The organism is Amycolatopsis anabasis, from assembly GCF_009765355.1.
GTDB classification, from domain to species: Bacteria; Actinomycetota; Actinomycetes; order Mycobacteriales; family Pseudonocardiaceae; genus Amycolatopsis; species Amycolatopsis anabasis.
Genome location: NZ_VTHK01000002.1, coordinates 173,015 through 227,643 on the forward strand (window position 1 = coordinate 173,015; position 54,629 = coordinate 227,643).

The window sequence follows — 54,629 nt, forward strand, 5'->3', positions numbered from 1 at the left end:
GCCTCGGTGGCCGGGTTGTCCTCCGGCGCGAGCGACGGGTTGTGGTAGCGGTTGATGTCGTAGCCCTTGCCGCGTTCCCCGAACTCGGGATCGGCGTCCGGGGCGTAGTTGTACCGCCAGTTGTGTTCGAATCCGTCCGGGTTGGCGCGCACCACGATGTCCACGGTGATCCGGGAACGCAGCCAGCGCGCCCAGTCGCTCCGGCCGGTGCCGGTTTCGCGCAGGAATTCCAGTGCCGCCGGGGTGCCGAGCGGTTCGTCGCCGTGCTGCTGGGTCACGTAGAGGATGCGCAGCGTTCCGTGGCCGACCCGTGCGCTCCACACCGGACGGCCCTGGTTGGAGCGGCCGATTTCGGCCACCCGGATCTCCCCGTGGCTGCGCGCCCGCAGTTTCTGCAGTTCCCGAGCCAGTTTCGCGGTGCTCGGGCGCGGGTCGACAGCCCGTTCCGGGGCGGCCTGGGCGGGGGAGACGAGCCCGAGGGCCACCGTGGTGAGCACGAATGCCGAGAGGATGCCGGTCAATCGCGCCTTTCGTTTCATAGGGCGGAGTCTTGTCATGGCGCGCAGTCTGCTCGTCGCGGGCCGCGTCCTACAAGAGCTTGAGTCGATCTTGAAGACCCGGATACCCTGCCGGAGCTGTTCAGTCCTGAAAACAGTGTTCATGTATGTGAATGCGAGGTACTGAGGTGCTCAGCTTTCGCCGCTTCGGCCGGTTGTGCGCGGCCGCGCTCCTGGCCGTCTCCGGATTCGCCGCGGTGCCCGCCGCGGCGAGCTACGCGGCGCCCGCGGTGCGCGAGCAGGCGGATCTCGGCGGCGGCTGGCGGTTCGTCCGCGCCGACGTGCCGAACGCGCAGGCGAAGGACTTCGACGACACGGCGTGGTCGGTGGTCACCGTGCCGCACACCTGGAACGCCGCGGACGGGCAGGACGGCGGCGGCGACTACTACCGCGGCACGGGCTGGTACCGGCGCCACTACACGCCGCCGCCGGAGTTCGTGGACAAAAGGCTGTGGCTGCAGTTCGACGGCGTGAACACGACCGCCGACGTCTGGGTCAACGGCGTCCATTTAGGACAGCATCGGGGCGGCTACGCGACCTTCCGGTTCGACGCCACCGGAACGCTCGTTCCCGGCCGGGACAACGTCATCGCGGTCAAGGTGAGCAACGCCCCCGATCCGGCCATCGCGCCGCTGAGCGCGGACTACACGTTCTTCGGCGGGATCTACCGGAACGTCTCGCTGCAGGCCACCGATCCGCTTTCGGTCCGCATGCTCGACTACGGCGGCCCGGGCGTGTACCTGCGGCAGCGTTCCGTGGACGCCGCTTCGGCGACGGTCGACGTCACCACCAGGACCTGGAACAACAGCGGCCGGACCCGGCGGGTCCAGGTGCGCGCGGTGATCGCCGACGCGACCGGGCACGTCGTCGCCCGGAACGCCACGGCGGTGGCCGAAGTCGCCGCGGCCACCGGGTTCGACGCGCGGCAGAGCGTGGTGATCCCGGAACCGCACCGCTGGCAGGGCACCGCCGACCCGTACCGGTACCGGGCCACGGTGGAGGTGCTCGACGCGGACGGCGGCCGCGTCACCGACGCGGTGACCCAGCAACTGGGCCTGCGTTCGTACCGCGTGGACCCGGTCTCCGGGTTCTTCCTCAACGGGCAGCACGTCGCGTTGCACGGGGTCAACGCGCACCAGGACCGGCTGGACAAGGGCTGGGCGGTCGGCGCGGGCGACCACGTCCGGGACTTCGATCTGATGGACGAGATGGGCGTCAACGCGCTGCGGACCGCGCACTACCAGCAGGCGCAACAGGTCTACGACCTCGCCGACCAGCGCGGCTACCTGGTCTGGGCCGAGGTGCCGATGGTCGACAAGATCACCGACAGCGACGCGTTCCGGGCCAACATCCGGCAGCAGCTGTACGAGCTGATCCGGCAGAACTACAACCACCCGTCGATCGTGTTCTGGGGCATCGGCAACGAGCAGCGGACCAACGACACCGCGACGAACGCGATCCTGGACTCCCTCGCGGGCCTCGTGCGGAGCGAGGACCCCGGCCGCCTGTCCACCTACGCCACCAACCAGGGCGACACCGACGCGCTGGCGAACCACACCGACGTCATCGGCTACAACCGGTACTACGGCTGGTACAGCGGTTCGGCGACGGGCCTCGGGCCGTGGGCGGATCGCCTGCACGCCGCCGATCCCGGGCGGGAGATCGGGATCAGCGAGTACGGCGCCGGGGCGAGCGTCCACCAGCACGAGGAGAATCCCCAGCGGCCGGCCCCCGCCGGTCCCTGGCATCCGGAGGAGTACCAGAGCCTGCTCCACGAGGCGTCGTGGCAGCAGATCGCGGCGCGCCGGTACCTGTGGGGCACGTTCGTGTGGAACATGTTCGACTTCGCGGTGGACAGCCGGGCCGAGGGCGACACCCCGGGCCGCAACGACAAGGGCCTGGTCACCTACGACCGGGCGACCAGGAAGGACGCCTTCTACTGGTACCGGGCGAACTGGACCGCGGAGCCCTTCGTGCACCTCACCAGCGCGCGGTGGACGCAGCGGACCGCGGCCACCACCACGGTCAAGGTTTACGGGACCGTCGATTCGGCGTCCCTGACCGTCAACGGCGTGCCGGTGGGCCCCGCGAAAACGCCCGCCGCGCACATCTACACCTGGCCGGTGACCCTGTCGCCGGGCGCCAACCACGTGGTGGTGACCGGTGTCCGCGCCGGGAAGTCCTATTCGGACTCCGCGACCTGGGTGCTCAAGACGCCTTAGCCGGGCGCAGCTGGGCGAGCACGAGACCGACCGCGGCGAGGAGGAAGTTCTGCAGGGCCGGTTGCAGGCCGTTCCATTCCTGCGACTGCCACATCGCGAACCATTCGCCACCGATCACCAGGAAGCCGAGGCCGAACAGCAGGGCCATCATCAGCCAGCCCAGGGTGGACAGCTGCCGCGCCCGGGGCCGCCCGCCCAGCCAGGCACCGACCGCGGCGAAAAGGACGAGCGCGGTGAGCACCTCCCAGGCGATGATCGCGATGTACGCGGCATCGGCCAGGCCGGGGCTGGTGATCGCCCGCCACATCAGGTTCGGCGACCGGAACGTGGTGTCCATGGCCAGCACGTGGTGGACGAACGCCTGGTTGGTACCGAAATCGGTGAGGTTGTTGAACGCGATGAGTCCGAGGTGGAGTGCGCTCACCGCGGTCAGCACCGCGACCACGACCCCGAGGCCCCCGATCCGGGCGAGCAAACGCATACCGGGCACCTTACTAGTCGTGAGTGGTTCGGCCGGTCAGAACCGGTCTGGCCGCTTACGACCCCCCAAACCCGGCTCCCTCACTCAGAAGTGCGCCACCAGCTCGCTGAACGCGCCCAACCGCAGCACGCCGCCGTCCTCGGGATCCAGGGCGGTGTGCTCGAGCGCCCAGGTGTGCTCGTTCGGGATGTACACAGCGTTCAGCCCCGCTTCCCGCGCGGGCACGATGTCCGACTTCGGCGAGTTGCCGATCATCCAGGTGGTCGTCGGCACCAGGCCGAGTTCGCGCACGAGGTTCCGGTAGGTCCCGGGATCCTTCTCCGGCACGATGTGGACACTGCGGAAGTGGTCCACCAGTCCCGAGGCGTCGACCTTGGGCTGCTGGTGCTCCGGCGCGCCCTTGGTGAGCATCAGCAGCTCGTGCCGGGTGCCGAGTTCGGCGAGCGTTTCGGCGACCCCGGCGATCAGGTCCACCCGCTCCTCGTACAGCGCCGCGGCCAGCTCGGCGATCTCCGCGCGTTCCCGCCCGGTCACCGGTCGCTCGCGCAGCCGCTCGAGGCAGTCGCCGAGGCTGTGCACGAACATCGGCACCCCGTAGCCGTGCGTGGCGATGTTGCCCGCCTGGATCTCGGCGAAGAGCGCGCGGATCTCCGCGGCCTGGAGCGTCGGATGCGCCACCCAGGCGAGGAAGTCGTCGAGGACCCGCTCGAACCGGACGTTGTTCTCCCAGAGCGTGTCGTCGGCGTCGAAGATGAGCACCTGCCCGCGCTGCCGCACCCGCCTGCCTCCCGTGTGTGCCGAAGGGACGTTCGCGAGCCGAGCGTAGCCCGGTGATCCAGATGCCGGGACCGAATTTCCGCGTCAGGCGGTGTCCGCCCGCCTGGCCGTGCGGGGTTTCGGGGGCCGTCGCTCGGCGAATTCCAGGGTCAGGCGGGCGGTGTCCTCGTCGGTGATCAGCGTGGTCACCAGGCCCGAGCGCAGGACCGCGTCGATGGCTTCGGCCTTCGGGGTGGTGTAGCCGAGCGCGATCACCTCCGGCACCCGGCGCAGTTCCTCGTGGTTGATCGCCAGGACGTGGTGGGCCAGCCCGGTGGACAGCGCGTTCCCGTCCGCGTCGAACAGGCGGGCGGCGACCTCGGCCTTGGCGCCGCGCTTCCCGATCGCCTCCCGTTCGGCGGGGCTGAGCGCGTCGTACACGGTCGACTCGTTCTCCCGCCAGGCGCCGATGCTGACCACGGCCTTGGTGAGGTTGCGGAACTGCCCGAACGTCTCGGCGATACCGGGCTGCCGCCGCAGCGTCTCGGTGGTGCGCCGATCGGGCAGGACGAGCGGGCCGAAGATCGGGTACGTCTCGCCGCCGGAGACCGCGGCCAGCCTGCTGACCGTCTCCACCGACCGGTCGCGCATGTCCATCCCGGCCTGCACCCCGCACAGCTGCACGATCGGGCACCGCGGCAGCGTGCGGATCTCCTCGGTCATCACGTTCACCGACCGCGCCCAGGACAGCCCGATCACGTCGTCCCGGGTGACGATCTCGGTGAGCAGCCGCGCGGCGAGCGCGCCGATGCGGCGGCGCATCTGCGGGCGGGTCTCCTTGCTCTCCGCTCGTTCGAGCACCAGAGCCCGGTCCAGCCGGTAGGCGGAACGCACCTCGTCGCACAGCCCCGGCTCGACCGGAGCGGGCACGTCGAACTCGACCCGAACCAGTCCGCTTTCCCTTGCCGCGTCGAGAATCCGGGCGACCTTGAAGCGGCTAATCCGGAACTCCTCGGCGATCTCCAGCTTGGACTGGCCGAGCACGTAGAACCGGCGCGCGATCGCGGCCGCGCGAACGGATTCGCTGAGGTCGAGGCGTCGACGTTGAGCGCTCATCTGAGCAGTATAGCGCGAAATCTGACCGAAAGGTTGACGTAACACCAACATGACACCTTCAATGCCTGCACATGCACTGAAGGACATTTTTGGCTAAATGCTCAGATGAGCATCGAGAGGTGGGTGGCATGCGCGCTGCGATCATCGACGAACCGGGTGCGATCAGGGTCGGTGACGCACCCGATCCGAAGCCGGGTGAGCGCCAGGTGGTGGTCAAGGTCGGCGCCTGCGGGATCTGCGGCACCGATCTGCACATCGCCGACGGCCACTTCCCGCCCACCCCGTACCCGATCGTGCCCGGGCACGAGTTCGCCGGGGAGATCGTCGAGATCGGCGCGGACGTGCCGGGTGACTGGCGGGTCGGCGACCGGGTCGCGGTCGATCCGTCCCTGTTCTGCGGCTACTGCACACCCTGCCGGTCCGGCCACGGCAACCTCTGCGCGAACTGGGGCGCGACCGGGGACACCGTCAACGGTGCGTTCGCCGAGTACGTGGCCGTTCCGGCGGCCAACTGCTACCGCATGCCCGACGAGATGACCTGGCAGCAGGGCGCCCTGGTCGAACCGGTGTCCTGCGCGGTGCACGGCGTGCGCCGGGTCGGGGTGGAGGCGGGGGAGCGGTTCCTCGTGGTCGGCGCGGGGACCATGGGCCTGCTCATGCAGCAGCTGCTGCAACGGGCCGGGGCGCGGGTCGCCGTGGTCGACCGCAACACCGCCCGCCTGGCCCGGGCCACCGAACTGGGCGCGGACGCCGTCGCGGGCGACGTCGCCGAACTCGACGGGCCGCCCTTCGACGCCGCCGCCGACTGCACCGGCGCGGCGCCGGCCATCGAGGCCGCCTTCGATTCGCTGCGCCGCGGCGGGCGGCTGCTGATCTTCGGCGTGGCGCCGGCCGAGGCCCGGGTCAGCCTCTCGCCCTTCCGCATCTACAACGACGAGATCACCGTGGTCGGCTCGATGGCCGTGCTGAACAGCTTCGGCGTCGCGCTCGACCTGGTCGCCTCCGGCGCCGTCGACACCGCGGCGCTGCTGACCGACACGCTCCCGCTGGAACGCTACCCCGACGCGCTGGCGCTCATGCGCAGCGGCGCCGGGCTGAAGGTGCAGGTGATGCCCGATGCGTAGGCTGCCCCCGCTCCTGCTGGCCGCCCTGCTCGCGCTCACCGGCTGCGCCGGCGCCGGGGCGCTGGGCGCGAGCGGGCAGACCCTGGTCATCGCGATCGTGGCGAACCCGCAGATGAACGACGCGATCGAACTGTCCGATCAGTTCGAACAGGCGAACCCCGGGACGAAGCTGAAGTTCGTCCGGCTGCCAGAGAACCAGGCGCGGGCGAAGATCACCGCGTCGACCGCCACCGAGGGCGGCGAGTTCGACGTCGTGATGATCAGCAACTACGAGACGCCGCAATGGGCCGCGAACGGCTGGCTGGAGAACCTCCAGTCCTATGTGGACTCATCGCCGGACTACGACGGCGCCGACTTCATCCCGAGCATCCGCGATTCGCTGTCCTACCAGGGCTCGATGTACGCGGTGCCGTTCTACGGCGAATCCTCGTTCCTGGCCTACCGCAAGGATCTGTTCGACCGGGCCGGGCTGACCATGCCGCCGAACCCGACCTGGCCGCAGATCGCCGAATTCGCCGCGAAACTGGACGACAAGGCGTCCGGCACCGCCGGGATCTGCCTGCGCGGCAAACCGGGCTGGGGCGAGAGCCTGGCCCCGCTGACCACCGTGGTGAACACGTTCGGCGGTCAGTGGTTCGACCAGGACTGGAACGCCCAGCTGACCTCACCGCGGTTCCGCGCGGCCGCGAAGTTCTACGTCGACCTGGTGCGCGAGCACGGCGAGGTGGGCGCCTCCAGCGCCGGGTTCTCCGAATGCGGCACGCGCTACGCCCAGGGGCAGGCGGCCATGTGGTACGACGCGACGGTCATGGCCGGGACCAACGAAGACCCGTCCAGCAGCAAGGTCGTCGGGAAGTCCGGCTATGTCGCCGCGCCGGTCGAGCGGACCGCGAGCAGCGGCTGGCTCTACACCTGGGCGCTCGCGATGCCCAAGGTCGCCGAGCACAAGCAAGCGGCCTGGAACTTCATGCGCTGGATGACCGACAAGCGGTTCGTCCAGACGGTCGGCACGCACTTCGGCTGGAACCGCGTGCCGCCGGGCTGCCGGACCTCGACCTACGCGATCCCCGAATACCAGCAGGCCGCCCATGCCTACGCGCGGCCGACCCTGGACGGGATCAGCAAGGCCGATCAGCGCAACACCATGGCGAAACCGGTGCCGTATCCGGGTATCCAGTTCGTCGGCATTCCCGAGTTCCAGGACCTGGGCACCCGGGTGAGCCAGCAGATCTCCGCCGCGATCGCCGGGCAGACCACCGTCGACGAGGCGCTCGAGCAGTCCCAGGAGTACGCGCAGACCGTCGGCAAATCCTATCGGGAGACCCGATGACGTCCACACTTTCAGCGCCGAAAGTGGCGGCACTTTCGGAGACCGCCAAGGCGAAATCCACGGGGAGTGCGTGGAAGCGGCGGGCGCCGCTGTTGCCCGCGCTGATCTTCACCATCGCGGTGACCCAGATTCCCTTCCTGCTCACCGTGTTCTATTCGCTGCAATCCTGGAACCTGGTGCGCCCCGGTTCACGGCACTTCGTCGGATTGCGGAACTACGTCGACGTGTTCGCCGACAGCCAGTTCCGCGGCGCGATGCTCAACACGGTCGTGCTCACCGTGGTCTGCGTGCTGATCTCCATGCTGCTCGGCCTCGGGCTCGCCCTGCTGCTCGACCGCAAGTTCCTCGGCCGGGGCGTGGTGCGCACGCTGCTCATCACCCCGTTCCTGATCCTGCCCGCGGCCGGGGCGCTGCTGTGGAAGACCACCATGTTCGATCCCACCTACGGGCTGCTGAACGTCGTGTTCGGCGGGAACACCGACTGGCTCTCGGAGTTCCCGCTGGCCTCGGTGATGGCGCAGATCGTGTGGCAGTGGACGCCGTTCATGATGCTGCTGATCCTCGCCGGGCTGCAGGCGCAGTCCACGGAGGTGCTGGAGGCCGCGCAGGTCGACGGCGCCGGGCGGTGGCGCACGTTCGCGTCGATCACGCTGCCGCAGCTGAGCCGCTACCTGCAGCTCGCGGTGCTGCTCGGCGCGATCTACATCGTGAACTCGTTCGACGCGATCTTCCTGATGACCCAGGGCGGTCCCGGCACGGCAAGCACCAACCTGCCCTACTACATCTACCAGCGGGCGTTCGAGGGCTTCGACGTCGGCCAGTCCTCGGCCATGGGCGTCATCGTGGTCGCGCTGACCCTGATCGTGGCGACCTTCGCGCTGCGCCTGATGTTCCGCACCTTCGACGTGAGCGGGGGCGGGAAATGACCGCGACGACCCGGCGGCTCGGCCCGCGCGCGCTCACCACGGCCACCTGGCTGATCGCGCTGGTGTTCGTCTTCCCGCTGATCTGGATGGTGCTGACCTCGTTCAAGCAGGAGGCCGACGCCTACACCGATCCGCCCCGGCTGCTGTTCACCCCGACCCTGGACCAGTTCGCGGAGATCGTGAACCGCGGTTTCCTGCCGTATCTGGGAAACTCCGCGTTCGTCACGGTGATCTCCACGCTCGCCGTGCTGCTGCTCGCCGTTCCCGCGGCCTACGCGCTCTCGCTGGCCCCGGTGCGCGGGACGAGCAACGCGCTCGGTTTCTTCCTGTCCACCAAGATGTTGCCGATCGTCGCCGCGATCATCCCGCTGTACGTGATCTCGCAGAACCTCAAACTGCTGGACAACGTGTGGGCCCTGGTCATCCTCTACACCGCGATGAACCTGCCGCTCGCCGTCTGGATGATGCGCTCGTTCTTCCTCGAGGTGCCGAAGGAGATGATCGAAGCGGCCAAAGTGGACGGTGCGCCGCTGCCCACCTTGCTGTACAAGGTGATCGGTCCGGTCGCCGCGCCCGGGATCGCGGCGACCGCGCTGATCTGCGTGATCTTCTCGTGGACCGAGTTCTTCTACGCGGTCAACCTCACCGCGGCGCAGGCCGGGACCGTCCCGGTGTTCCTGGTCGGCTTCATCACCAGCGAGGGCCTGTACTGGGCGCAGCTGTCCGCCGCGGCGCTGCTCGCCTCGCTGCCGGTGATGATCGTCGGCTGGATCGCCCAGAACCACCTCGTCCGCGGGCTCTCCATGGGCGCGGTCAAGTAAAGGAGACAACGATGGCGGAAGTGGCCTACGCGGAGGCATCGCGGGTCTACGGCGGAACGCCGCCGGTCCGGGCCGTCGACCGGCTCGGGCTGACCGTGGCCGACGGCGAGTTCCTGGTCCTGGTCGGCCCGTCGGGTTCGGGCAAGTCGACCGCGCTGCGGATGGTCGCCGGGCTGGAGGACGTGGACGAGGGCGAGATCCGGATCGGGGACCGCACGGTGACCGACCTGCCGCCGAAGGACCGCGACATCGCCATGGTGTTCCAGTCCTACGCGCTGTACCCGCACATGACCGTCGCGGAGAACATGGGTTTCGCGCTGAAACTGCGGGGCGCGTCCAAGGAACAGGTGCGCGACAAGGTGACCGAGGCCGCCGCGCTGCTCGAGCTCACCAAGTACCTGGACCGCAAACCGAAGGCGTTGTCCGGCGGGCAGCGGCAACGGGTGGCGATGGGCCGTGCGATCGTCCGCGAGCCGAGCGTCTTCCTGATGGACGAACCACTGTCCAATCTGGACGCCAAGCTGCGGGTGGAGACCCGGGCGAACATCGCCGCGCTGCAGCGGCGGCTGGGCACCACCACGATCTACGTCACGCACGACCAGGTCGAGGCGATGACCATGGGCGACCGGGTCGCGGTGCTCTCCGACGGCGTGCTGCAGCAGTGCGACTCCCCGCGAGAGCTGTACGAGCGGCCCGCGAACGCGTTCGTGGCCGGGTTCATCGGGTCCCCGGCGATGAACCTGCTCACCCGGCCGCTGACCGAGTCGGGCGTCGAGCTGGGCGGGCTGACCATCGCCGTGCCGCGGATCGACGGGATCAGCGAGGTGATCTTCGGGGTGCGCCCGGAATCGCTGCGGCTGGCCGGGACGGGCGAACCGGGCTTCGACCTGACCGTGGAACTCACCGAGGAACTCGGCGCGGACGCCTACGTGCACGGTGTGGTGCCTTCGGGGGAACGGCTCGTGGTCCGGGTGGACGGGCGCACCCCGCCGCGGCTCGGCGAGCGCGTCCGGGTGGCCCTGCGGGACGCGCACGAGGTGCACGTGTTCCACCCGGAAACCCAGGTGCGGCTTTCCGCCTGAACCTGGACCCGGGCCCGAGTTCGCGCGAGACTGCGGAACATGCGACGCGTTCTCGGTGTGGTGCTGACCTTGCTGGCGCTCGTCCTGCCCGTTCCGGCGGTGGCGTCCCCGGGCGGCTTTCCCGCGGAACTGGCGCTGCCGGACGGATTCCAGCCGGAAGGCATCGCGATCGGCGCCTGGCCGACGGCGTACTTCGGCTCGCGTGCCGACGGCCGGATCCACCGGATCGACCTGCGCACCGGCCGGGGCCGCGAGCTGTCCCCGGCGACGGGCACCCCGTCGCTGGGCATCAAGGTGGATTCCGCGCACGGCAGGCTCTTCGTCGCGGGCGGCACCGGCGGCGACGCCCGGGTGATCGACGCGCGCACCGGCGCGGTCCTCGCGCGGTACGCGTTCGCCACCGGGGACACGTTCGTCAACGATCTGGTGCTCACCCGGGACGCCGTGTGGTTCACCGACTCCCGGCAGGCCGCGCTGTACCAGCTGCCGCTCGGCCGCCACGGCGAACTGCCCGGTGAGTTCACCCGCCTGCCGCTGACCGGCGATCTCGTGGTCGTGCCCGGCGCCGTCAACGCCAACGGGATCGTCACCACGCCGGACGGCCGGGCGCTGCTGATCGGGCAGTCCAACACCGGCAAGCTGTTCCGGGTCGATCCGGCCACCGGTGTCACCCGGACCGTCGACCTCGGCGGCGAAGCCCTGCCGAACAACGACGGCCTGCTGCGCGAGGGCACCCGCCTGTACGTGGTGCAGAACCGGCTGAACCTGCTCGCCAAGCTCGAACTCGCCGCCGACGGCGGCAGCGCGCGGGTCGTCGAGCGGCGGACCGATCCCGGCTTCGACGTGCCCGCCACGGTGGCCGCCTGGCGAAACCGCTTCTACCTGGTCAACGCCCGGTTCACCACCCCGCCGACCCCGAGCACGACCTACTCCGCGGTCGCCATCGATCGGTTCTGATTCCGGCGTTCGGGCCTTGACACGCATGGTGGTCTAGACCACATTCGGACTTATCCGTGGTTTAGACCACTTCGCATCCCATCCTGCAGGGAGCAACCATGCGATTCTCACGTCGATTATCCACCGCGGTCGCCGCCGCGGGCCTGCTGGTCGGCGCCGCGCTGACCGGGCTCGCCCCGGCCGCGAACGCCGCCGCCGGAACGACCGCCGCCTTCACCAAGGCAGCGGAATGGGGCGGCGGATACGAGGGCAGATTCACCATCACCAACGGCGGATCCGCGCCGCTGACCAGCTGGCAGGTCGACTTCGACCTGCCGCCGGGCACCAGCCTCGGCGCCTACTGGGACGCGCTGATCACGCCGGACGGCAACCACTACCGGGCGACCAGCCGGGAGTACAACGGCACCGTGGCCGCGGGGGCCTCGGTGTCCTTCGGCTTCGTGGCGACCGGCAGCGGCGCGCCGCTCAACTGCACGGTGAACGGCGGGTCCTGCACCGGGGGCGGCGGGGACACCGAGGCGCCGAGCGCACCGGGTGGCCTGCGCGTCACCGCGACCACCAGCACCACGGTCTCGCTGGCGTGGAACGCCTCCACCGACAACGTCGGCGTGGCCGGATACGACGTGTACCGCGGCGACACCGTGGTCACCTCGGCGACCGGCACCTCGGTCACGGTCGGCGGGCTGGCGCCCGCCACGGAATACTCCTTCAGCGTCAAGGCCCGGGACGGGGCCGGGAACGTTTCGGCGGCGAGCAGTCCGGTCGCCGCGACCACGCAACCCGGCGACCCCGGGCAGGCGTCGATGGCGGCGGCGCCGTACCTGTACTACGGCTGGGGATCCCCGCCGAACGCGACGCAGGTCATGTCGGCGACCGGGATCAGGTGGTTCACCCTCGCGTTCATCCTGTCCGACGGCGGCTGCAATCCCGCGTGGGACGGCAACCGGCCGCTGACCGGATCCGACGCCACCCGCATCTCCGAGATCCGCGCCGCGGGCGGGGACGTGATCCCGTCGATCGGCGGCTGGGCCGGGCGCAAACTCGGCGAAACCTGCACGGACGCGACCTCGCTGGCCGCCGCGTACCAGAAGGTGATCGACGCCTACCGGCTCAAGGCGATCGACATCGACATCGAGAACACCGAGGTGGAGAACCCGGCCGTGCGCCAGCGGGTCGTCGACGCGCTGAAGATCGTGAAGCAGAAGAACCCGGGGATCAAGGAATACCTGACCTTCGGCACCTTCCAAAGTGGACCATCCGCGGCGGGCAACGACCTGATCGACAAGGCCGCGGCGGCGGGGCTCGCGGTGGACGGTTTCGTGATCATGCCGTTCAACTTCAACGGGCCCGCCGATATGGGGCAGGCGTCGATCAAGGCCGCCGAGGCGTTGAAGAACAAGGTCAAGAGCGCCTACCGGATCACCGATGACGCCGCGTACCGGATCATCGGGATCTCCTCGATGAACGGGAAGACCGACCAGAACGAGACGGTGACCCCGGATCACTACCGGGCCATGCTCGGATACGCGCAGCAGCACCACATCGCGCGCTTCACGTTCTGGGCGCTCAACCGCGACCGGCCGTGCACCGGGGGCGACCCGGACGCGTGCAGCGGGATTCCCCAGCAGCAGTGGGAGTTCACCAAGATCACGGCACAGTACACCGGGTGAGAAATGATCGCCGTCCAGGCGCCCGGCCCGGGCGCCTGGACGGCGATCCCCGCTACCGCAGCGTGATGTCCACGCCGAGCAGGACGAGCGGCCAGACGAGGATCTCGCCGAGCGCGGAGAACACGCCGTCGGCACTGCCGAGACCGGCGAAGTAGTCGCGGCTGATCGCCACGATCACCCCGGCCACCAGGTAGGCGAGCGCCAGTACCAGGCCGGTCCAGACCAGCACCCGGACCGGCCGCGCGAACTCGGTGGACACCTTGCCGTCCCCGGTCCGGCGGATCGAGATGATCGTCTGCGCCGTCTTCGCCATGGTCGCCTGCCTCCTCGTCGAAGCTGCCCGCGATTTCCTACCAAGAGGTAGTATTACGAGATCCTACCGAGGGGTAGATTTACTGTGACGCGGATCACTCCACCTTGAGGTCGTCGATGGCCCAGTACCAGTTGTTGCCCGCGTTGTAGTAGCGGAACTTGACCACCATCGAGGTCGCGCCCGCCGGGACGGCGACGTTCAGGGATTCGACGGTCGCGCGGGCGTCCGCGGTGTACTTCTTGACGACCTGGTCGGCGCCGCCGTTGAAGGACACCGAAACCTCGGCGATCTGCGAACCCTCCTGCAGGTAGTGCGTGACGTAACCGATCTTCGCCGTCCCGCCGCCGGTGACCGGGTAGGCGGGGGAGGCGAGGGTCGAGTCGAAGCTCGTGCCGCCGGTCTTGTCGGCGAACTCGTCGGAGTCGGCGACGGCGAACACGCCGCGGGTGCGCAGCGCGTTCTCCCGGTCCTGGCCGCCCTGCGCGCGGCTCCAGAACTCGTCGGTGGTGAACGACCAGCCGCGCCATTCGGTGACCCCGCCCGCGGGCATCCTGCTCCGATCCACCGACCAGCCCGACGGTGCGGTATGCGTCCAGCCCTTGACCGAAGCCGGGATCCCGGTCTCGTCGACGCGTGCGGACAGCGATCCGTACAGGCCGTCGAAGGCGTCCTTCGAACGCACGGAAACCGGTTTGCCGTCGAGCTGCCACGCCGGATCCGCGGCGACGCCGAGGTGGTGCAGCGCGGTGGAGGCGACGTCGGTGAGCCGGGTGTCGATCGGCCGCGCGCCCGCCGCGTTGCCGGATCCCTTGGCGAGCACGAAGGTGCGCCGCTCGTCGTTCACCCCGCAGCCGCCGTGCCCGCCGCCGGGGTTGCTGTGCCCGTGGTCGGTGCTGACTTCGATCAGCCAGTCCTCGTTCGAATACGTCGGCCGGGCCTTGATCGCCGCGAGCAGTTGCCCGAGCTGGGCGTCCTGCTTCTCGATCGCGGCGCGGTACCGGGTGCCCGTTCCGCTGGCGTGCGCCACCACGTCGGTGTTGCCCAGGTAGGCGAACGCGGCGTCGGGATTCCCGTCGCGCAGTTCCTTCGCGGTGGCCGCGGTGACCTTCTCGTCCGCGGCCACGTACCCGTCCTTGTCACCGTCGTAGGTGACCCGGGTGTCGATCGCGCTGCCGAAAGTGCCCTGGGTGTGCAGCACCGCCCAGTCGACCGCGGAGAACGTGCGGAAACCGGAGTTGGCTCGCTCGAGGCGGGTGAGGAAGTCGGGGTAGCGGTCGTACCGCTTGCCGGCGAAGCTGTTGTCCTGGACGCCGTGCTTGTCCGGCCACACCCCGGTCGCGATCGTCGACCAGCCGGGGCCGCTGGACGAGGCGGCCAGCGACGGGCAGTACAGCAGGCTCTCGCCGAGCGTGCCGCCGGCCGCGAGCGAATCCAGGTTGGGCGCGTTGGCTTCCACCGCCTTCGCCCAGTTCAGCCCGTCCATACCGACCACGAGCACCTTCTTCACCGGTGCCGGGGCGGCGGTGACCGGGGTGGTGGTCAGCGCCGCCGCGGCGCCGGCGAGGACGAGCGAGAGCAGTGCCGTCCGGGTACGTCTGCGCATGGTTCTCCTCGAAATGTGAAGGGATTTCCGCGAACAGATCGAAGACAGCGCTCGTGAACGGCCGGGCTCGGTTTCGGTAACTGGTTCGAGCCAATTGGCTGAAGGGTCAGCTCTGCGGGATTCCGTTCTCGTGCACGGCGTCGGCGCCGGAGAGCGTGACCTTGCTGTAGGCCGGGCACGACGGGCTGACGCTGGTCGAGGTGAACGATCCGTGCGCGCCGCCGTTCACGATCGGCGCCGACCAGCGGGCGCGCGAGTAATGCGCCTGCTCGCAGGTGGCGTTCGGATCGTTCCAGTCGAAGTACTCGACCCAGCTCACGCCGTTCGGTTCGAGGGCGTTGCCCGAACCGGTCTGCAGGCTGCCCAGCCGGACCGAGGAGCCCGCGGTGTCGTCGAAGATCGTGGCGCCGAACCAGCCGCCGCCCTCGTCGGCGATCCGCACCCGGTAGCGGTGTCCCTGCGCGGGGCGCAGCTCGGCGCGGCAGCTGTATCCGGAGCCGTCCTCGGAAAACTTCTGGCAGTAGGTGCCCGAGCCGCCCGCGCGGTAAGCGGTCGAGTTCCAGAGCGAGAACAGGTACAGGCCGCGCCCGTTGTCATGGGTCTGAATCCCGGCGTAGCCGCCGACCTCGCCGTCGCGGAAGCCGAACTGGTTCGACCAGAAAACGTTCTCCTGGCCGGGGTCCTGCTCGATGACGATCGGGAAGTCGACCGTCGACACGGCGGCGGAGCCCAGGGCGAAATCGGAATAGGTGCCGGGAGTCTTGCCGGTCGCGGCCCCGGCGGGGGCGGCGCACAGCAGGGTCAGCAGGGCGGCGGCGCACGCGGGCGCGCCTCGGCGGAGGATGCGCACGATGGTTCCTTCCCGGTCCGGACCGCGGTGGCCGGACCTGGCCGAGCGCCCAGAATGACACCTCGTGCACTTTTGTGTCTATAGCTGACTGTTTCTCCTGAGTTTCGATCACTCCTGATCAATAGTCGAAGGTCAACGCTGGGTAACGGATGGCCGCGGTGCTGGTGTCCGTCCGTAACGGCGAGCAAGATTCATACGAGTAACCAGCGACCCCCCTCGAAAGCAAGGAGGCCGTCGTTGGACGACCTGATCGCATTCCTGACCGCACGGGTCAACGAGCGGCAGGCCCTGATCATGCGGGCGGTCAACAAAAGTGACGCAGGGGAAGCGCTCGACCGCGAAGAGTTCAAGATGCGGACCGAAATGCGCGTCCGGAGCCTCGGGGAGGTAGACCTCGAGGTCATCAACCAGATGATCCACGAAGTCGAAGCCGTGCGCCGGATCTACCAGGAGCACCGGACGACGGTGTCCGATCGCGTGCCGGGTTTTCCCCGGTACGGCCGCGACTACTGGTGCGAGGTGTGCCATGTCCCCGGCGACTCGGCCGGATCGAACTGGTGCCTGACCCTGCGGCTGCTCGCCCTGCCGTATGCCGACCACCCGGACTACCAGAAGGACTGGCGCCCGTAGCGGTTCCCGGTGCCCGTTAGCGGGCGGTCTGGACCAGGATCTTCGGCGGCCAGCTGCCGATCTTGAACATGCCGATCGAGTACGCCTTGGAGACCAGGGCGGCCCGGTTCGGCACGGAGAACTTCCGCAGCATCGCGCTGACGTGGTACTCCACGCCCTGCCGGCTCAGGTAGAGCTTCGAGGCGAGCTGGGTGGTCGGGATCCCGGCGGCGACGCCCTCGAGGATCCGCGCGTCGAGTGCGCTCAGCGTGGTGTCCGCCGCTCCGGCCCCCGGGACCTGCTCGTCCTCGTCCGGTTTCACCAGCACGACCACGGTGGTGATGCGGCGGTCGGACTGCACGGCGACCGCGGTCAGCTGCGCGGGGAACGCCGACTCGGGCGACCGCGAAAGCACCGCGCGGACCGTGAAGTGCCCGGACCTGCCCTCGGCGAGCTGCACGAACCGCCGCCGCACGTGCTGCTGGGCGGCCGGGTGCAGCAGCGTCTCGAGCGAGCGTCCGCGCACCTGGATGGCCGAACGGCCGAGCAACCTCAGCAGCTCGGCGTTGGCCTCCTGGATGCGCAGGCCCGGGTCAAGAATTGCCATGGGCATCCCGGAATGCGTGAAGAGTGACCCAAAGATCTCGTCGTACTCGTGGTGCCTTGCCAGGCTTTCCTGCGCCTTCGTGGCAACGGATGGCATGTCTTCCCCCATGTCAGGTTGCTGATCCTCGTTCCGACAGTTCCACTTGGTCGGCGAAGTCGTCCCCCCGGCTTCCTTCCCCGAGCACACTGCATCGGTGGAGCAATGCGAACCGTGCTCGTCGAGAGCAGCGTTGTGGCACGCCTGAATCTTGATCCGTGATCCCCAGTTCGCGTCACCGTCAGCATACTCAGATGCCGGGTTCGGGTGGGGTCCCGAACGGCAATTGCGACAAATGAGTGACACCCCTCGGTGAATACTTGCGTCCCGCAACCGAAGTGTGCGCAGTGGCGGCGGTTGTGACATCCCGGTCTCGCGCGTCACTCGATGGAGTTGAATTCTGCTTTCATTGTGGGAATGGGTTGCCATTCCAGTCGTTGTTCGCTACTCATCTCCGGGGAGTGGTTTCCTGGGTGAAAGTCGCCTTTTTCTTGATTGTTTCTTTACGTTCGGATGCTGGCAGATTCGTCGATAAAGGTGCCGTAAATTCGGACCTTGGCAGGTTTTTCCGGTGTTCTGCCGGGTATTTTCGGTGGGCTGTGTCACCACGGCACATTCGCCGTGTCGCACTCGTTGACCACCGATGATGGGGCGAATTAGTCTTGCCGCGCCGGATTCTCTTTTTGTCGGCCGCGGATCGCGGTCATGCGACATCGCCGTGGATGTCTCGACCTTTTTACCGGAGTTGTCAGGCTAGGAGGACGATGTGACAAAGGTCGGCGAAACCGAGGTGGAAACCGCGTCGCAAACCGTGACGACGGCCGATGACCTTTCCGTTCCGGAGCCTCGCCGGGCGCGGCGGAACGATTCCGGAACGCCTTCGGTCGAAGTTGTAGTACCGGTCTACAACGAGGAGCGCGCGTTGCCCGGGTGCATCCTGGTGCTGCGCGAGTTCCTCGCCGCCGAGCTGCCGATCGACTGGCGCATCACCGTGGTGGACAACGCGAGCACCGATGGCACCCTCGCGGTGGCCGAATCGCTGGTCGAGGACACCCCGGGAATGCGGGTCCTGCACCTGGACCGCAAAGGCCGCGGACTCGCCCTGCGCACCGCGTGGGGCGCGAGCGACGCGGATGTCGTGGTGTATATGGACGTCGATCTGTCGACGGGGCTTGACGCATTAGTGCCACTGGTCGCTCCATTAATCAACGGGCATTCCGATATCGCCATCGGGTCACGCCTGGCGCCGGGCGCGCGGACCATCCGGGGGCCGAAGCGGGAGCTGATCTCCCGGGCGTACAACGGGCTCATCCGGTTCTCCCACGGTGCGCGGTTCTCCGACGCCCAGTGCGGGTTCAAGGCCGCGCGCACCGACGTGATCGGCCCGCTGCTGGAGCACGTCGAGGACGACGCGTGGTTCTTCGACACCGAGTTGCTCCTGCTGGCCGAGCACAACGGGTTGCGCATCCACGAGGTGCCGGTGGACTGGGTGGAGGACGTCGACAGCCGGGTCCAGGTCGCGAAGACCGCGCGGGACGACGTCCGCGGCCTGATCCGGGTGGCCCGGGCCAAGGCGCGGGGCGCCGCCACGGTCGACGGGCTGCCCCGGCGGCCGGAACCGCGGGCGATGCACCCGGAGGCGGTCGTCGGCAGCCGGGACACCGGCCTGGCCTGGCAGGTGCTTTCGTTCGTGGTGATCGGCGGCCTGTCCACGGTCGCCACCCTCGCGCTCTACGCGGTGCTGCGTTCCTGGTGGCCGCCGCTGGTCGCGAATCTCGTCGCGCTGACCGTGACCACACTGCTCAACACCGAGGCGAACCGCCGGTTCACCTTCCTCGGCTCCCGGGTTTCCTCGAGCCGCGTGCACGTACAGGGCTTGTTCGTCTTCGCGCTGTACTACGCGGTGACCTCGGGCGCGTTGCTGATCCTGCACGCGGTGGTCCAGGCGCCGTCGCGCACACTGGAGCTGATCGTCCTGCTGGTCGCGTCGATCCTCGGCACGGTCGGGCGGTTCCTGCTGTTGCGCACCTGGGTGTTCAAATCCTCCCGGCGAAAGTGAGCTGACGCGATGACCGGCACCCTCGAGCGAGGGACCACGACGGACGAGATCGCGGAGCCGCCGCGGGAGCGAGGGAGCCGGGCCGCGGCACTGGCCCCGGGCGCGGTGTGCCTGCTCGGCCTGGTGCTCTACGGCTGGGGCAGCTGGTCCTCCGACTGGGGCAACGGGTACTACTCCGCCGCCGTGCGGGCGATGTCGGAGGACTTCACCGCGTTCGTCTTCGGCGCCTACGACTCGGCGGGCGTGGTGACGGTCGACAAACCGCCGTTCGCCCTGTGGCCGCAGGTGGTGAGCACCTGGATCTTCGGCTTCCACGGGTGGTCCGTGCTGCTGCCCCAGATCGTCGAAGGGGTGGCCGCGATCTTCCTGCTGCACCGCGCGGTGCGCCGGTGGGCGGGCGAGGGGGCCGCGCTGATCGCCGCACTGGTGCTGGCGACCACGCCGATCACGGTCGCGATCAACCGGGACAACAACCCGGACACCCTGCTGGTGCTGCTGCTCGTCGCCGCGGCCTACGCGGTCACCCGGTCGATCCGGCCGGGAATCGCCGCGCGGGCCTCGACGGGGTGGTTGCTGTTCGCGGGTTTTCTGGTCGGCTGCGGGTTCCTGACCAAGATGTTGCAGGCGTGGATCGTGCTGCCGGTGTTCGCGGTGGCGTACTTCGCGGGCAGTGCCCGGCCGATCGGGCGGCGGCTGGCCGATCTGGGCGGTGCGTTCGTGGTCACGGCGGTGAGTTCGCTGTGGTGGGTGGTGCTGGTGGACGCCTGGCCGAGGCCGAAACCGTACATCGGCAGCAGCGCCGACGGGTCGGCGTGGAACCTGGTGCTCGGCTACAACGGGCTCGGCCGCGTGTTCGGCCAGGACAGCGGCGGCAGCATGGCGGCCTCGCCCGAACTGGACCGGGTCCTCGCCCTGTTCGGCGGTTCCCCGTCGATCGGGCGGATGTTCAACGAGATCGTCGCGGGCCAGGTGAGCTGGCTGCTCCCGGCCGCGCTGCTCGTGCTGCTGGCGGCCGCCGTGTTCGCGGTGCGGCGCTGGCGGGTCTGGGACGCCTGCCGGGCGGGCTGGTTGCTGTGGGGTGGCTGGCTCCTGGTCACCGGGCTGGTCTTCAGTTTCGCGCACGGGATCTGGCATCCGTACTACACGACGATGCTCGCCCCCGCGATCGGCGCGGTGGTCGGCGCCGGGGCCGTGCTGCTGTGGCGGCGAACCTCGCCCGCCTGGTGGCTGCTTCCGGCGGGGGTCGCGCTCACCGCGGGGTGGGCGTGGCTGGTGATCGGCCGGAATCCCGCGTGGCACGGCTGGTTGCGGTACCCGGTCGCGGTGGCCGGGGTGCTCGCGGTGGTCGCCCTCGTCTTCGCCCGGTTCCGCCGCGCGTCCCGTCCGGGCCGGGTGGCCGGTGCGGGGCTCGGCCTGGTGGCGCTGTTGCTGGCGCCGCTGACCTGGTCGGCGGCCACCGCCTTGGCCGCGCACGGCGGCGGCGCCGATCCGCGGTCCGGGCCTCCGTCGAAGGCGCTGCTCGCCTTCGCCGAGACGAGTTCGGCACCGGGTGAGCAGCAGGGCAACATGCTCGCACCGTCCACTGTGCTCAGTGCCGGGCAGCGGCGGATTCTCGACTACGCCAAGGCGAATTCGGCCGGCGCGCCGATCACCCTGGTCGTCGACGGGGGCGCGCACCAGTCCGAGGTGTTCCTGCTGGACAGCGCCGAAACCATCGCCGCGGGCGGTGGTTTCCTCGGCACCGACGACGCGCCCGCTCTCGCCGAACTCGCGGACTGGGCGGGGCGGCACCGGTTTCGGTACGTGTTGCTGCCGAATCCCGAAGCCGCCCGCCGGTTCGCGGAGTTCGGGCCGCGGGAAAGCCCGCTCACCCGGCGCCAGGACTGGGTCCGGGAGAACTGCGCTCTCCTCGACGCGGCGGCGTACGGCGGTTTCGACGGCTCTTCGCCGCCGGAGCTCTACGACTGCTGGAAACGCTGATCCCCGCGGAACGTCCTGGTCGTCACCGCGAGCGTGGCGATCAGGGCGACCAGGATCGCGGTCGCGAGGATCCGGAAGTCCACCACCGGGGCGAACAGCGTGTGCAGGTCCGGGGGCCGGGCGCCGCCGAGGTCGCGGATCCGCTGGGGGAGTAGCAGGAACGGCAGGTAGGAGAACAGCGAGGCGAACTGGGTCAGGATCGGCACGAACCACAACCGGCGCGGTAGCCAGAACGCGGCGGCCACGGTGAACACGTCGGCGAGGTAGAAGTACCGGTCGTGCATCGACGGGAGCAGAAACGGGACCAGCAGCACGGAAACCGTGGCGGCGAGCACGATCCGGGTCGCGGTGAGCTCCGCGCGGCGCAGGACGAGCATGCCGATCAGCCCGAGCACGACCGCGCCGGTCACCAGGATTCCCGCGCTGCGCAGCAAATCCGATTTGGTGACGGCGAGGTACTGGTAGGCGGTCGGGGCGTTGAGGCTCAACTGGTCGTAGGTTTCCGCCTGGTTCAGGTAGATCAGCAACAGGTCACGCGGGTTCGCGCCGAGCAGCAACGCTGGGACGTCGAGCAACAGGTAGACCCCGGGAATGGCGAGCAAGGCCCGCCACGGCAGCCACCGCCGCAACGCCAGCAGGAGCAGCAGCGGAAAGAGGAATACGACCTGCAATTTGAACGCCAGCGCGAAGCCGAAGAAAGCGCACGCCCACCAGGGTTTGCGTCGCAGCAGGTAGTAAACACCGCCCACCGCGAACGCCGCGTAGATCGAATCGGCCTGCGCCCACATCGCACCGTTCAGCACCACGGTCGGCAGCAGGACGACCACGGCCGCCCCGGCGAACGGCAACCACCCGCTCGGATACCGCAGGGTGAGCAATCGGTAGGCGAACCAGCCGAGCACCGCATCGAACACCAGTGAGATCAATTTCACCGCGAGCAATGGCGAGAGCGGAAGATAACTCGCCGCCGCCAGCAGGTAGAGATACGGCGCGTTGTAGTTGGCGAAGTTGTACCGCAGCGCCGCGAACCCGCCGTGCTGCTGGATGAACTCGTACCACCGGTGGACGAACCCGACATAGTCCCCGGATTCGTATCCCAGTGCCGGAACCCGCACCGCGGCGGCCACCAGCACGAGCCCGATGACGGCGAACACCCGCCACCGCTGAGAGATCACCGATTCTGACGCGATTCCCGATTCTCCTGCCACCAATTCCCACCCCGGTCTAGCGTTCGTCCAAATCTCCCTCAGAATACGCGAGTTACACATTCAGGTACACGAGTTCCACGTTCGGGGCAGTGAACTACACGTTCGGGCACGCGAGTTCCACATTGGGGTTTTCCGAGTCGTCTCGGCCCCGAGGTTGAAACGCGGAACTCGCTCCCCGAGTGTGCAACTCGCGTGCCTGAACGTGCAACTCGCTTACCTGAGTGTGGGATTCGGTTACAGGGAGGCGTATTCGCCGACCGGGCGACCGGCGACCCAGGTTTGGAGGACCTGGGTCTGCCAGAGGGCGCGGCCCGGTTCGAGGGCGAACGGGTTCTGGTCCACCAGCACGAGATCCGCCCACTTACCGGGTTCCAGGGAACCGAGAACGCGTTCCTGGTGCGCGGCATACGCGGCGTCCAGGGTGAACGCTCGCAGGGCTTCCGGGGCGGTCATCGCCTGCTCGGGGTACCAGCCCCCGGCGGGCTTGCCTTCCTTGTCGGTCCGGGTGACCGCGGCGTGCAGCCCTTCGAACGGGCTTTCCGGGGAGACCGGGAAATCGGATCCCGCGGCGAGCACCGTGCCCTGGTCGAGCATGCGCCGCCAGGCGTAGGCACCGGCCATGCGGTCGTGGCCGATGCGGTTCTCCGCCATGTTCATGTCGTCGGTGGCGTGCACCGGCTGCATCGACGCGATCAGGCCGAGCTGCCGGAACCGCGGGATGTCCGCGACCGAGACCACCTGCGCGTGTTCGATCCGGTGCCGCAACGCCCCGCCCGAGCCGCGCAGGGCCTGGTCGAACGCGTCCAGGACGAGCCGGTTGCCCTGATCGCCGATCGCGTGCACGGCGCACTGGTATCCGGCGTCCACCACGCGTTTGACCCGGGCGTTCAGCTCCTGCGCGGTCAGCTGCGGCAGACCGCGCGAACCGGGCGCGTCGCGGTACGGTTCGAGCAGCGCGGCGCCGCGGCTGCCGAGGGCCCCGTCGACGTACAGCTTCACCGTGCGCACCCGCAGCAGGTCGTTCGCCGCCGAATCGGTGCGCACCCGGTCGCCGACCGCGGTGAACGCGTCCCAGGACAGGAACACGTTGAGCCGCAACGTCAGTTTGCCCGCCGCGGCCTGCTGGTGCAGTACGGCGAGCTGGTCGGCCGCGGTACCGGCGTCGCTCACCGAGGTGAGCCCGAGCCGGTGCAACCGGTCCTGCGCCGCCCGCAGCCGCTGCTCGTGGTCGGCCGGGCCGACCGGGGGCAAAACCTTTTCCACCAACGACTTCGCCGCGTCGACGAACACCCCGGTGGGCGAGCCGTCCGGGCCGCGCACGATCTCGCCACCCGGCGGCGAAACCGTGTCCGCGCCGATGTTCGCCGCGCGCAGGCCCGCGGTGTTGGTCACCGCCGCGTGCCCGTCGACGCGGACCAGCCACACCGGCCGATCCGCGACGACCCGGTCGAGATCGGCGGCCGACGGCAGCCTGCCCAGCCCCCAGACCACCTCGTTCCAGCCCCGGCCGAGGAGCCACTTCAGCTCGCGGTGTTCCCCGGCATACCGGCCGAGCGCCGCGATCGCCTCGTCCAGCGACCGGGTACCGGACAGGTCGAGCTGGGTCGCCCGCGCGCCGAAGTTCCAGATGTGCCCGTGCGCGTCGTGCAATCCGGGCAGGCACACCCGGCCGCGGCCGTCGATCCGCCGCGCGCCGCCGGTGTTGCCCGGATCGAGGCTCTCGACCCGGCCGTCACCGGAAACCAGCAGGCTGCGGAACTCCCGCAACCTGCCCTCGGCGAAGGTGTAGCCGCGCACGTTGTCCAGCAGCACCCGGCCGCCCGAATCGGGCGCCGGCGCGCACGCGGTGAGCGCGAGCGCCGATCCGGCCAGCCGCAGGAACTGCGCCCGGGTCAACCCCGGCCCCGTCACACCTTCGCACATCCGACACTCTCCTCTGTGGACAGTCAGTGGCCGCGGAAAGCCTCCTCCAGCCACCACGAGGCCCGCCGCCGGTCGACCTTCGCGTCGATCACCAGCGGAACCGCACGCGAACCCCGCAGCCAGCTGCTCAGCCCGTCGAGGTCGGCGGTGCGCCGCACGGTCAGCCCGGCGCAGCCGTACCCCCGGGCGATCCGGGCGAAATCGGTGTCCGGGAACCGGACCGTGTCCAGCGGCAGCCCTTCGGGCCCGAAGTGGTGCACCTCCGCGCCGTAGGCGGCGTCGTTGTACACCACGATCACCATCGGCAGCCGGAGCCGGACCACGGTTTCCAGTTCGGCGATCCCCATCAGCGCCCCGCCGTCGCCGAGTGCGGCCACCGGCAGCCGCCCGGGGCTGGCCAGCGCCGCGCCGATCGCGGTGGCCAGTCCCAGCCCGATCGACTGGAACGCCTGGGTGAAGCAGAAACCGCGCTCGTCGGGCACCGAGAGGTAGCCGCCCGGATAGCCCATGAAGTTACCGGAATCCAGGGCGACCACCCGGTCGGCGGGGAGCAGATCGTCCAGTGCGACCGAAAGCGTGCGCGGGTCGATGCTGTCCACTTCGGACTCGTCGGTGAACGGCACCTCCCGCCACCGCCCTTCGCGGGCGATCCGCTCGGCCAGCGCGGGCGAGCGGTAACCCGCTTGCGGATGCCCGCTGAGTTCGGCCAGGACCGCCGCGGCCGTCTGCGGAACGTCGCCGAGCACACCGAGGTCGACCGCGCGATGAGCGCCGATGGCGTCCGGATCGAGGTCCACTTGCGCCACCGTGGCCGAGCCGCCGATCAACCGGTCGTGCCGGGTCGTCCACATGTTGAGCGAGCACCCCCAGGCGACGACGAGATCGGCGCCGCGGATCAGATCCGCCGCCAGCGGGGTCGCGAAGCCACCGGAAATGCCCAGCGCGAACGGGTTTCCGGCGAACAGCCCGTTGGCGACCGCGGAGGTGGCCAGCAGGGCGCCGCAGTGCTCGGCCAGCCGTTCCAGCTCCCGCCGGGCATTGCGGGCGCCTCGCCCGGCGATGAACACCGGCCGTTCCGCCCGGGTGATGAGCTCGGCCAGTGCGGTCGCCGCGGCCGGAGCCGGGGCGGGCAGCGGAAGTTCGGGCACCGCCGGGGCGACCCGGGGCACGGCGGCGGCCGCCTGCACGTCCAGCGGCAGGTTGAGCAAGACCGTGCGCCGCTCCCGGCTCGCCCGGCGGAACGCGCGCAGCACGTCCCCGCCCGCCGAATCGGCCGAATGCACCCGCTCGGCCACCGCGCCGACCGCGTGCGCGAGCCCCGCCTGGTCGATGTGGAAGTTCGACCGCCTCGACGTGGCCTCGGCGGCCAGCACGATCAGCGGGGTCCGGCTCTTCGCGGCCTCGGCCAGCCCGGTCGTCGCATTGGTCAGGCCCGGGCCCTGGTGCACCGTGGCGACGCCGACCCGGCCGCTGGTCCGGGCGTACGCGTCGGCCATGCAGACCGCGCCGCCCTCGTGCCGCGCGGCGACGAACCGGGAACCGCCGGCGATCATCGCGTTGACCACGTGGAAGTTCCCGCTGCCGACGACCCCGAACACGTGCCGCGCGCCGATTCCGGCGAGGGTGCGGCCGACGGACTCGGCGACGGTCATCGCCGGACCGGCGGCGATCACCGCTCGACCAGCGCGAGGACCCTGGCCGGGCTGCCCGATCCGCCGACGATCGGCAGCGGGGTGGTGACCAGCACCGCGCCGGTCACCGGCAGTGCCGCGAGGTTCCGCAGCTGGGTCAGCCCGTACTTCCCCGCGCCCAGGAAGTAGGAGTGGCAGGGGAACGCCGGTTCGAACCCGGGCGCCGCTCCGGCGTCCGTGCCCACGGTCTCCACGCCGAGCCCGAGGATCGGCTTCTCTTCGGCCAGCCAGCGCGCGCATTCGGCGGACACCCCGGGGGAGTGGCCGTCGTTCAGGAACTCCTCCTGGTCACCGCCCCGGGCGTCCCAGCCGGTGCGGTAGAGCAGCCAGGCGCCCTCCGGCAGCGGCCCGTGCTCGTCCTCCCACGCGCGGACGTGCTCGATCTCGAGCAGGAAGTCGGGATCCGCGCCGGCGGCCTCCGCGAAGTCCAGCACCACCGCGGGCGCGACGAGTTTTCCGGGCGCCACCTGGGAAACGTCTTCGCCGTCCCGGCCGGTGACCCAGTGCACCGGAGCGTCGAAATGAGTCCCGGTGTGCTCACCGGTGTGGATGTCGTTCCAGTACCAGGCGGGTCCCCGCTCGTCGTAACGGCTCAACTCCAGCAGGCGGAACGGCGTGGTGTTCGCGAACGGTTCCGGCAGGCGCAGGATCGGCGTTTCCGCCGTGAGCGGCGAAGTCAGGTCGACGACCTCGATCCGGCCGGAACCGAGCGCGGCGAGCAGGTCCTGCAGAACCGGCATGGTTCCTCCTGGTTGACGCTCGAATGCGACACTGGCGTCCGACGATATTGGTCCGATGTCAAGAAGGTCAACGGATTGGTCGCAGACAGCGTGAACCCTTTTAGCCCAAGTGAACGCCTCGCCGACGCCAATCGGAGGACTGGGGGTGTTCGGTGTCTACAAAGGATGGTCTGCGCCGGCTGCTGACCGGGCGTCAGCTGGCCATGATCGGGCTCGGCGGCGCGATCGGCACCGGGTTGTTCCTCGGCTCCGGCGCGGCCATCTCGCTCGCCGGGCCCGGGGTGATCGTGGCGTACGCGGCCTGCGCGCTGGCCGCGTTCGTGATCGCGTGGGCGCTGGCCGAGATGGTGGTCGTGCACCCCGCGGCGGGTTCGTTCGGGGCCGTCGCGCAGCGCTACCTCGGCCCGCTCGCCGGATTCGTGCAGCGCTGGACCTACGCCGTCATCCAGGTGATCGCGATCGGCGGCGAGGTCGTCGCGGCCGGGATCTACGTGCGGTTCTGGTGGCCGCAGCTCCCGCTGTGGCTGCCGGTCGTGGTGTTCTCGCTGGTCCTGCTCGCGGTGAACGCCGCGGTGGTGCACTTCTTCGGCCGGGTCGAGTACTGGCTGGCGATGATCAAGGTCGTCGCGATCGTGGTGTTCGTCCTGCTCGGCCTGGTGCTGATCACCGTCGGCCTGCCCCGCGCACCGGCGACCGGCCTGGCCAACCTGACCGCGCACGGCGGTTTCCTGCCCGGCGGGCTCTCCGGGCTCTTCCTCGCCCTGGTGTTCGTGCTGTTCAGCTACTTCGGCACCGAGGCGGTCGCGGTGACCGCGGCGGAGTCGGAGAACCCCCGGCGCGACATCCCGCGGGCGGCGCGCCGGATGGTGGTCCGGCTCGTGCTGTTCTACCTGCTGGCCATCGCGATCGTGGTGACCGTGGTGCCGTGGCCGGAACTCGCGCAGGGCGGCGGCCTCACGTCGAGCCCGTTCGTCCGCGTCCTCGCCGGCGCCGGGGCGCCCGCCGCGGCGACCGTGATCAACTTCGTGGTGCTGACCGCCGCGCTGTCCAGCGCCAACACCAACATCTACCTCACCACCCGGATGCTCCATTCGCTGGCGCTCGACGGGTACGCGCCGCGGTGGTTCGGCCGGGTGAGCCGTGCCGGCGTGCCGGTCAACTCCCTGGCGCTCGTCGCGGGCGGGCTCGCGCTGGCCGCGGGGCTGTCGGTGCGCCAGGACAGCGGCGCCTACCTCGTGCTGTTCGGCCTTTCCTCGTTCGGCGCGCTCGTCGTGTGGATCCTGATCCTGCTCACGCACTGGCGGTTCCGCGTGCTGCGGCGGCGGGCGGGGGAGCCGGACGCGCCGGTCCGGCTGTGGGGCGCGCCGGTGACCTCGGCGCTCGTCGCGGTGTTCCTGGCGGCGGTGCTGGTCTCCACGGCGTTCATCGACCGGCTCGACATCGCCTGGCGGGCCGGGCCGCCGTTCTTCGCGCTGCTCGTGGTGGCCTATTTCGCCGTTCGCCGGTACTCGGTGAGCGCCGCGCACACCGAGTCGACGTCGGATTCGTCGTTGAAGTAGTGGAAGGAGAAGCGGACCACCGCGCCCCGGGGCGCGGCGACGATCCGCCGGTCCGCGAGGAACGCGGCGAGTTGGTCCGGCCGGGCGTCGACCAGCGCGACCTGCGGTCCGTGCCCCGCGGTTCCCGGCGGCGCCCACAGCCGCTCCCCGGCCTCGGCGAGTCGTGCCGACAGGAGCGCGGTCAGCCCGGTCACGTGCCGTTCCACCGCGGCGGCGTCCACTCTGGACAGCAGGCCCAGGCCCGCGTTCGCCCCGTAGGCCGCCGGGATGGCCGGGGTGCCGATCTCGAACCGCCGCGCGCCGGTGGGGAAATCGAGCCGCCGGGGGTCGAAGCTGAACGGGTCGGCCCGGCCGAACCAGCCGGTCAGCTGCGGCGGGACGTCGTCGGTGAGCCCGGAGCGCGCGTACAGGAAGGCGATGCCCGGCAGGCCGAGCAGGTACTTCAACGCGCCGCTGACCAGGTAGTCGCAGCCCAGGGCCCGCACGTCGACCGGCAGCACCCCGGCCGCCTGGTAGGCGTCGACGAACACCCGGGCGCCGACCTCGCGGGCGCGCCGCACGGCCTCGGCGACCGGCAGCCGGGCGCCGTTGCGGTAGGAGACGATCGGCACCGAGACCAGGCCCGCGCGTTCGTCGATCGCGGCGACCAGGGCTCCGGGGTCCACCGCGGCCCCGCTTTCCGGCACGTGCACCACCCCGGCGCCGCGCGCGGCCTGGCCCAGCCAGACGTGCCCGATCGACGGGAACTCCATATCGGTGGTGACGATCCGCGGCCGCGGGTACCAGTCGATGGTCGACGCGACCTGGTAGGCGCCTTCCGAGGCGCACGAGACGATCGCGATCTCGTCCGGGGACGCGTTGATCAGCGCGGCGAACCGGCGCCGGGCCGTGTCGACCTCGGCCATCCAGAGCTCCCACGGCGCGCCGTGCTCGCGCATGGAGCCGGTCATCTCGGCCAAGGCGCTCATCAGCTCGCCGGACAGCGCGCCCTGGCTGCAACTGGCCAGGTGGGTGGTGTCCGCGAGCCCGGGGAAGTGTTCCCGGAACCCGGACGGGGTGAGCTTCGTGGCGGACAAGGGCCCCCTCTCCCGCTGCCGCGCTGCCAAGCTTCTAGCAGAACTAAACTAGTTCAGCTCGACTAAAGCCCTCAATAGCTCGGCGGGGTGATGGACAGCAGGAACCGCACCGGTTTGGTGGTTTCGTTGACATAGCGGTGCGGCAGCCGGGAGTCGAAGGTGGCGCTGTCGCCGAGGCGCAGCTCGTGCCGTTCGCCGTCGACCTCGAGCAGCAGCCGCCCGGCGAGCACCGCCACGCATTCGTCGGAGGGGTGGCTCCACGGGAGTTCGGACGACGCCGCGCCCGGTTCGAGCCGCCCCTCGAGCACCTCGATCTTGCCCGCCCCGGCGGAGAGCCGGTGGTAGGTGAGGCCGCCGTGCGGCGACCGGATGCTCATCCGGTGGTCCCTGCGCACCACCGAGACCCGCTCCCCGGCCTCCTCGGTGAACAGGCTGAACAGCGGGGTGTCGAGCGCCCGGGCGATCCGGCGCAGGGTTTCCAGGCTGGGGTCGGTGATCCCGCGCTCGACCTGGCTGATCAGGCCGACCGATACCTCGGCGGCCTTCGCCAGTTCGGTCGCCGTCATCGACCGGACCGTGCGCAGGTCCCGGATGCGTTCCCCAATCACAGGCACTCCCTCGCCGAGCCGTCGTGTGTTCCAGTATCCGGAAGCCGTGGACCGGCACTCGGACGGGCTGCCACTCTTCCGCGCATGAGCACACCGGAAGAACGGTCTGGCCGCATCCGCATCGGCGTCGACTGGGCCGCGGTACTGCTCGCCGGAATCTTCGTCCTGCTCGCCGCGCTCGGCGTGCTGCCCGCGATCCCCTGGTGAGCCCGATGTCCACAACAGACACCACCACGCCCGGGCCCGCGAGCACCGCGGTCGTGCGCTACCTGCCCGGTCTGCTGCTGCTCGCCGCGATCGGCCTGGTCGGCAAGTATGCCCAGAACGGGCTGAAGGACCTAGGCAAGGCCACGCACACCACGCTGCCGGACATCGAGTACGTGCTGTGGGCGATTCTGCTCGGCGCGATCATCAGCAACACCGTGGGCGTGCCGAGGCTGTGCAAACCCGGGGTGGGCACCTACGAGTTCTGGCTGAAGACCGGGATCGTGCTGCTCGGCGCCCGGTACCTGCTGGGGGACGTCGCCAAGATCGGTGGCGTCGGACTGATCCTGGTGTTCATCGACATCGCGATCGCCACGACCATCGTGCTGCTGCTGGCGAAGTGGCTGAAGATCGGCGGGAAACTGGCGTCCCTGCTGGCGATCGGCACCGCGATCTGCGGGGTGTCGGCGATCATCGCCGGGCGCGGCGCGATCGACGCCGACGAGGAGGACTCCGGGTACGCCATCGCCGCGATCCTGGCGCTCGGCGCGGTCGCGCTGTTCAGCTTTCCGCTGATCGGGCACGCGCTGAACCTGTCCGACCAGGAGTACGGCATCTGGGTCGGGCTCGCCGTGGACAACACCGCGGAGACGACCGCGGCCGGTGCGCTCTACTCCCCGGAGGCGCAGGACACGGCGGTCCTGGTCAAGAGCATCCGGAACTCGCTCATCGGCTTCGCCGTCCTGGGTTACGCGCTGTACTGGTCGACGCGCGGCCAGGCCCAGGCGGTGGCCCGGGGTTTCCTGCCGCGCGCGGCGTTCGTGTGGGCGAAGTTCCCGAAGTTCGTGCTCGGTTTCCTCGCGGTGTCGGCCTTGGCGACCGCGGGTGCGTTCGCCAAGGCCGACGTCACGAGCCTGGGCAACCTGTCGAAGTGGGCCTTCCTGCTCACCTTCGCCGGGGTGGGGCTCAACTTCAACCTGCGGGAGATGCGCAAGAGCGGGTTCCGGCCGTTCCTGGTGGGCGCGCTCGCGCTCGCCGTGGTCGCGGTGACCGCGCTGACCGAGGTGCTGATCGCCTCCCGCGTGATCGGGCTCTAGGCGGGCACTTCAGGCACCGGCAGCCCGCCGATCTGGCAGTCCGCCACGCCGACCGTGTCGCGGGTGATGGATTCGACGCGTTCCTGGGCCTTCTTCGGATCGTTGACCCAGAGCTTGTAGAAGTCGAACGGGCAGTCGGCGACGCCCTTGTCCCCTTCACCCGCCGCGTGGACCGCGGAGTAGCCCCGGTGCAGCAGTTTGAACAGGTGGTTCTGGGACTGGTCGTGTTCGCGGGCGTCGCGGATCGCGGACAGCGACAGCTGCGCGAACTGGATGCCGTACTCCTCCTCGCCGGTCTCGCCGAGGGTGCGCCCGTCGAACCCGATGATCGACGAGTGGCCGAAGTAGGAGTAGACGCCGTCGAATCCGGCGGCGTTGGCCACGGCCACGTAGCAGTTGTTGGACCACGCCATGGCCTTGGCCATCAGCACCTGCTGGTCCTTGGCCGGGTACATGTAGCCCTGGCAGCGGACGATCAGCTCGGCGCCCTTCATCGCGCAGTCGCGCCAGATCTCCGGGTAGTTGCCGTCGTCGCAGATGATCAGCGAGATCTTCATGCCCTTCGGGCCGTTGGTGACGTAGGTGGTTTCGCCGGGGTACCAGCCCTCGATCGGGCACCAGGGCAGGATCTTGCGGTACTTCTGCACGATGTCCCCGCGGTCGTTGATGAGCACGAGGGTGTTGTACGGCGGTTTGTTCGGGTGGTCCTCGTGCCGTTCGCCGGTGAGCGAGAAGACGCCCCAGGTCTTCGCCTCGCGGCACGCGTCGGCGAAGATGGCGGTCTCGTCGCCGGGAATGCTCGACGCGGTCGCGTACATCTCGTCGGGGTCGTACATGATCCCGTGCGTCGAGTATTCCGGGAACACCACCAGATCCATACCGGGCAGGCCGGTCTTCATGCCCACCACCATGTCGGCGATCTTCCGCGCGTTGTCCAGCACCTCGGCCCGGGAGTGCAGGCGCGGCATCTTGTAGTTGACGACCGCCACGCCGACGGTGTCCGGACTCGCGGAGATGTCTCCGTGTCGCATCGGTTTTCTCCTTCGGTTGGGTGGGTTTGGCGGAAACTTCAGGCGGGCACCGGCTCGCGGACGGGTTCCCGGTGCCGGGCGGTGAGCATCGCCGCGAGGGCGACGAGCGCGACCGCGATCCCGGCGGCCAGCAGCGCGGTCGGCGCGTCCGACCGGTAGGCGCCGGTCATCGCCAGGAACGCGGGCACCGAGCAGGTCGGCTGGCTCAGCAGGACGACCGTCCAGCCGGTGAACCGGGTCAGCCGTTCCCGGCCGAGGCCGAGCACCAGGAAGAACAGGGTCCACAGCAGCGCCCAGGCCAGCCAGATCACCCCGAACACCGGATCGTCCTGGCGCCAGAAGGACAGCCCGGCGTACACCACGGCGGCGGCCGCGACGAACAGCGAGAACCAGCCGATGCCCTGCGGTTCGAGGCCGGCGAGGTTCGCGATGCCGACGTAGAGGTAGGTGAACCCGAACAGGTACAGCCCGGAGGCGCCGAGGATCGCTTCGGTGTCGCCACCGGCCTGGATGATCAGCACGGTCGGGGTGACGCACTGCAGCGCGCCGACGAACAGGTTCAGGGCGGCCGCCGAGCGCGCCGGGACGTGGCCCAGCAGCATGAGGCCGTTGATCAGCAGCACCGCCCCCACGTAGAGCAGACCGACGTGGTTCATCGGCTGACCTCCCGTCTTCCAATCTCGCCATTGAGTGGAAATATTTCAAATGAAAATAAGTGGTCGAGCGGGTGCCGTCAAGGGAGGTGCCGAAGGGTTGGGCCGGTGCGCCTGTTGCGGGGGAAGTTTCCGGCGGGGCGTCACTCCCGGGTTGCCCCGAAAGTGCGCGCGCTTTCGGGGCACGTTGGGTTCTACAGCCGGGTGATGACGTCGAAGTCGTAGCCGTCGGCCACCGCCAGGTGCACGTGCTGGCGGGCCTGCGGGCCGTGGAACTCCACGGTGCCGCGCGGGCCGTGGTAGGCGACGCCGTCGATCGCGGCGTTCAGCTCGGGCAGCCGCGCGGTCCCGGCCCGGCGGGCCAGGCTCGCCAGCGTGTGCAGGCCCTCGTAGCAGGACTCGGCCGCGTTGTTCAGCGCCGGCGCCTGGAGGCCGTGCAGCCCGACATACCGGCCGAGCAGGTCCATCGCGTCCGCGTTGACCATCGACCGGAAGTAGGCCGCCGACACGAACAGGTTCTTCGTCGCCTCGAGGCCGCTGGCCAGCAGCATGTTCTCCTCCATGAGCGGGCTGAAGCGCACCAGCCGCTCGTGCAGGCCCGCCCGCGCGAACCGGCGGTTGAACTCCACCGCGTCCTGGCCGACCAGCAGCATCAGCACGCCGTCGCAGTCGGCCGCCCGCACCAGCCGGATCAGCCGGTCGAGGTCGCCGGTGCCGAGCCCGACGAACGCCTCGCCCTCGATCCGCAGCTGAAGTTCGTGCGCGAAGTCGCGGACCGCCACGCTCGATTCGTGCGGCCAGACGTAGTCGTCCCCGACGACGAACCAGCGCCGGATGCCCAGGTTGTCCCGCAACCACTTCAGCGCCGGGGCGATCTGCAGGTGCGGGACCTCGCCGGAGCAGAAGATGCCCGGCCGGGATTCGCCGCCCTCGTAGAGCGCGGTGTAGCTGTAGGGCACCCGGTCGGCGACCACCGGGGCGAGCGCGTTGCGGACCGAGGAGATGTGCCAGCCGCTCACCGCGTCCACCCGGCCCGCCTCGATGAGGTCGTTCAGCTCGGCGGCGACCACCCGCGGCGGCGCGCCGCCGTCCACGACCTGGAAGGTGACCTCGCGGCCCAGGATGCCGCCCTCGGCGTTCAGTTCGCGCGCGGCGAGTTCGGTGATCGCCTCGCAGGAGGGGCCGAACAGCCCGGCCGGCCCCTGCAGGGGGATCACCATCGCGACCTGCCAGTTTTCGCGGCGATCGCAGGCGGCCGCCGCGACACTGCCGAATGCCATGGGGACTCCGCGTTGGCTTACTTTCAGCTGGAAGTCTTACAATCGGCAAAGATTTCCGCAAGCGCGAGGATGCCCGAAGATGCGTGACCGCAGCGCCACCGACCACCCGAGAACGGGCGAACCGTTGACGCGCGTGCTGACCAGGGCCGTGCGGACGGTGACCGCGCGGATCGAGCAGGTGCTCAAAGCCGAGGGGCTTTCCCTGGACCAATGGCTGGTCCTGGACGCGCTGGCCGGTGAGCGCGGGCTCGCCATGGCCGAGCTGGCCACCCGGACGCTGGCCACCGGCCCGACCCTGACCAGGGTCGTCGACCGGCTGGTGACCACCGCCGCGGTGTACCGCGAGGTCGATCCGGACGACCGGCGCCGGGTCCGGGTGTACCTCAGCCCGCGCGGGCGCGCGGCCCACAAGCGGATCGCCGCGAAGGTCGGCGAGGTGGAGGCCGGGCTGCTCGCCCGCGCCGACCAGCCCGCGGCGGTCCTGGCGTTCCTGGAGCGGCTGGCGGACTGAGCCTTACTCGCGCCCGCGGACGATCGTGGGCTCGAAACCGTCATCCTCGGTGCGGGGCACCGGCATGTTCACCGTCCCGGGACGGTCGAACGAGGCGCCCGTATCCGGCATCGCGTCGCCCGGCTCCGTCGGGTCCGTGGACGGTGTGCGTTGCTCGGTGGTGGTCATGTCTTTCACCTCGGACGAGCGTGTGGCGGTACTTACCGCCCTTCTTGATACCCCATTTCGCCCTGATCAATCCCCTAGTGACGGTTTCCTGACGCCGATCGGGTGTACCGCCAACGAAGCCTTGACATCTCGTTGACGTACTCGTGCGTACCCGACTGGCGGGTAGGCGCCAGCCCGGGCGATTTCGGCGCGCTCGGCTCTACCTTCTGCCGCGCGCGGCAGCTTCCCCCTGCTCAGCCGCGTGCAGACGACGGAGGTGGACGGATGCGTTCTTCTTCATTGCTCAGGATCGTCGCGGGCATCGCGCTGGTGACCGGGCTGACGGCCGGACCGGTGGCCCGGGCCGACGGCGACGTGCTGGCCTACTGGACCCCGGAGCGGATGGCGGCCGCGACGCCGGTGGACGCCGAACCGGGCGCGGGACAGGTGCGGCCGATGGCCGAGCTGACCCGGGCGGAGCGGCCCTACGCCGACCCCGGGGAGCGGGTGCACGGCAAGGTGTTCTGGACGAAGTCCGGGCGCAACAGCTGGTGCTCGGCCAGTGTGGTGACCGCGCCGAACAAGAGCCTGGTCTGGTCGGCGGCGCACTGCCTCGCCGGGACGACCAACGTCATGTTCGTGCCCGCCTACAACTCCGGCGGCACCGACGACGCGCCGTACGGCCGCTGGCCGGCGCGGAAGGTGGCGACCAGCGGCAACGACCACGCCGTGGTGGTCGTCTCCCAGGTCGGCGGGAAGTACCTGCAGGACGTGGTGGGCGCCAACGGGATCCGGTTCACCGGCCCCCTCGGCGGCCGCACCACGATCTGGGGTTATCCGGCGGCCCGGATCTGGACCGGCCGGGACCTCACCTACTGCGACCAGCCCACCCAGCCCAGTGGCGGCAGCACCCGCACGGCTTGTGACACCGAAGGCGGCAGCAGCGGTGGCGGCTACGTCACCGGCAACAGCACGCCGACCGGGCTGGGCTACCTGTGGGCGAACCACACCGCCGGTTCCGGCGCCACGGCGATCGGGTCGGTGTTCGGCGCGACCGCGCAGCGGCTCTACGACGCCAATGCGAACGCCTGACCGGCCAGGGTCCACACGGCGTGGGCGACCGCGTCGGCGTTGCGATCCAGTGCGGTGACGTGAATGTTCTGGGTGGTGTCGCAGGCGCGGTGGTAGCACCGATCGAACGCCTCGCCCGCGGTGCCACCCCATTTCCGGGCCTGCGCGGCGGTCTTGCGCCCCTCGGCTCCGGTGAAGGGCCCGCCGACGGCGATCCCGTACCGCGTGAACGACGCGTGATCACCGCGCCCACCCATGTCGATGTTCTCCGTGGGAACCCCGATCTTCGCGAAGTGTTCCTGGAGAACCCGTTGCAGGGCAACGGACCCGGCCGGGTACCGGGCGCCGTCGAGGACGAAGTACGCGGGGTTGGGAGAGCCGATCATGTCGACGTTGAGGTAGGACTTGATCTTGGCGCGCTCGGCGCTCGGCAGGTTCCTGGTGTAGTAGTCGGAGCCGATCAGCCACAGTTCCTCGGCTCCCCACCAGGCGAACCGCAGGTGGCGGCGCGGGGTCAGGTTCTGCTTCGCCACGGTCAGCGCGATCTCCAGGACCGCGGCCGAGCCCGAACCGTTGTCGTTGGCTCCGGGGGCGGTGGTGACGCTGTCGAGATGCCCGCCGACCAGCAGGACGTTGTCGGCGTCGCCGCCCGGCCAGTCGGCGATGACATTCCAGCCGGTGGCGCCGTTGTAGGTGAACGGCTGCACGACAGGCCGGTAACCGGCGGCCTCCAGTCGGGATTTCACGTAGTCGACGGAAGCGCGGTAACCCGGTCTCCCGTGTGCGCGGTTCCCGCCGTTCGTGTCGGCGATGCGCTGGAACTGGGCGAGATGGGCCTGCACGGCGGCCACCGGGATGTCCGGGGGCTCGGCCGCCGCGACGGCCGGGGCGGGGGAGGCGAGCAGGATGGCGGTGCACAGCGCGGTCAGTACGGTCAGTGCGGTCGATGTCCTCATGGCTGTCCATTGAGCCGCCGGTGCGGCGGGCGCGACAGGGCTTGGCACAATCCCGTCGCCCGGTACTTTACGCATCGGTCGGCGCAACCGGCCGTGCCCCGTGCGGCGCAGGTGGTGCGCCTGTTCGTCGCAACCTCCCGGGATCGGGTTTAGTCCGCGCTCGAACGGGCACTTCCTGGTCATGTCCACTTGGCGAGGTACCAGCAACCGGGCCACGGCGGCCAGGGTGATCACCGGAGTGGGCGCGCTGTTCGCCCTCATCGAGGTCATCTACATTCTGATGGTCCTCCTCGGCGCCAACCCGGACAATGCGTTTTATCGATTCATCAATTCGATCGCGGAACCTCTGGCGCTCTTCTTCCCGGGGCTGTTCCAGTTGGCGAACCAGGAAGTGGGAGTGCTCATCAACTACGGTCTGGCGGCGGTGTTCTGGCTCCTGCTCACCGGAGTGATCGCGCGGATCATCACGCGTTAGACCATTCGCGCGAAGCGCATAACCGCCTGCGATGGATCGTTGTCCGCGGCCGGTTATGGTGTTTCTAAAACCTGTATATCGCCATTTGGCATGCCCGTTGAACCACGGTCCGATTCGAGGTTACGGTCTCCCCGGTTCCCGCTCCCACCACCACACCGGAGGACCGCACCCGTGTCAAGTGACGACATCGAAACGCCCGACGGCCAACCTCGGGCCACGAACTCCGGAAACCAGCCGATGAGCCGGAAGGAAATGCTCAAGAAGTCCCTGGTGGCCATGCCGCTGCTCGGCCTGGCCGCCGCGGGCACCGCGCAGGGCGCGGAGCATTTCACCGACCGCCCGGACCAGCTTCCGCGGAATCTGCCGCCGACTCCGGAATGCAACGACGGTGACCCGGCGACCCCGCCGCAGACCGAAGGCCCCTATTTCAAACCCAATTCGCCGCAGCGCACCAATCTGGTCGAGCCCGGTATGCCGGGCGTCCGCCTGACGGTGAGCGGTTTCGTATTCACCCGCGCCTGCCGGCCGGTGCCGCAGGTGCTGCTGGACTTCTGGCAGTGCGACAACGGCGGCCAGTACGACAACGTCGGTTACCGGTTGCGCGGTCACCAGTTCACCGATGCGCAGGGAAAGTTCCTCCTGGCCACCATCTGGCCGGGTTTGTACCCGGGCCGCACCCGGCACATTCACGTGAAGGTGCAGGCGCCGAACCGGCCCATTCTCACCACGCAGTTGTATTTCCCCGGGGAACCGCGCAACAACACGGACCCGATCTTCGACCCGCGGCTGCTGATGAACATCCGCACGGTCGGCGACGCCCGCGAGGGCACCTTCGACTTCGTGCTCAACTTCCGCTGACCGCGGTGGTCCACGGCCCGCCTCCCGTTCCGGCCTGTAACGGGAGGCCCGCCGCGGACCGATACCGACGGCATGTCCCCACTTTCCCGGCTTCGCCGCGCGGTCGGCCAACTCCTGTTCGAGCGGCGCTACGGCGTGCGGACCGCCGAGCTCATCGAACTGGGCGAGCTGGGGATCGACGGGGAGAACCGCGGCTACTACGTGCCCGCGAGCTGGCGCACGCTCCGGCGGACGTTGCCCCGGCGTTCGGTGGGCGAACGGGACGTGTTCATCGACTTCGGTTCGGGGATGGGCCGCATGGTCCTGGAAGCCGCGCGGTACCCGTTCCGGAAGGTCATCGGCGTGGAGCTTTCCGACCGGCTGCACGAGATCGCGCGGCAGAACGTCGCCCGGACCCGCCAGCGCCTGCGCTGCCGGGACATCGACCTCGTGCGCGGGGACGTGCTCGAATACCCGGTACCGGACGACGTCACCGTGGTGTTCTTCAACAACCCCTTCCAGGGCGCGGTGTTCACCACGGTGATCGAGCGCCTGCTCGAGTCCGTGGACCGCAATCCCCGGCCCCTGAAGATCATCTACTACAACCCGGTGGAGGAGGCCGCCATCCTCGGCACCGGGCGGTTCGACCGGGTGCGGACGATCGCGCACGCGCGGCAGGCCCGGGCGGGCAGCCCGTTCGGCTGGACACGGGTCTATACCACCAAACTCGGCTGACCGGGTGGTTTCGCGGAGCAACCGCGGGATTACTCCGCGGTGGCGGGTGTGCGGGGCTACCGTGAGGAGATGGCGGCTGGACGGTTCTGCTGGGTGGTCCGGTCGGAATGTGCGGCCTGAACTGGTTTCGCCGCCCTGGGGCGTGGGTCCTGGCCTGGGAGTTGTGGGGGCTGCCGGGACGGGCCATCGCGTGGATGGTGGCGGTCGAGGTCGTTTCCCTCGGGGCGATCGCGGCCACGGCCGTCACGCGGCCGGTCGGGACCGATGACTGGCGGACGTTCGGCCTGCTGGCGCTGTGCGCGGTCGTGCACATCGAGCTGACCCGGCGGATCGAACACCGGCGCGAACACCACGCCGAGATCGGCCCGTTCCTCGACCTCAGGAGCGTCTGGAACTTCGCCGCGCTGCTGGTCCTGCCCCCGGTGCTGGCCGGCGCGATGGTCGTGTTCACCTACGGGTACTGGCTGCGGGTGGGGCGTCGCCGGGGCCCGGGGGCGCCGCACCGCCTGCTCTACTCCTGCTGCACGGTGCTGCTCGCCAACCAGGTCGCGATCGTCGTCCTGCTCGCGGGTTCCGCCGTCTACCCGGGGGTGCCGGTGAACGTGCTCGGCCTGGCCGTCGTCGCGGCCGCCGGGGCCCTGCGCTGGCTGGCCGGTTACTTCCTGATCGTCGTCGCGACCATGCTGGTCGCCCCGGCCACGCGGCTGCGGGACGTGCTCGGCAGCCACGGCGAACAGGTGCTCGAGGTGGGGGCCATGGGGCTGGGGCTGCTCGCCGCGGGGGTGGTCCACCAGCCGGTGCTGCTGGTGGGCGTGGTGCTGGCGCTGTTCGCCCTGCACCGGTCGGTGTTGCTGGGGCAGTTCGAGAAGGCGGCCCAGACCGACGGCAAGACGAGCCTGTACAACGCCGGCTGGTGGACGCGGCTGGCCGAGAACTCCCTGGAACGCACCCAGCGCCGGCGCGGCGGTTTCGGCCTGCTCATGCTGGACGTGGACTTCTTCAAACGGGTGAACGACACCCACGGGCACCCCGCGGGCGACCAGTTGCTCAGGGCGATCGCCGACGCGCTGCGCGGCGGTGTTCGCGAGGTCGACATCGTGGGCCGGTTCGGCGGCGAGGAGTTCGTCGTCGCCCTGCCCGAGGTCACGATCGAGGAGCTGGCCGCGGTGAGCGAGCGGCTCCGGACCCGGGTGAAGGGCCTGACCGTCCCGGTCACCAGCGCCCTGCCCGAGGTGACCGAGCTGACCGGCGTCACCGTGTCCATCGGCGCCGCCCTGCACCCGGTCACCGGCGCGACCGTCGAGGAGCTCCTGCTGGCCGCGGATGCCGCCCTGCTGACCGCGAAGAACAAGGGGCGGGACCGGGTGGAACTGGCCCCCGGTCTGTACTCGGGTGGCCTGCCCGCCCAGCGCAGCGCGCCCAACTGAGCCGGGGCGCCGTCAGGTCGCGTGCGTCGCGGTGCAGGTGACCGGATTGTCCCCGTCCGCGGTCCCGCTGACCATGGCGGTGCCGTCGACCTCGATGGCGCAGGTACGCGGATTCGGACCCGGCATCACGCTGACGCTCAGGCCGAGGTTGCTGGTGTCGGTCGTGGTGAACGAGGCCGAATCGGCTCCGCCGGCCGGCATGTCGATCAGTCCGGTGTCCCCGAAGACCGCGCCGGACACCCGGAACACCGATCCTTCCGGCCCGGTCACCTTCACCGTCACCTGGTGCTGCGCGGGTGGCGCGCTGGGCGGCGGAGGCGCGGGAGGAACGGGCGGTGCTTCGGGCACGCCCGGGGCGCAGGCCGCGAGCATTCCCGCCGCCAGGAGGACAGCCGCTGTGGTTTTCCGCATCGCTCCGTTTCCGCAGGCACGGCCAGTACCCGATCGAGTATGACCAGTCGTCGCCGCGACGTGAACCCCCGCCACTTGTTCGGTGGAACCGGTTCAGGTGATATCGGCTGGTCGGGCCGCCGGGTGGCCGGGTGATCCCGCGGCGGGTCCCGGGCGTGCCGCACGCCATTTCGAACGTCAGTTCGCTTTCTGTGGTCCGGTGAATTGGCATGGATGGTCACGAATTGACGCGTTGAATGTGGAGTTCGTCGAACGATGACGCTTCGACAATAATTCACTCAACCGCTTCCTGGAATGTCCGGTGATAACCGGCGGGTGTTCGGGAAGCGGGATTGCCTGTTCCGGCAGCGTTGTTCGCTGTTGACGGTTCGTCGATCTTGTTACGTTCGAGCCCGCGCGAACGGCAGCAGGAACCGAAAGAAAGGCGAAGCGATGCGGCTTTACGAACCTCCGATGCTGATCGAGCTCGGCTCGTTCCACGCGGTCACCGGATACCTGACCGGGCGTGGCGACGATCGCCTGGTGCCGGGAAAGTACTGAGTTTCGTATTCACGGTCCCCGCTCATGCCTGAAGCAAGCGGCGCTGAGTCGTATTTCGCGGTTCTCCCGGACTGCGTGGCGGGCTACGCGCTGGCCCCGCGCGTCCGGGCCCCCGGATCCCGGACGCTGCACTACGAGTCGGGACGGCCGTGGCTGATCGGCAGGTGGCGCCCGGACGAGATCACGTTCGCCGAAGCGGGTGCGACCCGGCTCGCCGTGCTCGGCTGCTGTCCGATCACGACCGCCGAGCTCGCCCGGGAAGCCGCGCGCCTGCGTGATCTCGCCCAGCTCGACGCGCTCGCCCGCCGCCTGCCGGGAAGTTTCCACCTCGTCGCCGCGGTGGGTGGCCGATGCCGGGTGCAGGGCACCGCGTCCGGGCTGCGCCTGGTGTTCCACGCGCGCGTCAACCAGACCGCGGTCGCCGCGGACCGGGCCGACATCCTCGCCGCGCTCCTGGGCGCGCAGGTGGACGAGCGGAGCCTGGCGGTGCGGCTCCTGTTCCCCGTGCCGCATCCGCTGCCGGAAAGGCCGCTGTGGCGCGGGGTGCGCGGCGTTCCGGCGGGCAGCGCGCTGGTGCTCGAACGGGACGGTTACACCACCAAGGTCCTGCGGTGGTGGGAAGAGCCGCGGCCGGTGCGGCGCCTGGACGAGGCCGCGCCGCTGGTGCGGAAGGCGTTGTCCGAAGCGGTGGCCGCCCGCACCCGTGCGGGCGGCGTGGTGAGCTGCGATCTTTCCGGCGGCCTGGATTCGACCTCGGTGTGCTTCCTGGCGGCGCGGAGCAAGGCGAAGATCGTCGCCAGCACCTGGCCGGGGCTCGACCCGGCGGACGACGACCTGCTCTGGGCGAAACGCGCGGCCGCCTACCTGCCAGAGGTCGAGCACGTCGTCTGGCCGGCCGAGCGGACGCCGCTGGTGTACGGGAACCTGCTGGAGATCGACGACCGGCTCGACGAGCCGACCGTCGGGATGCTGGGCCGGGCGCGCCTGCTCGGCGATCTGCAACCGCTGGCGGCCAAGGGAAGCCGGGTCCGGCTGACCGGTATCGGCGGCGACCACGTCGCGTGGTGCTCGGAGGCGCACTACCATTCGCTGCTGCGCAGCCGGCCCTGGCGCGCGGTGCCGGAGATCCGCGGCTTCCGGTCCCTCTTCCACTGGCCGCTGGCCGGCATGCTCCGCGCGCTCGTCGATTCCCGTTCCTATCAAGCCTGGCTCGCCGGTGCGGCCCGCGATCTCCGGCACCGGCCGGCCGGACCGGTCACCGCGGCGCTCGGCTGGGGCGCCCCGCCGCGGTTGTTCGACTGGGTCACCGAGGACGGGGAACAGGCGGTGCGGACGGCCCTCTACGACGCGGCGTGCATGGCCGAACCGCTGGGACCGACCAGGGGTGAACACGCCGACCTCGAGCAGATCCTGTCCTGCACGCGGATCATCCGGCAGTGGGAGCAGATGAGCGCGCGGGCGGGCCTGCCCATCCAGTCGCCCTACTTCGACGACCGGGTGATCGAAGCCTGCCTGTCCGTCCGGCCGCAGGACCGGGTGACCCCGTGGCGGTACAAACCCGTGCTGGTCGCCGCGATGCGCGGGATCGTGCCCGGCGAATGCCTGGCGCGGACCAGCAAGGCGCGGGCGTCCCTGGACGCGGCGGCCGGGTTGCGACGGCATCGCGGGGAGCTGTTCGCCCTGTGGGAGGAGTCCAAACTGGCCGAACTCGGCCTGGTGGACCGCGACCGGCTGCGGGAACTGGCCCTTCGCCCGGACACACCGGAACTTTCCACCGCGATCCTCTACTCGACGATCGGTTGCGAGGTGTGGCTTCGCACGCTCGAAGCGCACCAGTCGCCGGTCATCAACTTCTCGTGACAGGAGCATTTCATGACTCTCCGGTTCCGCGCTGACGTGTCCATTGCGGACACCGAGTACGGCACCGTTCTGCTGGACGAGCGCAGCGGCCGGTACTGGCAGCTCAACCCGACCGGTGTGCTGGTGGTCCGGGCCCTGATGGACGGGAAGAGCGCGGACGAAGCGGTCGTCGCGCTCACCGAGGAGTACCAGGTCGGGCAGACCCGGGCCAGGCAGGACGTGACCGCGCTGCTGCACCGCCTGTGCTCGGCCGGACTGGTCAGCCGGTGACCACCCCGGGCGCGCTGAGCCGTCCCGGCTCGGCGCCCTTCGGGCTCCGCGTTCTCGCGCGGATCGCGGTGGCGCTGGCGCGCCTGCTCGCCCTGTTGCCGCCCCGCCGGCTGCGCGCGGTGCTCGGACTGCTGCGCCGGGGCGCCCGCGCGGCGTCCTACGACCACGTCCGGACCCGGCGCGACGCCGTGCTCGCGGTCAGCCTCACCTGCCTCGGCCTGCGGGGGTGCCTGCCGCGGTCGCTCGCGGTGACCCTGCTGTGCCGGATGACCGGGACCTGGCCGACCTGGTGCGCAGGCGTGCGCGCCAAACCGCCGTTCGGCGCGCACGCCTGGGTCGAAGCCGAGGGGCGAATGGTCGGCGAGGGAGTGCCCGCGGGTTATTTCCGGCAGTTGATCGTGGTGACCCCGCGGCGTCCCCGGCGCCGCTGAGCGACTCGCCCGCCGCGAAGATCTATTCGAAGGCAGTTCACATTGTCGCAATCTTCGGGCGCACTACCGTGTGATTTCCCCGGAGAACGCGAGGGTAGTTCAGTAGCAGAACTGCCCTTTAGTGGAGCCGATGTCCCCTGGATGGACCTAGGTCAGGTCTTGGCGGGCTGCTAAAAACAATGCCTGCACAACTCGGAACCAGATTGATACGAGGCGAATTCGACTTGCCGAACCATCCTGTACTGAATGCCCCTTCTTCGGTATGCACCGAATTCGTCGAACTGTTACCCGATTATTCGGCGATCCTGCGTAGACTGCACCGCCTCGCCTGCACGACCGCCTCGGTGTACGGGGCCCTCTCCGGCCGGCAGTCCGGTCACGACCTCACCTTGCTGGAACTCCTGTCGGTCGCGGGCAAACAACGCCGGCTCCTGGTCGACACCCAACTCGCCCGCAGCGAAGTCATCATGAACCGCGCCAACGCGCGGCGGATCGATGTGCGGGTCTACGGGCGGTCCCTGCGCCGCATGTTCGTCTTCGACGGCCGGTGCGCCGTCGTGCCGGTCGATCAGGTCGACTGGGCCGCGGGAGCCCTCCTGCTCCGCGCCCCGCTGGCCGGTCCGTGCGGGGAACTCTTCGACTTCCAGTGGGCCGCCTCCCGGCCGCTCACCATCGACTCCGATTGCTGCCCCGGGCTGTCCGGGCGCCAGCTCGAGGTCATCTACCTGCTGCTCCAGGGCGCCACCGACCACCAGGTGGCGCACCAGATCGGCGTGAGCAGCCGGACCGTGCGCAGCGTCGTCTCCCAGCTGCAACGCCGGTTCGGCACCACCTCACGCATGGCGCTGGGCTTCCAGCTCGCCTGCAACGAGGTGATCGCGCCGGAATTCGTCGAGCACCGCGGTTAGCGCCGGTCTTCGATCCCGGTCGCAGGGGCGGGTCGTGAGTGTCCGGACCGGTGCCAACCGGCCTGTCCACCCACGACCCCAGGCACTCAGGCGGGCTTCGGTTCGCCGACGGACAGGGCCTCGAGCAGGTCGCCGACCCGGGGTTCGGGCAGCTTGCGGGCCACGTCCGCCTGGGCGACCATGCCGACCAGGTCGTGTCCGTCGATCACCGGCAGCCGCCGCACCTGGTGCCGGGACATCGTGCGCAGGATCTCCTCGGCGTCGTCGTCGGCGCCGATCGTCACCGCTTCCCCCTGGGCCAGCTCACCGGCCTGGATGGCGCGCGGGTCCTTGCCCTGCGCCAGGACCTTCACCACGATGTCGCGGTCGGTGAGCATGCCCTTGAGCCGGTTGTCCTCCCCGCAGATCGGCAGCGCGCCCACGCCGAGTTCGGCCATGGTCTTGGCCGCCTCCAGCACGGTTTCGCTGGTCTGCACGCATTGCGCGTCCGGGGTCATGATCTCTCGGGCGGTAGTCATCCTTTCCTCCTCGATCGGGGTTCGCCCTGTGGCCTACCCCGATCGAGGCGGCTCCAATCCTGGAGATCAGCCGGTCAGGTCTCCGTCGCGTTCGTTGACCGCCGCGTAGTGCGCCAGCTTGTCGGTGTCCACCACGACCCCGAGGCCCGGTCCGGCGGGCACGCGCAGCGAACCGTTCGCCAGCGGCAGCGGATCGACGATGTCGTCGGCGTGCAGGTAGTACATGCTGTCGATCGCGCGGGAGAGCACCGGGGTGCTGGCGGCCACCGCGAGGTGCGCCGCGGTCGCGATGCCGAGTTCGCCGCCGCTGTGCAGGTTCATCCCCAGCCCGAACGTCTCGCAGTGCGCGGCGAGCGCCTTGGTCGCGGAAATCCCGCCCCATTTGTAGACGTCCCCGTGGATCACGTCGACCGCGCGCAGCCGCACCGCCGGGGCGAACTCCTCGAAGCGGACCACGCACATGTTGGTGCACAAGGGAATGCGCACCTTCGCCCGGACCTGGCTCATCCCCTCGATACCCGTGCACGGGTCCTCCAGGTACTCCAGGCCGAGCTCCTCCAGCGCCAGGCCCGCGCGGATCGAGTCCGGCACCGACCACGCGGCGTTCGGGTCGACCCGCAGGTCGGTCTCCGGCAGGGCCCGCCGCAGTTCCCGCAGTATCGCAACGTCTCCGCGCACATCGGTGGTGCCCTTGAGCTTCACCGCGCGGAAACCGCCTCCGGCCACCACCCGCGCGGCGTGCTCGGCCAGCGCCCGCGCGAGGTCCGCTCCTTCGGCGCCGGGCGCGTCCGCCCGGGTGATCAACGCGGTGATCGGCACCTCCTCGCGCACCGCGCCGCCGAGCAGATCGGTCAGCGACTGGCCGGCCTCCTTGCCGATCGCGTCCCAGCACGCCACGTCGATCGCCGCGAGGGCCGCGTAGCCGAGGTAGCCGTGGAAGAACGGCACCATGTGGTTGCGCCGGTGGAACGCCTCCAGCGCGAACGGGCTGGCGCCGACGAGTTCCGCGCCGAGCCGCCGGACGAGGGCCGCGACCGGGCGCCCCCACATCGTTTCGCCCCAGCCTTCGACGCCGGTGTCCGTGCGGATCCGCAGCACGGTCCGGGTTTCCCCGGTTTTCGTCTCGAACGAACTGGTGAACGGGTTGGTCAGCGGCAGGTTCACGACCCACACGTCGACGTCGGTGATCTTCATGGCTTCCCCTGTCCGTGGCTGTCCTTGGTGGCGTCGTCGAAGGCGAGGATCGCCTCGGCGAGTGCCGCCGCTCGCCGCTCGAGCAGCCGCGCGCCCGCCTCGGCGTCCGCCCGCGTGGCGTCGTCGGTCGCGCCGCCGACGCGGGCCCATTCGCCGTGCCGCTCCACGGTGAGCCCCGGGAACGGCGGCCGGTCGAACAGCGGTGGCGGGTCCGCCGCGGCCCGGGGCGCGGGTTCGCGCACCAGCACCGGTTCGGCGGCCAGCAGGAGCGCGGTCTCGAACCGGCCCGCGTGCCCGGGCGCCTCGGGATCGTCGCCGAGCGACCAGTAGGAGCAGGCGCCCACCGCCACGTCCGCCCGCAGCGCGAACCGCTTCACCGCCAGGCGCATGATCTCGTCGTTGCCGCCGTGCCCGTTCACCAGCAGCATTCGGCGGAAACCGCTGTGGTTGAGCGATTCCAGCACGTCCTCCAGCACCGCGAGCAGGGTCGGGGCGGACAGCGACACCGCGGCCGCGAACAGGTGGTGCGGGCTGTGCCCGAACGGCAGCGCCGGAAGCCGCACGAGCAGCGGTCCCGCGTCGTCCAGCCGTTCCAGCGCCGCGTCGGTCACCGCCTCGGCGAGCAGCGTGTCGGTGCCCATCGGCAGGTGGTCGGCGTGCTGTTCCTGCGAGCCGATCGGCAGCAGGGCGATGCCGTCACGTGCCGCCGCCCGCACCTCTTCCCTGGTCATCCCGGTCAGTTCGACCACGAGAGTTTCCGTCCTTCCCCTTCGGCGTGGCATGGTGAGCGCATGAGTCCTCGTCCGGCGTTGCGGCTGGTCCCGGAGCCGCCCGCCCAGCCGCGGCCGCACACGCTCGGCGCGGTCGAGCTGCTGCCCGGCCGGATCCGGGCGGCGCTGCTGGACCTCGGGGGCGCCGTGCTGCGGCGGGCGGAGGCCGCCTACTCGCCCCGGATCCGCGCGGAGGCCGACGCGGCACTGGCCCGCGCGGTGACCGAATGCTTCGGCGAGGCGCGGCCGGTCGGCATCGGGGTCGCCGCGGCCGGGCTGGTCGACGCCGAAGCCGGGGTGATCATCGAGGTCCACGACGCCCCGGCGCTGCACGGCTACCCGGTGGCCGCCGTGCTGCGCGAGCTGTGCGGCCTCCCGGTGCACGTCGAACACCGCGCCCGCCTGCAGGTGCTGGGCGACCGCTGGTTCGGGCCCGGCCGGGGCCGCAGCACGTTCGCTTCGGTGTCCACCGGCGAGGTGCTCGGTGTCGGGATCCTCTACGACGGGCAGGTGCTCGCCCCGCCGGGTGGCCGCAGCGGCGCGCATATGACCGTCGCCGCGAGCGGGCTGCGCTGCACCTGCGGCGCCCGCGGCTGCTGGAAGACGATCGCCACCACGCGCTGGCTGCGCGACCGCGCGGGTGGCCCCGCGACCGTGCGCGGACTCACCGAACGCGCCGCGGCCGGGGACGCCACGGCGGCGTCCATTGTGGACGAATACGCGGAGAACCTCGCGCTGGGCTTGGTGAACGTGCAGCAGCTCTTCGCGCCGGGACTGTTCGTCCTGCACGGGGAGGCGCGCGACGGGGGTGAGCGGTTCCGCGAGCGCATCGAACGGCGGCTGCGCCGGGATTCGGAATGGGCCACCGCCGCCGAACCGCCGCGGGTCGTGGTCGCCGGGGGAGCGGTGGACGACATCGCCCTGCTCGGCGGCGCGGGCCTCGTGCTGTCCCGGGAATAGCCGCGTCACGCGGTTTCCCGCCTGCGGGCCCGCCGCGGATCGAGGTTCGGCACCGCGTCCAGCAACGACCGGGTGTAGGCGTGCGCGGGCGCGTCGAACACCCGCGCCGTGTCGCCGATTTCGACCAGCTTCCCCTGGCGCATCACCGCGACCCGGTCGGCGACCTGCCGCACCACGGCGAGGTTGTGCGAGACGAACACATATGTCAGCCCGAACCGGTCCTGCAGATCCGCCAGCAACTCGAGGATCTGCGCCTGCACCGAAACGTCCAGCGCGCTGGTCGGCTCGTCCAGCACCACCAGCCGCGGCCGCAACGCCAGGGCACGCGCGATCGAGATGCGCTGCCGTTGCCCGCCGGAGAACTCGTGCGGGTAGCGGTCCTGGTTCTCCGGCGGCAGGCCGACCGCGTCCAGCAGTTCGCCCACGCGTTGTTTCAGCGCCACCCGCCGACGACGTCCCCGCGTTCCGGGTTCGTGGGTGACCAGCGGTTCGGCGACGATATCGGTCACCCGCATCCTCGGGTTCATACTCGAATACGGGTCCTGCAGCACGACCTGCACCTGGCGGCGGATCCGGCGCAGCCGCGCAGGCGAGAGGGCGGCCAGGTCCACGCCGTCGAAGTGCACGCTCCCGGAACTCGGTTCGAGCAGCCGCAGCAGCAAGCGGGTCAGCGTGGTCTTACCGGACCCGGATTCCCCCACCAGGGCGAGGGTTTCCCCTTCGGACACCCGCAGGCTGACCCCGTCCACGGCGACGATTCCGTGGCGTCCGCCGAATTCCTTGCGCAGATCGCGCAGTTCCAGCAACGTCATATCCGCTCCAAGGTCGGCGTCGCGTCGAGCAGTTGCCGGGTGTAGGCCTGCGCCGGATTCGCGAAGACGTCCAGGACGTCCCCGCTTTCCACCATCCGGCCGTGCCGCAGCACCAGCACCCGGTCGGCGACCTCGGCCACCACACCGAGATCGTGGGTGATCAGCACGATGGCCATCCCGTGCCGCCGCTGGAGTTCGACCAGCAGCTCGAGGATCTGCGCCTGCACGGTGACGTCGAGTGCCGTGGTCGGTTCGTCGGCGATGAGGACGCGGGGCCGCCCGATGAGCGCCATCGCGATCATCACGCGCTGGCGCAGGCCACCGGAAAGCTGGTGCGGGTACTGCCCGGCCCGCCGCTCCGGATCGGGGATACCCGCCTCCCGCAGGGCGGGCAGCACCGCCCGCCGGGCCTCGCTCCGGGACGCGCCCTGGTGCCGCCGCAGGACTTCGGCGAGCTGCGCGCCGACCTTCTTGAGCGGGTTCAGGCTGGTCATCGGATCCTGGAAGATCATCGCGACCTCGTTGCCGCGGACGTGGCGCAGGTCCTTTTCCGGCAGGGACAGCAGATCCCGGTCGTCGAGCAGGATCTCACCGCTCGGGTAGACGCACGGCGGGACCGGGTTCAGCCGGAGCACGGACAGCGCGGCCGTGGTCTTACCGGACCCGGATTCGCCCACCACGGCCAGGGTTTCCCCGGCGGACACGTGCAGGCTCACGCCGTCCACCGCGCGGACCGTTTCCGCGCCGAGCCGGAATTCGGCCGCGAGTTCGTTGATCTGCAACAGGGTCATCGCCGGTACGCCTTCGGGTCCGCGACATCCCGCAGGACGTCTCCGGTCACATTGACGGCGAGCGCGGTGAGCATCAGCGCGACGCCGGGGAACACCGCGATCCACCACGAGGTGCCGAGGTAGAGCTGGCCGTCGGCGAGCATCGCGCCCCAGGTGACGGTCGATTTCGGCACGCCGAGGCCGAGGTAGCTCAGCGACGCCTCGGCCACGATCGCCGAAGCGACGTGCAGGGTGCCGATGGTGGCCAGCGGCGCCAGCACGTTCGGCAGCAGGTGCCGCCGCATGATGGTCACCTCCCGCACGCCGATCGCCCGGGCCTCGGTGACGAATTCCCGGGTACGCAGGGAAAGCACCTCGGCGCGGACCACCCGCGCGTAGGAAACCCAGCCGGTGAAGCCGAGCACCAGGATCACGTACCACAGCCCGGAACCGAGGAAGCCGACGATCGCCAGGGCCAGCAGGATGGACGGGAAGGCGAGCTGGATATCGGCCAGCCGCATCAGCGTCCGGTCGAACCACCCGCCCAGATAACCCGCGACCAGGCCGATCGTCGCCCCGATCACCCCGGCCAGCAGCGCCGCGCTGGCGCCGACGAGCAGGGAGATCCGCGAGCCGTAGATCAACCGGGACAGCAGGTCCCGGCCGAGCTGATCGGTGCCGAGCAGATGCGCGGAGTCGCCGTTCGACGTCCACGCGGGCGGGCGGAGCCGGGACAGCAGGTCCTGGGCGTTCGGATCGTACGGCGCGAGCAGCGGGGCCAGCGCCGCCGCGAGCACCATCACCGCGAGCACGGCGAGCGCGACCAGGGCGAGCCGGTTGCGCACGACCGCGCGGGTCGCCGTCAATGTGGTCATCGGGTCACCCGCACCCTCGGATCGAGCAGCGCGTACGACACGTCGACGAGCAGGTTCACCACGACGAAGGTCGCCGCGAAGAACAGCACGGTCGCCTGCACCAGCGGGAAGTCGCGGTTGGCGATGGCCTCCACGGTGAGCCGCCCGACCCCGGGCCAGGAGAACACCTGCTCGGTGAGGATCGCGCCGCCGAGCAGGCTGCCCACCTCGAGGCCGATGACCGTGATCACCGGGAGCGACGCGTTGCGCAGCCCGTGCGCGAACACCACGCCGCCGGTGCCCAGTCCCTTCGCCCGCGCGGTCCGGATGTAGTCGGAGCCGAGCACGTCGATCAGCGAGGACCGCAGCAGCCGGGCGATGACGGCGACCGAGTAGACGGCCAGGGTGATCGCCGGGAGCACCAGATGCGCGAAGTCGCCGTATCCCGAGGCGGGCAGGATCTTCAACTGCACCGCGAACACCAGGATCAGCAGGATGCCCACCCAGAACGGCGGTGTCGACTGTCCGATGAGGACACCGGTCATCACGCCGGTGTCCCCGGCGCGGCCGCGGTGCAGCGCGGCCAGGATTCCCGCGGGGATCGCCAGCAGCAGGGCCACGGTCAGCGCGGCCGCGGCCAGTTCGAGCGTCGCCGGTAACCGTCCGAAGAGGACTTCGGCCACCGGCTGGTCGTAGAACAGGGACGTCCCGAAGTCCAGCTTGGGCAGACCGGCGAGGTAGTCGAGGTACTGCGCGATCAGCGGCCGGTCCAGGCCGAGGCTGCCGCGCAGGGTGGCCTCCTGCGCCGCGGTCGCGTCCGGCGGCAGCAGGAGTTTCACCGGATCGCCGGAGAGCCTCACCAGGAAGAACGCGACCGTGGCGACGCACAGCAGGACGACGAGCGCGGTGGCGACCTTGGTCAGCACGGTCCGCAGCACGCCGTTGCCGGGCGCCGGTGGCCGGGCGACCGGCACGGTGGCGGCGGTCATGGGGTCACCGTCGCCGAGGCCATCGCCAGCGAGCCGACCACACCGGGCCGCCAGCGCGGGCGCGCGTTGCGCGCGTAGATGTTGTCGAGCTGGTACAGGAACACGAACGGGGCCTCCTGCCGCAGCAGCTTCTGCAGGTCGCTGAACGCCCGCTGACGGTCCACATCGGACACCGACAGCTCCTCGGCGTCGATCAGGCGGTCGGCTTCGGGGGAGTTCCACCGGCTCTGCCGCCGGTCGTGGCGCACGTTGGACTGGACCAGGCTCTGCCCGTCCACCGTCCAGCCGGTGCTCGGGGTCAGGTAGATCGGTCCCAGCGCGCGGCGGTTGTCCGAGGTGAGGCGGGCGGAGAAGGTGCCGGGGTCGAGCACCTCGACGCGGGCGCGCACCCCCGCCCGCGCGAGCAGGCCGGAGATCGCCTCCGCGACCTGGGCGTCGGCGTTCGACGCGGTGAGCGTGGTGTCGAACCCGTCCGGGTACCCGGCCTCGGCGAGCAGCCGTTTCGCCAGGCCGACATCGCGTTCGAACGGGCGCACACCCGGGTCGAAGCCGAAGGATTCGCGCGGGATCATGGTCGGCAGTTCGCGCGCCTTGCCGTCCAGCACCGCCTTGATCAGCAGGGGCACGTCGACCGCGTGGTTCAGCGCCTGCCGCACCCGGCGGTCGCGCAGCGGTCCGTCGGTGGTGTCCAGCGACAGGTAGTAGGTCTTGATCCCCGGATAGCTGTCGATGGTCACCCCGGTGTACCCGTTGAGCTGCAGCGCCGCGTCCGGGGTCAGCCCGGTGACCAGATCCACCTCGTCGCTCTGCAGCGCGGCGAGCGCGGACGCGGGATTGGGCATCGGGCGGAACACCAGTTCGTCCACGCCGGGCGGGCCGTTCCAGTGCGCGCGGTTGGCCCGCATCCGCAGCTCGTGGTCGCGTTGCCAGTGCTCGAACACGAACGGGCCGGTGCCGACCGGAGCACGCGCGAAACCCGCCGTCCCGACCTCGCCGAGGTACCGCGGCGGCACCACGACCCCGCCGAACAGCGAGACCTTCGCGGGCAGGATCGGATCGTGCTGGCTGGTGTGCAGGTCCACGGTCAGCTCGTCGGCGACGGTCGCCGCCTGGACGTAGCGCAACTCGACGATCGGTGACTTGGTCGCCGGATCGAGCAGGCGTTCGATGCTGAACTTCACCGCCGCCGCGTCGCACGGTTCGCCGTTGTGGAACCGGACGCCGGGACGCAGCCGGAACCGCCAGGTCAACGGGTCGATCGGGGTCCACGAGAGGGCCAGTCGCGGGGCCAGCCGGTTGTCCGCGTCGCGGGTGGTGAGCGTGTCGAACAGGTTGATCAGCACGTTCATCGAGGGCATGTCGCCCTGTTTCTGCGGGTCCAGGGTCTTCGGATCGGTCTGCTGCGACAGGCGCAGGACGTTTCCCGCGCGGCTGGCCGCGGCGCCACCGCAGGCGCCGAGCAGGGCCGTCGCCGGGATCGCGAGGCCGCCGAGGCGAAGGGCGTCCCGCCGGGAGATGCCGGTGCGCATGGGCTCGGCTCCCTTCCGTTCTATCGAACGACACGCCATTCCGTCAGATGGAATGCGTTTCGGATAAGCTAGGCCGCATGAACAGGGCTGTCAACGACAGGCCGGGCGAAGCACGGGGCTCGGTGGACAAGGCGCTGGACGTGCTGACCGCGCTGGTCCGCCCGGACGGCCCGCACCGGCTGGCCGAGATCGCCCGGCAGACCGGGCTGGCCAAACCGACCGTGCACCGGATGCTGCAGACCATGACCGAATCGGGATTCGCGGTGGGCGAGGGCGGCTCCTACCACGTCGGCCCGCGCCTGCTCGGGCTCGCGGCCGCGGCGCTGGCGGGCAGCCGGGAAACCCGGTTCACCGGCCCGGTGCTCGCGGAGCTGCAACGCCGGACCGGGCACACCGTGCACTACGCGGTGCGGCACGGGCGTTGCGCGGTGTATGTCGAGAAGGTCGAGCCGGACCAGGCGTACCGGATGACCTCGCGGGTGGGCGGGGAGGTGCCGCTGTACTGCACGGCTGTCGGCCGCGCGATGCTCGCCCGGCTGCCCGAGGCCGAGGTCGCGGCGGTGCTGGACACCGAACCGCTGCCCGCCCGCACCCCGCACACGCTGACCGATCCCGCGCGGATCCGCGCTGCTCTGTCCGAAGTGGACGAACGCGGGTACCTCGTGGAGGACGAGCAGAACGAACCGCACGTGCGCTGCGTCGCGGCGCCGGTCGTGGACGGGCTCGGCCAGGTGGCCGGGGCGATCAGCGTGTCCGGGCTGACCTTCACGCTGACCACGGAAAGCGTGCCCGTGCTGGGGCCACTGGTCGCCGACGCCGCGGCCCGGGTCTCGGCGGCGCTCGCGTCCGGTCCGGTGCGGTTGGTGGGCGGCGATGCGTGAACTCCTCGAGCGGGCGCGGCGGGAACGGGTGTTCTCCGCGGCGGCGTGGTCGGTCGGCACCCTGGACGGGCCGGTGAACCGGGGCTTCCTCGGCACCCGCAGCTGGGACGGGCCACCGGTGACCGAGGACGCGCTGTGGGACCTGGCCTCGGTGACCAAACCGATCGTCGGCCTGGCCGTGCTGGCGCTCGTCGAACGCGGCGAGCTGGGCCTGGACGATCCGGTCGCCGCGCGGCTGCCCGCCTACCGCGGCGGGGACAAGGCGGCGATCACCGTGCGGCAGCTGCTCACGCACACCTCGGGGCTGCCGGGGCGGACCCCGTTGTGGCGCGAGCACCGAACCCGGGACGCGTTGCTGGAAGCGTTGCGGACCCGGCCCCTTCCGGCGGCGCCGGGCAGCCGGGCCGAATACTCGTCCCAGGGTTTCATCCTGCTCGGCCTGATCGCGGAGGCCGCGACAGGCAGGTCCCTGGACGCGCTCGTCGCCGAGTTGGTGTGCGGACCGGCCGGGATGACCGAGACCCGGTTCGGCGCGGAGCGCGCCCGCGCGGTCGCCACCGAGCACTGCGCCTGGCGCGGGTGCGTGGTGGCCGGGCAGGTGCAC

At 70.2% G+C, this 54,629-nt stretch carries 56 protein-coding genes (2 of these 56 running past the window's edge); 28 read left to right on the forward strand and 28 right to left on the reverse strand.

Annotated elements, in window-relative coordinates:
- Positions 1-539 carry the 5' portion of a M14 family zinc carboxypeptidase gene (locus FXO23_RS02895; RefSeq protein ID WP_179956666.1) on the reverse strand. Its footprint begins 475 nt before the window's first position, so the window shows 539 of its 1,014 coding nt (coding positions 1-539); its start codon is at positions 537-539; its stop codon lies beyond the left edge, outside the window.
- A gap of 131 nt (positions 540-670) precedes the next feature.
- Here FXO23_RS02895 and FXO23_RS02900 point away from each other — a divergent pair, with 131 nt between their 5' ends.
- A complete protein-coding gene (locus FXO23_RS02900) occupies positions 671-2,779 on the forward strand; it encodes a glycoside hydrolase family 2 protein (protein WP_158880444.1) in 2,109 nt (702 codons plus the stop codon).
- On the opposite strand, the gene FXO23_RS02905 is transcribed toward FXO23_RS02900, so the two are convergent.
- The 3 genes from FXO23_RS02905 to FXO23_RS02915 form a co-directional block, all read right to left on the reverse strand.
- Positions 2,766-3,260, reverse strand: a complete 495-nt coding sequence (locus FXO23_RS02905; protein ID WP_158880446.1) for a DUF2165 domain-containing protein — start codon at positions 3,258-3,260, stop codon at positions 2,766-2,768. The two genes, FXO23_RS02900 and FXO23_RS02905, sit on opposite strands and share 14 nt — an antisense overlap.
- 84 nt (positions 3,261-3,344) lie before the next feature.
- Positions 3,345-4,037 carry an HAD family hydrolase gene (locus tag FXO23_RS02910; protein WP_158880448.1) on the reverse strand — a complete coding sequence of 231 codons (693 nt, stop codon included), beginning with the start codon at positions 4,035-4,037 and terminating at the stop codon, positions 3,345-3,347.
- Between the two features lie 84 nt (positions 4,038-4,121).
- The gene (locus FXO23_RS02915; protein ID WP_158880450.1) at positions 4,122-5,132 is read right to left on the reverse strand and encodes a sugar-binding transcriptional regulator; all 1,011 of its coding nucleotides are present in this window, start codon (positions 5,130-5,132) and stop codon (positions 4,122-4,124) included.
- Positions 5,133-5,260: 128 nt separating this feature from the next.
- On the opposite strand from FXO23_RS02915, the gene FXO23_RS02920 reads away from it, so the two are divergent.
- The 7 genes from FXO23_RS02920 (at position 5,261) to FXO23_RS02950 (ending at position 13,042) form a co-directional block, all read left to right on the forward strand.
- A complete protein-coding gene (locus FXO23_RS02920) occupies positions 5,261-6,256 on the forward strand; it encodes a zinc-dependent alcohol dehydrogenase family protein (RefSeq protein ID WP_158880452.1) in 996 nt (331 codons plus the stop codon).
- Positions 6,249-7,586 carry an ABC transporter substrate-binding protein gene (locus FXO23_RS02925; protein WP_158880454.1) on the forward strand — a complete coding sequence of 446 codons (1,338 nt, stop codon included), beginning with the start codon at positions 6,249-6,251 and terminating at the stop codon, positions 7,584-7,586. Before FXO23_RS02920 ends, FXO23_RS02925 begins: the two co-directional genes overlap by 8 nt.
- On the forward strand, positions 7,583-8,512 hold the full coding sequence (locus FXO23_RS02930) for a carbohydrate ABC transporter permease (protein ID WP_158880456.1): 930 nt from the start codon (positions 7,583-7,585) through the stop codon (positions 8,510-8,512). The genes FXO23_RS02925 and FXO23_RS02930 overlap by 4 nt, the downstream gene beginning before the upstream one ends.
- Positions 8,509-9,333: a carbohydrate ABC transporter permease gene (locus tag FXO23_RS02935; RefSeq protein WP_158880458.1), complete on the forward strand. Its 825-nt coding sequence runs from the start codon at positions 8,509-8,511 to the stop codon at positions 9,331-9,333. Before FXO23_RS02930 ends, FXO23_RS02935 begins: the two co-directional genes overlap by 4 nt.
- Before the next feature lie 11 nt (positions 9,334-9,344).
- A complete protein-coding gene (locus FXO23_RS02940) occupies positions 9,345-10,415 on the forward strand; it encodes an ABC transporter ATP-binding protein (RefSeq protein WP_158880460.1) in 1,071 nt (356 codons plus the stop codon).
- Positions 10,416-10,454: 39 nt separating this feature from the next.
- Positions 10,455-11,372 carry an NHL repeat-containing protein gene (locus FXO23_RS02945; RefSeq protein ID WP_158880462.1) on the forward strand — a complete coding sequence of 306 codons (918 nt, stop codon included), beginning with the start codon at positions 10,455-10,457 and terminating at the stop codon, positions 11,370-11,372.
- A gap of 98 nt (positions 11,373-11,470) precedes the next feature.
- Positions 11,471-13,042: a cellulose binding domain-containing protein gene (locus tag FXO23_RS02950; protein WP_158880464.1), complete on the forward strand. Its 1,572-nt coding sequence runs from the start codon at positions 11,471-11,473 to the stop codon at positions 13,040-13,042.
- Positions 13,043-13,094: 52 nt separating this feature from the next.
- On the opposite strand, the gene FXO23_RS02955 is transcribed toward FXO23_RS02950, so the two are convergent.
- The 3 genes from FXO23_RS02955 to FXO23_RS02965 form a co-directional block, all read right to left on the reverse strand.
- Positions 13,095-13,355 (reverse strand): hypothetical protein, encoded by a 261-nt coding sequence (locus FXO23_RS02955; protein WP_158880465.1) that lies wholly within the window; start codon positions 13,353-13,355, stop codon positions 13,095-13,097.
- Positions 13,356-13,449: 94 nt separating this feature from the next.
- Entirely contained in the window at positions 13,450-14,958 is a 1,509-nt protein-coding gene (locus FXO23_RS02960; protein WP_158880467.1) for an alkaline phosphatase family protein, read from the reverse strand.
- Between the two features lie 106 nt (positions 14,959-15,064).
- Positions 15,065-15,808 carry a DUF3472 domain-containing protein gene (locus FXO23_RS02965; protein ID WP_158880469.1) on the reverse strand — a complete coding sequence of 248 codons (744 nt, stop codon included), beginning with the start codon at positions 15,806-15,808 and terminating at the stop codon, positions 15,065-15,067.
- A gap of 237 nt (positions 15,809-16,045) precedes the next feature.
- On the opposite strand from FXO23_RS02965, the gene FXO23_RS02970 reads away from it, so the two are divergent.
- A complete protein-coding gene (locus tag FXO23_RS02970) occupies positions 16,046-16,438 on the forward strand; it encodes a DUF6221 family protein (RefSeq protein WP_158880471.1) in 393 nt (130 codons plus the stop codon).
- Between the two features lie 16 nt (positions 16,439-16,454).
- On the opposite strand, the gene FXO23_RS52475 is transcribed toward FXO23_RS02970, so the two are convergent.
- Positions 16,455-17,489, reverse strand: coding sequence for a LuxR C-terminal-related transcriptional regulator (locus FXO23_RS52475; protein WP_343034440.1), 1,035 nt, complete (start codon positions 17,487-17,489; stop codon positions 16,455-16,457).
- Between the two features lie 337 nt (positions 17,490-17,826).
- On the opposite strand from FXO23_RS52475, the gene FXO23_RS02980 reads away from it, so the two are divergent.
- On the forward strand, positions 17,827-19,119 hold the full coding sequence (locus FXO23_RS02980; protein ID WP_158880475.1) for a bifunctional glycosyltransferase family 2/GtrA family protein: 1,293 nt from the start codon (positions 17,827-17,829) through the stop codon (positions 19,117-19,119).
- Positions 19,120-19,128: 9 nt separating this feature from the next.
- Complete coding sequence (locus FXO23_RS02985) at positions 19,129-21,099, forward strand: ArnT family glycosyltransferase (RefSeq protein ID WP_158880477.1); 1,971 nt, start codon at positions 19,129-19,131, stop codon at positions 21,097-21,099.
- Here FXO23_RS02985 and FXO23_RS02990 read toward each other — a convergent pair.
- The 4 genes from FXO23_RS02990 to FXO23_RS03005 all read right to left on the reverse strand — a co-directional run bounded on the left by FXO23_RS02990 (position 21,078) and on the right by FXO23_RS03005 (position 26,661).
- Positions 21,078-22,274 (reverse strand): glycosyltransferase 87 family protein, encoded by a 1,197-nt coding sequence (locus FXO23_RS02990; protein WP_158880479.1) that lies wholly within the window; start codon positions 22,272-22,274, stop codon positions 21,078-21,080. The genes FXO23_RS02985 and FXO23_RS02990 overlap by 22 nt on opposite strands.
- A 267-nt stretch (positions 22,275-22,541) precedes the next feature.
- Complete coding sequence (locus FXO23_RS02995) at positions 22,542-24,230, reverse strand: amidohydrolase (RefSeq protein WP_158880481.1); 1,689 nt, start codon at positions 24,228-24,230, stop codon at positions 22,542-22,544.
- A 23-nt stretch (positions 24,231-24,253) separates the two neighbouring features.
- Complete coding sequence (locus FXO23_RS03000; protein WP_158880884.1) at positions 24,254-25,882, reverse strand: thiamine pyrophosphate-binding protein; 1,629 nt, start codon at positions 25,880-25,882, stop codon at positions 24,254-24,256.
- 17 nt (positions 25,883-25,899) lie between these two features.
- Positions 25,900-26,661, reverse strand: coding sequence for a cyclase family protein (locus FXO23_RS03005; RefSeq protein ID WP_158880483.1), 762 nt, complete (start codon positions 26,659-26,661; stop codon positions 25,900-25,902).
- A 203-nt stretch (positions 26,662-26,864) separates the two neighbouring features.
- On the opposite strand from FXO23_RS03005, the gene FXO23_RS03010 reads away from it, so the two are divergent.
- Positions 26,865-28,220, forward strand: a complete 1,356-nt coding sequence (locus FXO23_RS03010) for an amino acid permease (RefSeq protein WP_158880886.1) — start codon at positions 26,865-26,867, stop codon at positions 28,218-28,220.
- Here FXO23_RS03010 and FXO23_RS03015 read toward each other — a convergent pair.
- Together FXO23_RS03015 and FXO23_RS03020 are read right to left on the reverse strand one after the other, a co-directional pair.
- On the reverse strand, positions 28,148-29,296 hold the full coding sequence (locus FXO23_RS03015) for an aminotransferase class V-fold PLP-dependent enzyme (protein ID WP_158880485.1): 1,149 nt from the start codon (positions 29,294-29,296) through the stop codon (positions 28,148-28,150). The genes FXO23_RS03010 and FXO23_RS03015 overlap by 73 nt on opposite strands.
- Positions 29,297-29,367: 71 nt before the next feature.
- On the reverse strand, positions 29,368-29,904 hold the full coding sequence (locus tag FXO23_RS03020) for a helix-turn-helix domain-containing protein (protein WP_158880486.1): 537 nt from the start codon (positions 29,902-29,904) through the stop codon (positions 29,368-29,370).
- Between the two features lie 84 nt (positions 29,905-29,988).
- Between FXO23_RS03020 and FXO23_RS52190 the strand changes: the two genes are divergently transcribed.
- Positions 29,989-30,111 carry a hypothetical protein gene (locus FXO23_RS52190; RefSeq protein WP_281356468.1) on the forward strand — a complete coding sequence of 41 codons (123 nt, stop codon included), beginning with the start codon at positions 29,989-29,991 and terminating at the stop codon, positions 30,109-30,111.
- A gap of 5 nt (positions 30,112-30,116) precedes the next feature.
- A complete protein-coding gene (locus FXO23_RS03025) occupies positions 30,117-31,205 on the forward strand; it encodes a YeiH family protein (protein ID WP_158880487.1) in 1,089 nt (362 codons plus the stop codon).
- Here FXO23_RS03025 and FXO23_RS03030 read toward each other — a convergent pair.
- From FXO23_RS03030 to FXO23_RS03040, 3 genes are all read right to left on the reverse strand, one after another.
- Positions 31,202-32,236 (reverse strand): aliphatic amidase, encoded by a 1,035-nt coding sequence (locus FXO23_RS03030; protein ID WP_158880488.1) that lies wholly within the window; start codon positions 32,234-32,236, stop codon positions 31,202-31,204. The two genes, FXO23_RS03025 and FXO23_RS03030, sit on opposite strands and share 4 nt — an antisense overlap.
- 38 nt (positions 32,237-32,274) lie before the next feature.
- Positions 32,275-32,892 carry an AmiS/UreI family transporter gene (locus FXO23_RS03035; protein ID WP_158880490.1) on the reverse strand — a complete coding sequence of 206 codons (618 nt, stop codon included), beginning with the start codon at positions 32,890-32,892 and terminating at the stop codon, positions 32,275-32,277.
- Positions 32,893-33,083: 191 nt separating this feature from the next.
- Positions 33,084-34,169, reverse strand: coding sequence for a substrate-binding domain-containing protein (locus FXO23_RS03040; RefSeq protein ID WP_246256855.1), 1,086 nt, complete (start codon positions 34,167-34,169; stop codon positions 33,084-33,086).
- Between the two features lie 79 nt (positions 34,170-34,248).
- Between FXO23_RS03040 and FXO23_RS03045 the strand changes: the two genes are divergently transcribed.
- Positions 34,249-34,680 (forward strand): MarR family winged helix-turn-helix transcriptional regulator, encoded by a 432-nt coding sequence (locus tag FXO23_RS03045; protein ID WP_158880492.1) that lies wholly within the window; start codon positions 34,249-34,251, stop codon positions 34,678-34,680.
- Between the two features lie 3 nt (positions 34,681-34,683).
- Here the strand turns inward: FXO23_RS03045 and FXO23_RS03050 are convergent, their stop codons facing one another.
- Positions 34,684-34,848, reverse strand: coding sequence for a hypothetical protein (locus FXO23_RS03050; protein WP_158880494.1), 165 nt, complete (start codon positions 34,846-34,848; stop codon positions 34,684-34,686).
- Between the two features lie 264 nt (positions 34,849-35,112).
- Here FXO23_RS03050 and FXO23_RS03055 point away from each other — a divergent pair, with 264 nt between their 5' ends.
- Entirely contained in the window at positions 35,113-35,919 is an 807-nt protein-coding gene (locus FXO23_RS03055; protein WP_158880496.1) for a trypsin-like serine peptidase, read from the forward strand.
- Here the strand turns inward: FXO23_RS03055 and FXO23_RS03060 are convergent.
- Entirely contained in the window at positions 35,895-36,854 is a 960-nt protein-coding gene (locus FXO23_RS03060) for a M28 family metallopeptidase (RefSeq protein ID WP_158880498.1), read from the reverse strand. The genes FXO23_RS03055 and FXO23_RS03060 overlap by 25 nt on opposite strands.
- A gap of 238 nt (positions 36,855-37,092) precedes the next feature.
- Between FXO23_RS03060 and FXO23_RS03065 the strand changes: the two genes are divergently transcribed.
- The 4 genes from FXO23_RS03065 (at position 37,093) to FXO23_RS03080 (ending at position 40,328) form a co-directional block, all read left to right on the forward strand.
- Positions 37,093-37,329 (forward strand): hypothetical protein, encoded by a 237-nt coding sequence (locus FXO23_RS03065; RefSeq protein ID WP_246256856.1) that lies wholly within the window; start codon positions 37,093-37,095, stop codon positions 37,327-37,329.
- A gap of 237 nt (positions 37,330-37,566) precedes the next feature.
- Complete coding sequence (locus tag FXO23_RS03070; protein WP_158880502.1) at positions 37,567-38,187, forward strand: dioxygenase family protein; 621 nt, start codon at positions 37,567-37,569, stop codon at positions 38,185-38,187.
- A 72-nt stretch (positions 38,188-38,259) separates the two neighbouring features.
- Positions 38,260-38,901: a methyltransferase domain-containing protein gene (locus FXO23_RS03075; protein ID WP_158880504.1), complete on the forward strand. Its 642-nt coding sequence runs from the start codon at positions 38,260-38,262 to the stop codon at positions 38,899-38,901.
- A gap of 107 nt (positions 38,902-39,008) precedes the next feature.
- Positions 39,009-40,328 (forward strand): GGDEF domain-containing protein, encoded by a 1,320-nt coding sequence (locus tag FXO23_RS03080; RefSeq protein WP_158880506.1) that lies wholly within the window; start codon positions 39,009-39,011, stop codon positions 40,326-40,328.
- Positions 40,329-40,340: 12 nt separating this feature from the next.
- Here FXO23_RS03080 and FXO23_RS03085 read toward each other — a convergent pair whose 3' ends face one another.
- Complete coding sequence (locus FXO23_RS03085) at positions 40,341-40,739, reverse strand: hypothetical protein (RefSeq protein WP_158880508.1); 399 nt, start codon at positions 40,737-40,739, stop codon at positions 40,341-40,343.
- Between the two features lie 432 nt (positions 40,740-41,171).
- Here FXO23_RS03085 and FXO23_RS03090 point away from each other — a divergent pair, with 432 nt between their 5' ends.
- From FXO23_RS03090 to FXO23_RS03110, 5 genes are all read left to right on the forward strand, one after another.
- Complete coding sequence (locus FXO23_RS03090; RefSeq protein ID WP_158880510.1) at positions 41,172-41,279, forward strand: keywimysin-related RiPP; 108 nt, start codon at positions 41,172-41,174, stop codon at positions 41,277-41,279.
- 24 nt (positions 41,280-41,303) lie between these two features.
- Positions 41,304-43,139 (forward strand): lasso peptide isopeptide bond-forming cyclase, encoded by a 1,836-nt coding sequence (locus FXO23_RS03095; RefSeq protein WP_158880512.1) that lies wholly within the window; start codon positions 41,304-41,306, stop codon positions 43,137-43,139.
- 12 nt (positions 43,140-43,151) lie between these two features.
- Positions 43,152-43,409, forward strand: coding sequence for a lasso peptide biosynthesis PqqD family chaperone (locus FXO23_RS03100; RefSeq protein WP_158880514.1), 258 nt, complete (start codon positions 43,152-43,154; stop codon positions 43,407-43,409).
- A complete protein-coding gene (locus FXO23_RS03105; protein WP_158880516.1) occupies positions 43,406-43,840 on the forward strand; it encodes a lasso peptide biosynthesis B2 protein in 435 nt (144 codons plus the stop codon). Before FXO23_RS03100 ends, FXO23_RS03105 begins: the two co-directional genes overlap by 4 nt.
- Positions 43,841-44,184: 344 nt before the next feature.
- Entirely contained in the window at positions 44,185-44,748 is a 564-nt protein-coding gene (locus FXO23_RS03110) for a helix-turn-helix transcriptional regulator (RefSeq protein WP_158880518.1), read from the forward strand.
- Between the two features lie 86 nt (positions 44,749-44,834).
- On the opposite strand, the gene FXO23_RS03115 is transcribed toward FXO23_RS03110, so the two are convergent.
- The 3 genes from FXO23_RS03115 to FXO23_RS03125 form a co-directional block, all read right to left on the reverse strand.
- Positions 44,835-45,266, reverse strand: coding sequence for a CBS domain-containing protein (locus FXO23_RS03115; RefSeq protein ID WP_158880520.1), 432 nt, complete (start codon positions 45,264-45,266; stop codon positions 44,835-44,837).
- A 66-nt stretch (positions 45,267-45,332) separates the two neighbouring features.
- Entirely contained in the window at positions 45,333-46,460 is a 1,128-nt protein-coding gene (locus FXO23_RS03120) for a mandelate racemase/muconate lactonizing enzyme family protein (RefSeq protein WP_158880522.1), read from the reverse strand.
- Positions 46,457-47,209 (reverse strand): creatininase family protein, encoded by a 753-nt coding sequence (locus FXO23_RS03125; protein ID WP_218951884.1) that lies wholly within the window; start codon positions 47,207-47,209, stop codon positions 46,457-46,459. Before FXO23_RS03125 ends, FXO23_RS03120 begins: the two co-directional genes overlap by 4 nt.
- A 42-nt stretch (positions 47,210-47,251) precedes the next feature.
- Here FXO23_RS03125 and FXO23_RS03130 point away from each other — a divergent pair, with 42 nt between their 5' ends.
- Entirely contained in the window at positions 47,252-48,190 is a 939-nt protein-coding gene (locus tag FXO23_RS03130; protein ID WP_158880526.1) for an ROK family protein, read from the forward strand.
- A 5-nt stretch (positions 48,191-48,195) separates the two neighbouring features.
- Here FXO23_RS03130 and FXO23_RS03135 read toward each other — a convergent pair whose 3' ends face one another.
- The 5 genes from FXO23_RS03135 to FXO23_RS03155 are packed head-to-tail and all read right to left on the reverse strand — an operon-like array spanning position 48,196 to position 53,144.
- Positions 48,196-49,002, reverse strand: coding sequence for an ATP-binding cassette domain-containing protein (locus tag FXO23_RS03135; protein WP_158880529.1), 807 nt, complete (start codon positions 49,000-49,002; stop codon positions 48,196-48,198).
- A complete protein-coding gene (locus FXO23_RS03140) occupies positions 48,999-49,793 on the reverse strand; it encodes an ATP-binding cassette domain-containing protein (RefSeq protein WP_158880531.1) in 795 nt (264 codons plus the stop codon). Before FXO23_RS03140 ends, FXO23_RS03135 begins: the two co-directional genes overlap by 4 nt.
- Positions 49,790-50,647: an ABC transporter permease gene (locus FXO23_RS03145; RefSeq protein WP_158880533.1), complete on the reverse strand. Its 858-nt coding sequence runs from the start codon at positions 50,645-50,647 to the stop codon at positions 49,790-49,792. Before FXO23_RS03145 ends, FXO23_RS03140 begins: the two co-directional genes overlap by 4 nt.
- Positions 50,644-51,615, reverse strand: coding sequence for an ABC transporter permease (locus FXO23_RS03150; protein ID WP_158880536.1), 972 nt, complete (start codon positions 51,613-51,615; stop codon positions 50,644-50,646). The genes FXO23_RS03145 and FXO23_RS03150 overlap by 4 nt, the downstream gene beginning before the upstream one ends.
- The gene (locus FXO23_RS03155; protein ID WP_158880538.1) at positions 51,612-53,144 is read right to left on the reverse strand and encodes an ABC transporter substrate-binding protein; all 1,533 of its coding nucleotides are present in this window, start codon (positions 53,142-53,144) and stop codon (positions 51,612-51,614) included. Before FXO23_RS03155 ends, FXO23_RS03150 begins: the two co-directional genes overlap by 4 nt.
- Positions 53,145-53,221: 77 nt before the next feature.
- On the opposite strand from FXO23_RS03155, the gene FXO23_RS03160 reads away from it, so the two are divergent.
- Both FXO23_RS03160 and FXO23_RS03165 read left to right on the forward strand, forming a co-directional pair.
- On the forward strand, positions 53,222-54,025 hold the full coding sequence (locus FXO23_RS03160) for an IclR family transcriptional regulator (RefSeq protein WP_158880540.1): 804 nt from the start codon (positions 53,222-53,224) through the stop codon (positions 54,023-54,025).
- On the forward strand, positions 54,018-54,629 hold the 5' portion of the coding sequence (locus FXO23_RS03165; RefSeq protein ID WP_158880542.1) for a serine hydrolase domain-containing protein. Its footprint extends 399 nt past the window's final position; the window shows 612 of its 1,011 coding nt (coding positions 1-612); the start codon lies at positions 54,018-54,020; its stop codon lies beyond the right edge, outside the window. The genes FXO23_RS03160 and FXO23_RS03165 overlap by 8 nt, the downstream gene beginning before the upstream one ends.

What these genes read in the sequence shown, in the direction of transcription:
- FXO23_RS03100 (WP_158880514.1), top strand. Translation starts at nt 43,152, where the DNA reads ATGACTCTCCGGTTCCGCGCTGACGTGTCCATTGCGGACACCGAGTAC.
- FXO23_RS02940 (WP_158880460.1), top strand. Translation starts at nt 9,345, where the DNA reads ATGGCGGAAGTGGCCTACGCGGAGGCATCGCGGGTCTACGGCGGAACG.
- FXO23_RS03070 (WP_158880502.1), top strand. Translation starts at nt 37,567, where the DNA reads ATGAGCCGGAAGGAAATGCTCAAGAAGTCCCTGGTGGCCATGCCGCTG.
- FXO23_RS03005 (WP_158880483.1), bottom strand. Translation starts at nt 26,661, where the DNA reads ATGCCGGTTCTGCAGGACCTGCTCGCCGCGCTCGGTTCCGGCCGGATC.
- FXO23_RS03075 (WP_158880504.1), top strand. Translation starts at nt 38,260, where the DNA reads ATGTCCCCACTTTCCCGGCTTCGCCGCGCGGTCGGCCAACTCCTGTTC.
- FXO23_RS02935 (WP_158880458.1), top strand. Translation starts at nt 8,509, where the DNA reads ATGACCGCGACGACCCGGCGGCTCGGCCCGCGCGCGCTCACCACGGCC.
- FXO23_RS03155 (WP_158880538.1), bottom strand. Translation starts at nt 53,144, where the DNA reads ATGCGCACCGGCATCTCCCGGCGGGACGCCCTTCGCCTCGGCGGCCTC.
- FXO23_RS02995 (WP_158880481.1), bottom strand. Translation starts at nt 24,230, where the DNA reads ATGTGCGAAGGTGTGACGGGGCCGGGGTTGACCCGGGCGCAGTTCCTG.
- FXO23_RS03130 (WP_158880526.1), top strand. Translation starts at nt 47,252, where the DNA reads ATGAGTCCTCGTCCGGCGTTGCGGCTGGTCCCGGAGCCGCCCGCCCAG.
- FXO23_RS03160 (WP_158880540.1), top strand. Translation starts at nt 53,222, where the DNA reads ATGAACAGGGCTGTCAACGACAGGCCGGGCGAAGCACGGGGCTCGGTG.
- FXO23_RS02920 (WP_158880452.1), top strand. Translation starts at nt 5,261, where the DNA reads ATGCGCGCTGCGATCATCGACGAACCGGGTGCGATCAGGGTCGGTGAC.
- FXO23_RS03040 (WP_246256855.1), bottom strand. Translation starts at nt 34,169, where the DNA reads ATGGCATTCGGCAGTGTCGCGGCGGCCGCCTGCGATCGCCGCGAAAAC.
- FXO23_RS03030 (WP_158880488.1), bottom strand. Translation starts at nt 32,236, where the DNA reads ATGCGACACGGAGACATCTCCGCGAGTCCGGACACCGTCGGCGTGGCG.
- FXO23_RS52475 (WP_343034440.1), bottom strand. Translation starts at nt 17,489, where the DNA reads ATGGCAACCCATTCCCACAATGAAAGCAGAATTCAACTCCATCGAGTG.
- FXO23_RS02905 (WP_158880446.1), bottom strand. Translation starts at nt 3,260, where the DNA reads ATGCGTTTGCTCGCCCGGATCGGGGGCCTCGGGGTCGTGGTCGCGGTG.
- FXO23_RS03055 (WP_158880496.1), top strand. Translation starts at nt 35,113, where the DNA reads ATGCGTTCTTCTTCATTGCTCAGGATCGTCGCGGGCATCGCGCTGGTG.
- FXO23_RS03080 (WP_158880506.1), top strand. Translation starts at nt 39,009, where the DNA reads ATGTGCGGCCTGAACTGGTTTCGCCGCCCTGGGGCGTGGGTCCTGGCC.
- FXO23_RS02945 (WP_158880462.1), top strand. Translation starts at nt 10,455, where the DNA reads ATGCGACGCGTTCTCGGTGTGGTGCTGACCTTGCTGGCGCTCGTCCTG.
- FXO23_RS03120 (WP_158880522.1), bottom strand. Translation starts at nt 46,460, where the DNA reads ATGAAGATCACCGACGTCGACGTGTGGGTCGTGAACCTGCCGCTGACC.
- FXO23_RS03050 (WP_158880494.1), bottom strand. Translation starts at nt 34,848, where the DNA reads ATGACCACCACCGAGCAACGCACACCGTCCACGGACCCGACGGAGCCG.
- FXO23_RS03095 (WP_158880512.1), top strand. Translation starts at nt 41,304, where the DNA reads ATGCCTGAAGCAAGCGGCGCTGAGTCGTATTTCGCGGTTCTCCCGGAC.
- FXO23_RS03090 (WP_158880510.1), top strand. Translation starts at nt 41,172, where the DNA reads ATGCGGCTTTACGAACCTCCGATGCTGATCGAGCTCGGCTCGTTCCAC.
- FXO23_RS02915 (WP_158880450.1), bottom strand. Translation starts at nt 5,132, where the DNA reads ATGAGCGCTCAACGTCGACGCCTCGACCTCAGCGAATCCGTTCGCGCG.
- FXO23_RS52190 (WP_281356468.1), top strand. Translation starts at nt 29,989, where the DNA reads ATGAGCACACCGGAAGAACGGTCTGGCCGCATCCGCATCGGCGTCGAC.
- FXO23_RS02930 (WP_158880456.1), top strand. Translation starts at nt 7,583, where the DNA reads ATGACGTCCACACTTTCAGCGCCGAAAGTGGCGGCACTTTCGGAGACC.
- FXO23_RS03085 (WP_158880508.1), bottom strand. Translation starts at nt 40,739, where the DNA reads ATGCGGAAAACCACAGCGGCTGTCCTCCTGGCGGCGGGAATGCTCGCG.
- FXO23_RS03140 (WP_158880531.1), bottom strand. Translation starts at nt 49,793, where the DNA reads ATGACCCTGTTGCAGATCAACGAACTCGCGGCCGAATTCCGGCTCGGC.
- FXO23_RS03060 (WP_158880498.1), bottom strand. Translation starts at nt 36,854, where the DNA reads ATGAGGACATCGACCGCACTGACCGTACTGACCGCGCTGTGCACCGCC.
- FXO23_RS03150 (WP_158880536.1), bottom strand. Translation starts at nt 51,615, where the DNA reads ATGACCGCCGCCACCGTGCCGGTCGCCCGGCCACCGGCGCCCGGCAAC.
- FXO23_RS02950 (WP_158880464.1), top strand. Translation starts at nt 11,471, where the DNA reads ATGCGATTCTCACGTCGATTATCCACCGCGGTCGCCGCCGCGGGCCTG.
- FXO23_RS03115 (WP_158880520.1), bottom strand. Translation starts at nt 45,266, where the DNA reads ATGACTACCGCCCGAGAGATCATGACCCCGGACGCGCAATGCGTGCAG.
- FXO23_RS02960 (WP_158880467.1), bottom strand. Translation starts at nt 14,958, where the DNA reads ATGCGCAGACGTACCCGGACGGCACTGCTCTCGCTCGTCCTCGCCGGC.
- FXO23_RS03135 (WP_158880529.1), bottom strand. Translation starts at nt 49,002, where the DNA reads ATGACGTTGCTGGAACTGCGCGATCTGCGCAAGGAATTCGGCGGACGC.
- FXO23_RS02925 (WP_158880454.1), top strand. Translation starts at nt 6,249, where the DNA reads ATGCGTAGGCTGCCCCCGCTCCTGCTGGCCGCCCTGCTCGCGCTCACC.
- FXO23_RS03000 (WP_158880884.1), bottom strand. Translation starts at nt 25,882, where the DNA reads ATGACCGTCGCCGAGTCCGTCGGCCGCACCCTCGCCGGAATCGGCGCG.
- FXO23_RS03045 (WP_158880492.1), top strand. Translation starts at nt 34,249, where the DNA reads ATGCGTGACCGCAGCGCCACCGACCACCCGAGAACGGGCGAACCGTTG.
- FXO23_RS03035 (WP_158880490.1), bottom strand. Translation starts at nt 32,892, where the DNA reads ATGAACCACGTCGGTCTGCTCTACGTGGGGGCGGTGCTGCTGATCAAC.
- FXO23_RS03145 (WP_158880533.1), bottom strand. Translation starts at nt 50,647, where the DNA reads ATGACCACATTGACGGCGACCCGCGCGGTCGTGCGCAACCGGCTCGCC.
- FXO23_RS02900 (WP_158880444.1), top strand. Translation starts at nt 671, where the DNA reads ATGCGAGGTACTGAGGTGCTCAGCTTTCGCCGCTTCGGCCGGTTGTGC.
- FXO23_RS03010 (WP_158880886.1), top strand. Translation starts at nt 26,865, where the DNA reads ATGATCGGGCTCGGCGGCGCGATCGGCACCGGGTTGTTCCTCGGCTCC.
- FXO23_RS02985 (WP_158880477.1), top strand. Translation starts at nt 19,129, where the DNA reads ATGACCGGCACCCTCGAGCGAGGGACCACGACGGACGAGATCGCGGAG.
- FXO23_RS02955 (WP_158880465.1), bottom strand. Translation starts at nt 13,355, where the DNA reads ATGGCGAAGACGGCGCAGACGATCATCTCGATCCGCCGGACCGGGGAC.
- FXO23_RS03025 (WP_158880487.1), top strand. Translation starts at nt 30,117, where the DNA reads ATGTCCACAACAGACACCACCACGCCCGGGCCCGCGAGCACCGCGGTC.